At 70.7% G+C, this 55,298-nt stretch carries 57 protein-coding genes; 32 read left to right on the top strand and 25 right to left on the bottom strand.

What is annotated here, in order from left to right; genetic code table 11:
- Positions 1-10 precede the first annotated feature (10 nt).
- The 3 genes from ACFY5C_RS14425 to ACFY5C_RS14415 all read left to right on the top strand — a co-directional run bounded on the left by ACFY5C_RS14425 (position 11) and on the right by ACFY5C_RS14415 (position 3,766).
- Entirely contained in the window at positions 11-742 is a 732-nt protein-coding gene (locus ACFY5C_RS14425; protein WP_389444238.1) for a class II aldolase/adducin family protein, read from the top strand.
- Between the two features lie 295 nt (positions 743-1,037).
- Positions 1,038-2,165: an alpha/beta hydrolase gene (locus tag ACFY5C_RS14420; RefSeq protein ID WP_389444236.1), complete on the top strand. Its 1,128-nt coding sequence runs from the start codon at positions 1,038-1,040 to the stop codon at positions 2,163-2,165.
- Positions 2,166-2,347: 182 nt separating this feature from the next.
- On the top strand, positions 2,348-3,766 hold the full coding sequence (locus ACFY5C_RS14415) for a hypothetical protein (RefSeq protein ID WP_389444234.1): 1,419 nt from the start codon (positions 2,348-2,350) through the stop codon (positions 3,764-3,766).
- Positions 3,767-3,779: 13 nt separating this feature from the next.
- On the opposite strand, the gene ACFY5C_RS14410 is transcribed toward ACFY5C_RS14415, so the two are convergent.
- Positions 3,780-4,193, bottom strand: coding sequence for a VOC family protein (locus ACFY5C_RS14410; RefSeq protein ID WP_389444232.1), 414 nt, complete (start codon positions 4,191-4,193; stop codon positions 3,780-3,782).
- Positions 4,194-4,470: 277 nt separating this feature from the next.
- On the opposite strand from ACFY5C_RS14410, the gene ACFY5C_RS14405 reads away from it, so the two are divergent.
- The 4 genes from ACFY5C_RS14405 (at position 4,471) to ACFY5C_RS14390 (ending at position 8,469) form a co-directional block, all read left to right on the top strand.
- A complete protein-coding gene (locus ACFY5C_RS14405) occupies positions 4,471-5,289 on the top strand; it encodes a hypothetical protein (RefSeq protein ID WP_389444230.1) in 819 nt (272 codons plus the stop codon).
- A 91-nt stretch (positions 5,290-5,380) separates the two neighbouring features.
- A complete protein-coding gene (locus ACFY5C_RS14400; protein WP_389444228.1) occupies positions 5,381-6,979 on the top strand; it encodes an ABC-F family ATP-binding cassette domain-containing protein in 1,599 nt (532 codons plus the stop codon).
- Between the two features lie 335 nt (positions 6,980-7,314).
- Positions 7,315-7,533 (top strand): helix-turn-helix domain-containing protein, encoded by a 219-nt coding sequence (locus ACFY5C_RS14395; RefSeq protein ID WP_328428641.1) that lies wholly within the window; start codon positions 7,315-7,317, stop codon positions 7,531-7,533.
- Positions 7,534-7,665: 132 nt separating this feature from the next.
- Positions 7,666-8,469: an enoyl-CoA hydratase/isomerase family protein gene (locus tag ACFY5C_RS14390; RefSeq protein WP_389444226.1), complete on the top strand. Its 804-nt coding sequence runs from the start codon at positions 7,666-7,668 to the stop codon at positions 8,467-8,469.
- A 41-nt stretch (positions 8,470-8,510) separates the two neighbouring features.
- Here the strand turns inward: ACFY5C_RS14390 and ACFY5C_RS14385 are convergent, their stop codons facing one another.
- Positions 8,511-9,233: a nucleopolyhedrovirus P10 family protein gene (locus ACFY5C_RS14385; protein WP_389444225.1), complete on the bottom strand. Its 723-nt coding sequence runs from the start codon at positions 9,231-9,233 to the stop codon at positions 8,511-8,513.
- 87 nt (positions 9,234-9,320) lie between these two features.
- Here ACFY5C_RS14385 and ACFY5C_RS14380 point away from each other — a divergent pair, with 87 nt between their 5' ends.
- From ACFY5C_RS14380 to amaP, 5 genes are read left to right on the top strand one after another with little or no spacing between them, the layout of a single operon-like run.
- The gene (locus ACFY5C_RS14380; protein ID WP_389444224.1) at positions 9,321-9,797 is read left to right on the top strand and encodes an Asp23/Gls24 family envelope stress response protein; all 477 of its coding nucleotides are present in this window, start codon (positions 9,321-9,323) and stop codon (positions 9,795-9,797) included.
- 59 nt (positions 9,798-9,856) lie between these two features.
- Positions 9,857-10,042 carry a hypothetical protein gene (locus ACFY5C_RS14375; protein WP_062709653.1) on the top strand — a complete coding sequence of 62 codons (186 nt, stop codon included), beginning with the start codon at positions 9,857-9,859 and terminating at the stop codon, positions 10,040-10,042.
- Entirely contained in the window at positions 10,039-10,422 is a 384-nt protein-coding gene (locus ACFY5C_RS14370; RefSeq protein ID WP_389444222.1) for an Asp23/Gls24 family envelope stress response protein, read from the top strand. The genes ACFY5C_RS14375 and ACFY5C_RS14370 overlap by 4 nt, the downstream gene beginning before the upstream one ends.
- Positions 10,419-11,099 (top strand): DUF6286 domain-containing protein, encoded by a 681-nt coding sequence (locus tag ACFY5C_RS14365; RefSeq protein ID WP_389444221.1) that lies wholly within the window; start codon positions 10,419-10,421, stop codon positions 11,097-11,099. Before ACFY5C_RS14370 ends, ACFY5C_RS14365 begins: the two co-directional genes overlap by 4 nt.
- Complete coding sequence (amaP, locus tag ACFY5C_RS14360) at positions 11,096-11,683, top strand: alkaline shock response membrane anchor protein AmaP (RefSeq protein ID WP_389444219.1); 588 nt, start codon at positions 11,096-11,098, stop codon at positions 11,681-11,683. Before ACFY5C_RS14365 ends, amaP begins: the two co-directional genes overlap by 4 nt.
- A 13-nt stretch (positions 11,684-11,696) precedes the next feature.
- Here the strand turns inward: amaP and ACFY5C_RS14355 are convergent, their stop codons facing one another.
- The 5 genes from ACFY5C_RS14355 to ACFY5C_RS14335 form a co-directional block, all read right to left on the bottom strand.
- Positions 11,697-12,452, bottom strand: coding sequence for an SDR family oxidoreductase (locus ACFY5C_RS14355; protein ID WP_389444217.1), 756 nt, complete (start codon positions 12,450-12,452; stop codon positions 11,697-11,699).
- A 5-nt stretch (positions 12,453-12,457) separates the two neighbouring features.
- Positions 12,458-14,245 carry a glycoside hydrolase family 15 protein gene (locus ACFY5C_RS14350; RefSeq protein WP_389444216.1) on the bottom strand — a complete coding sequence of 596 codons (1,788 nt, stop codon included), beginning with the start codon at positions 14,243-14,245 and terminating at the stop codon, positions 12,458-12,460.
- Between the two features lie 246 nt (positions 14,246-14,491).
- Entirely contained in the window at positions 14,492-15,283 is a 792-nt protein-coding gene (locus ACFY5C_RS14345) for an SURF1 family protein (RefSeq protein ID WP_389444214.1), read from the bottom strand.
- 49 nt (positions 15,284-15,332) lie between these two features.
- Positions 15,333-15,566 (bottom strand): hypothetical protein, encoded by a 234-nt coding sequence (locus ACFY5C_RS14340; RefSeq protein WP_369270173.1) that lies wholly within the window; start codon positions 15,564-15,566, stop codon positions 15,333-15,335.
- 79 nt (positions 15,567-15,645) lie between these two features.
- On the bottom strand, positions 15,646-16,680 hold the full coding sequence (locus tag ACFY5C_RS14335) for a DEDDh family exonuclease (protein ID WP_389444213.1): 1,035 nt from the start codon (positions 16,678-16,680) through the stop codon (positions 15,646-15,648).
- 218 nt (positions 16,681-16,898) lie between these two features.
- Between ACFY5C_RS14335 and ACFY5C_RS14330 the strand changes: the two genes are divergently transcribed.
- Positions 16,899-17,609, top strand: a complete 711-nt coding sequence (locus ACFY5C_RS14330) for a VIT family protein (RefSeq protein WP_389444211.1) — start codon at positions 16,899-16,901, stop codon at positions 17,607-17,609.
- A 111-nt stretch (positions 17,610-17,720) separates the two neighbouring features.
- On the opposite strand, the gene ACFY5C_RS14325 is transcribed toward ACFY5C_RS14330, so the two are convergent.
- The 3 genes from ACFY5C_RS14325 to ACFY5C_RS14315 all read right to left on the bottom strand — a co-directional run bounded on the left by ACFY5C_RS14325 (position 17,721) and on the right by ACFY5C_RS14315 (position 21,957).
- A complete protein-coding gene (locus tag ACFY5C_RS14325) occupies positions 17,721-18,728 on the bottom strand; it encodes a CopD family protein (protein ID WP_389444210.1) in 1,008 nt (335 codons plus the stop codon).
- Positions 18,729-18,961: 233 nt separating this feature from the next.
- Positions 18,962-20,383, bottom strand: a complete 1,422-nt coding sequence (locus tag ACFY5C_RS14320; protein ID WP_389444208.1) for a CoA transferase — start codon at positions 20,381-20,383, stop codon at positions 18,962-18,964.
- A gap of 47 nt (positions 20,384-20,430) precedes the next feature.
- Complete coding sequence (locus ACFY5C_RS14315; RefSeq protein ID WP_389444206.1) at positions 20,431-21,957, bottom strand: S8 family serine peptidase; 1,527 nt, start codon at positions 21,955-21,957, stop codon at positions 20,431-20,433.
- A gap of 386 nt (positions 21,958-22,343) precedes the next feature.
- On the opposite strand from ACFY5C_RS14315, the gene ACFY5C_RS14310 reads away from it, so the two are divergent.
- From ACFY5C_RS14310 to moaA, 3 genes are all read left to right on the top strand, one after another.
- The gene (locus ACFY5C_RS14310) at positions 22,344-22,700 is read left to right on the top strand and encodes a DUF485 domain-containing protein (RefSeq protein ID WP_383597487.1); all 357 of its coding nucleotides are present in this window, start codon (positions 22,344-22,346) and stop codon (positions 22,698-22,700) included.
- A complete protein-coding gene (locus ACFY5C_RS14305) occupies positions 22,697-24,325 on the top strand; it encodes a cation acetate symporter (protein WP_389444204.1) in 1,629 nt (542 codons plus the stop codon). The genes ACFY5C_RS14310 and ACFY5C_RS14305 overlap by 4 nt, the downstream gene beginning before the upstream one ends.
- A 159-nt stretch (positions 24,326-24,484) precedes the next feature.
- Positions 24,485-25,474 carry a GTP 3',8-cyclase MoaA gene (moaA, locus tag ACFY5C_RS14300; protein WP_389444812.1) on the top strand — a complete coding sequence of 330 codons (990 nt, stop codon included), beginning with the start codon at positions 24,485-24,487 and terminating at the stop codon, positions 25,472-25,474.
- On the opposite strand, the gene ACFY5C_RS14295 is transcribed toward moaA, so the two are convergent.
- Together ACFY5C_RS14295 and ACFY5C_RS14290 are read right to left on the bottom strand one after the other, a co-directional pair.
- Positions 25,457-25,684, bottom strand: coding sequence for a hypothetical protein (locus ACFY5C_RS14295; protein ID WP_389444202.1), 228 nt, complete (start codon positions 25,682-25,684; stop codon positions 25,457-25,459). The two genes, moaA and ACFY5C_RS14295, sit on opposite strands and share 18 nt — an antisense overlap.
- A 213-nt stretch (positions 25,685-25,897) precedes the next feature.
- Entirely contained in the window at positions 25,898-26,296 is a 399-nt protein-coding gene (locus ACFY5C_RS14290) for a DUF3099 domain-containing protein (protein WP_389444200.1), read from the bottom strand.
- Between the two features lie 244 nt (positions 26,297-26,540).
- Here ACFY5C_RS14290 and ACFY5C_RS14285 point away from each other — a divergent pair, with 244 nt between their 5' ends.
- Entirely contained in the window at positions 26,541-26,825 is a 285-nt protein-coding gene (locus ACFY5C_RS14285; protein ID WP_389444811.1) for a GlsB/YeaQ/YmgE family stress response membrane protein, read from the top strand.
- A gap of 60 nt (positions 26,826-26,885) precedes the next feature.
- Here the strand turns inward: ACFY5C_RS14285 and tyrS are convergent, their stop codons facing one another.
- The 3 genes from tyrS to ACFY5C_RS14270 are packed head-to-tail and all read right to left on the bottom strand — an operon-like array spanning position 26,886 to position 31,124.
- Entirely contained in the window at positions 26,886-28,154 is a 1,269-nt protein-coding gene (tyrS, locus tag ACFY5C_RS14280; RefSeq protein ID WP_389444199.1) for a tyrosine--tRNA ligase, read from the bottom strand.
- A gap of 55 nt (positions 28,155-28,209) precedes the next feature.
- Positions 28,210-29,604: a metallopeptidase TldD-related protein gene (locus tag ACFY5C_RS14275; protein ID WP_389444197.1), complete on the bottom strand. Its 1,395-nt coding sequence runs from the start codon at positions 29,602-29,604 to the stop codon at positions 28,210-28,212.
- The gene (locus ACFY5C_RS14270) at positions 29,601-31,124 is read right to left on the bottom strand and encodes a TldD/PmbA family protein (RefSeq protein WP_389444196.1); all 1,524 of its coding nucleotides are present in this window, start codon (positions 31,122-31,124) and stop codon (positions 29,601-29,603) included. Before ACFY5C_RS14270 ends, ACFY5C_RS14275 begins: the two co-directional genes overlap by 4 nt.
- A 239-nt stretch (positions 31,125-31,363) precedes the next feature.
- On the opposite strand from ACFY5C_RS14270, the gene fabG reads away from it, so the two are divergent.
- The 3 genes from fabG (at position 31,364) to ACFY5C_RS14255 (ending at position 33,376) form a co-directional block, all read left to right on the top strand.
- Positions 31,364-32,068: a 3-oxoacyl-[acyl-carrier-protein] reductase gene (gene fabG / locus ACFY5C_RS14265; protein WP_328428666.1), complete on the top strand. Its 705-nt coding sequence runs from the start codon at positions 31,364-31,366 to the stop codon at positions 32,066-32,068.
- 5 nt (positions 32,069-32,073) lie between these two features.
- Entirely contained in the window at positions 32,074-32,850 is a 777-nt protein-coding gene (gene fabI, locus ACFY5C_RS14260; RefSeq protein ID WP_389444194.1) for an enoyl-ACP reductase FabI, read from the top strand.
- Between the two features lie 163 nt (positions 32,851-33,013).
- Complete coding sequence (locus ACFY5C_RS14255; protein WP_389444193.1) at positions 33,014-33,376, top strand: hypothetical protein; 363 nt, start codon at positions 33,014-33,016, stop codon at positions 33,374-33,376.
- Here ACFY5C_RS14255 and ACFY5C_RS14250 read toward each other — a convergent pair.
- On the bottom strand, positions 33,354-34,046 hold the full coding sequence (locus tag ACFY5C_RS14250) for a FadR/GntR family transcriptional regulator (RefSeq protein ID WP_389444191.1): 693 nt from the start codon (positions 34,044-34,046) through the stop codon (positions 33,354-33,356). The genes ACFY5C_RS14255 and ACFY5C_RS14250 overlap by 23 nt on opposite strands.
- A gap of 70 nt (positions 34,047-34,116) precedes the next feature.
- On the opposite strand from ACFY5C_RS14250, the gene ACFY5C_RS14245 reads away from it, so the two are divergent.
- The 4 genes from ACFY5C_RS14245 (at position 34,117) to ACFY5C_RS14230 (ending at position 36,567) form a co-directional block, all read left to right on the top strand.
- Entirely contained in the window at positions 34,117-35,415 is a 1,299-nt protein-coding gene (locus ACFY5C_RS14245; protein ID WP_389444190.1) for a CynX/NimT family MFS transporter, read from the top strand.
- Positions 35,416-35,464: 49 nt separating this feature from the next.
- Positions 35,465-35,581 (top strand): SGM_5486 family transporter-associated protein, encoded by a 117-nt coding sequence (locus tag ACFY5C_RS14240; protein WP_389444188.1) that lies wholly within the window; start codon positions 35,465-35,467, stop codon positions 35,579-35,581.
- Positions 35,582-35,776: 195 nt separating this feature from the next.
- Positions 35,777-35,983, top strand: a complete 207-nt coding sequence (locus ACFY5C_RS14235; protein WP_389444187.1) for a hypothetical protein — start codon at positions 35,777-35,779, stop codon at positions 35,981-35,983.
- A 65-nt stretch (positions 35,984-36,048) separates the two neighbouring features.
- Positions 36,049-36,567, top strand: a complete 519-nt coding sequence (locus ACFY5C_RS14230; protein WP_363034166.1) for a histidine phosphatase family protein — start codon at positions 36,049-36,051, stop codon at positions 36,565-36,567.
- A 108-nt stretch (positions 36,568-36,675) separates the two neighbouring features.
- Here ACFY5C_RS14230 and serB read toward each other — a convergent pair whose 3' ends face one another.
- The gene (serB, locus tag ACFY5C_RS14225; RefSeq protein WP_389444186.1) at positions 36,676-37,887 is read right to left on the bottom strand and encodes a phosphoserine phosphatase SerB; all 1,212 of its coding nucleotides are present in this window, start codon (positions 37,885-37,887) and stop codon (positions 36,676-36,678) included.
- Positions 37,888-38,165: 278 nt separating this feature from the next.
- Positions 38,166-40,175 carry a streptophobe family protein gene (locus tag ACFY5C_RS14220; protein WP_389444184.1) on the bottom strand — a complete coding sequence of 670 codons (2,010 nt, stop codon included), beginning with the start codon at positions 40,173-40,175 and terminating at the stop codon, positions 38,166-38,168.
- A 242-nt stretch (positions 40,176-40,417) separates the two neighbouring features.
- Here ACFY5C_RS14220 and ACFY5C_RS14215 point away from each other — a divergent pair, with 242 nt between their 5' ends.
- Positions 40,418-42,973: an FHA domain-containing protein gene (locus ACFY5C_RS14215; RefSeq protein WP_389444182.1), complete on the top strand. Its 2,556-nt coding sequence runs from the start codon at positions 40,418-40,420 to the stop codon at positions 42,971-42,973.
- Between the two features lie 113 nt (positions 42,974-43,086).
- Here the strand turns inward: ACFY5C_RS14215 and ACFY5C_RS14210 are convergent, their stop codons facing one another.
- The 3 genes from ACFY5C_RS14210 to ACFY5C_RS14200 all read right to left on the bottom strand — a co-directional run bounded on the left by ACFY5C_RS14210 (position 43,087) and on the right by ACFY5C_RS14200 (position 45,991).
- Entirely contained in the window at positions 43,087-43,857 is a 771-nt protein-coding gene (locus tag ACFY5C_RS14210; protein ID WP_389444180.1) for a transglycosylase SLT domain-containing protein, read from the bottom strand.
- Positions 43,858-44,156: 299 nt separating this feature from the next.
- Entirely contained in the window at positions 44,157-45,296 is a 1,140-nt protein-coding gene (locus ACFY5C_RS14205; protein WP_389444178.1) for an S-adenosylmethionine:tRNA ribosyltransferase-isomerase, read from the bottom strand.
- Complete coding sequence (locus ACFY5C_RS14200) at positions 45,293-45,991, bottom strand: SDR family NAD(P)-dependent oxidoreductase (RefSeq protein WP_389444176.1); 699 nt, start codon at positions 45,989-45,991, stop codon at positions 45,293-45,295. Before ACFY5C_RS14200 ends, ACFY5C_RS14205 begins: the two co-directional genes overlap by 4 nt.
- 240 nt (positions 45,992-46,231) lie before the next feature.
- On the opposite strand from ACFY5C_RS14200, the gene ACFY5C_RS14195 reads away from it, so the two are divergent.
- From ACFY5C_RS14195 to chpE, 3 genes are all read left to right on the top strand, one after another.
- Positions 46,232-47,377 (top strand): GAF domain-containing sensor histidine kinase, encoded by a 1,146-nt coding sequence (locus ACFY5C_RS14195; RefSeq protein ID WP_389444174.1) that lies wholly within the window; start codon positions 46,232-46,234, stop codon positions 47,375-47,377.
- Entirely contained in the window at positions 47,370-48,011 is a 642-nt protein-coding gene (locus ACFY5C_RS14190; RefSeq protein WP_328428680.1) for a response regulator transcription factor, read from the top strand. Before ACFY5C_RS14195 ends, ACFY5C_RS14190 begins: the two co-directional genes overlap by 8 nt.
- Before the next feature lie 168 nt (positions 48,012-48,179).
- On the top strand, positions 48,180-48,425 hold the full coding sequence (gene chpE, locus ACFY5C_RS14185; protein ID WP_328428681.1) for a chaplin ChpE: 246 nt from the start codon (positions 48,180-48,182) through the stop codon (positions 48,423-48,425).
- A 239-nt stretch (positions 48,426-48,664) separates the two neighbouring features.
- On the opposite strand, the gene ACFY5C_RS14180 is transcribed toward chpE, so the two are convergent.
- Positions 48,665-49,453 (bottom strand): hypothetical protein, encoded by a 789-nt coding sequence (locus ACFY5C_RS14180; RefSeq protein ID WP_389444173.1) that lies wholly within the window; start codon positions 49,451-49,453, stop codon positions 48,665-48,667.
- A 146-nt stretch (positions 49,454-49,599) separates the two neighbouring features.
- On the opposite strand from ACFY5C_RS14180, the gene ACFY5C_RS14175 reads away from it, so the two are divergent.
- From ACFY5C_RS14175 to ACFY5C_RS14165, 3 genes are all read left to right on the top strand, one after another.
- The gene (locus ACFY5C_RS14175) at positions 49,600-50,397 is read left to right on the top strand and encodes an ABC transporter ATP-binding protein (protein ID WP_389444171.1); all 798 of its coding nucleotides are present in this window, start codon (positions 49,600-49,602) and stop codon (positions 50,395-50,397) included.
- Between the two features lie 94 nt (positions 50,398-50,491).
- The gene (locus tag ACFY5C_RS14170; RefSeq protein WP_389444169.1) at positions 50,492-50,923 is read left to right on the top strand and encodes an NfeD family protein; all 432 of its coding nucleotides are present in this window, start codon (positions 50,492-50,494) and stop codon (positions 50,921-50,923) included.
- Between the two features lie 132 nt (positions 50,924-51,055).
- Positions 51,056-52,006, top strand: a complete 951-nt coding sequence (locus ACFY5C_RS14165; RefSeq protein WP_389444167.1) for an SPFH domain-containing protein — start codon at positions 51,056-51,058, stop codon at positions 52,004-52,006.
- A 140-nt stretch (positions 52,007-52,146) separates the two neighbouring features.
- Here ACFY5C_RS14165 and ACFY5C_RS14160 read toward each other — a convergent pair whose 3' ends face one another.
- The 3 genes from ACFY5C_RS14160 to ACFY5C_RS14150 all read right to left on the bottom strand — a co-directional run bounded on the left by ACFY5C_RS14160 (position 52,147) and on the right by ACFY5C_RS14150 (position 54,165).
- Positions 52,147-52,653 (bottom strand): HNH endonuclease, encoded by a 507-nt coding sequence (locus ACFY5C_RS14160; protein ID WP_389444166.1) that lies wholly within the window; start codon positions 52,651-52,653, stop codon positions 52,147-52,149.
- Positions 52,654-52,799: 146 nt separating this feature from the next.
- A complete protein-coding gene (locus ACFY5C_RS14155) occupies positions 52,800-53,339 on the bottom strand; it encodes a YbhB/YbcL family Raf kinase inhibitor-like protein (protein ID WP_389444164.1) in 540 nt (179 codons plus the stop codon).
- 43 nt (positions 53,340-53,382) lie between these two features.
- On the bottom strand, positions 53,383-54,165 hold the full coding sequence (locus ACFY5C_RS14150) for a sporulation protein (protein ID WP_389444162.1): 783 nt from the start codon (positions 54,163-54,165) through the stop codon (positions 53,383-53,385).
- 141 nt (positions 54,166-54,306) lie between these two features.
- Here ACFY5C_RS14150 and ACFY5C_RS14145 point away from each other — a divergent pair, with 141 nt between their 5' ends.
- Positions 54,307-54,957, top strand: coding sequence for a DNA-3-methyladenine glycosylase (locus ACFY5C_RS14145; protein WP_389444160.1), 651 nt, complete (start codon positions 54,307-54,309; stop codon positions 54,955-54,957).
- Positions 54,958-55,298 lie beyond the last annotated feature (341 nt).

Genomic DNA, 55,298 nt, shown 5'->3' with positions numbered 1-55,298 from the left:
GGATCGCCGCATGGCTGAGGAGCGGCGGGACCAGCGGGGCGCGCGGGACACGCGGGAGGGCGCACAGGAAGTGGGGGAGTCGTGGGGCCGCAGTGCGCGCCCCGAGGAGGCGGAGGCCTGGGAGGCCCTCGTGGCGACGGCCCGCCGGACCGTCTCCGACGGCCTGGTCGTCGGCACGTCCGGGAACGTCTCCGTGCGGGTCGACGACACCGTGCTGGTCACACCGTCGGGGGTGCCGTACGACCGCCTGGCGCCGGAGGATGTGACCGGGGTCGACCTGGACGGCAGGCAGGTGCTGGGCGCGCTGGTGCCGACGAGCGAGCTGCCCATGCATCTCGCCGTCTACCGGGCCACGGACGCCGGCGCCGTCGTCCACACCCACGCGGTCCACGCGACGGCCGTCTCGACCCTGGTGCCCGAGCTCCCGCTGATCCACTACATGGCCGCCGCCCTCGGCGGCCCCGTCCGAGTTGCCCCCTATGCGACGTACGGCACCCAGGAGTTGGCCGAGAACATGCTCCAGGCCCTCACCGACCGCACCGCCTGCCTCCTCCAGAACCACGGCACGATGGCCTACGGCACGACCCTGCACCAGGCCTACGACCGCACGGCCCAGCTGGAGTGGATGTCCCGCCTGTGGCTCACGGCATCCTCGGTACCGGGCCTGTCCCCGTCGCTGCTGTCGGAGGGGCAGCTGGGGGAGGTGGCGGAGCGGTTGCGGGGGTACGGGCAGCGGGGGTGACGTGGGGCTGTGACTGTGGGGGTGGGTGCGGGTGCCCAGGGCCGCACTCCGACGCCGGTCCAGGTATTTCAGCCAGTCCGGCGTTTGAGGACGAGGCCCGCCAGGGCCGAAGCGGGGGTCTGGGGGCGGCAGCCCCCAGAGGGGCACGCGCCGGCACGACGCACCCCGCAAGCCCACGGCAGTGACCCCGCAAGCCCACGGCAGTGACCCCGCAAGCCCACGGCAGTGACCCCGCATAGCCCACGGCAGTGACGTCCCACTGGCCACCGCCCCCATCCGCCCGGACACTGGATGGGTGCGCACTGTCAAAGCGACGGCCGCTGCCGTCACCGTGGCTCTGGCCGCCGGCGCCGCAAGCGTCGCCGCCGGGCGGATCGCCAGTGGCGTCGCGCTGACGGCGCCCCCCGGCAGGCCCCTGCCCACTGAGCCCCGCCTCACCGTGCACGCCACGGCCGCCGGCCAGATCGCGCTCACCCGCGACCTCGCCTCCGTGCGCCCCGGCACCTACGGGCTCTCCGGCGACGGCTCGCACGCGGTCGTCGGCCCCGTCCTCGCCGCGGCGAAGCACTCCGCCGACACCGTCGTACGCCGCCTGGAGCGCGTCACCCACGGCACCTTGGAACCGGGCGACAAGGTCTGGCTCACCCCGAACGTGTACGTCGGCAACCCCAGCGCAGCCCTCGGTCTGGAGCACGCCGACGTCGACATCCCCGGCGAACTCGGCTCCCTGCCCGCCTGGTTCGTCCCCGGCGCGCGGGACACCTGGGTCATCGCGGTGCACGGCCTCGGCACCACCCGCGAACAGGCCATGAACGTCATGGAGTTCCTCAGCGGCCGCCATTTCCCGGTTCTCGCCCTCGCCTACCGGGGCGACCTCGGTGCGCCCCGCCCGCCGGACGGCCTGAACCACCTCGGCGAGACCGAGTGGCGCGACCTGGACGCCGCGATGCGCTACGCCGTGCGGTACGGCGCCAAGCAACTCGTCCTGCTCGGCTGGTCCACCGGCGCCACGATGGCGCTGCGCGCCGCCGAGCACTCCGGGCTCCGCGACCGTGTCTCGGGTCTCGTCCTGGACTCCCCGGTCCTGAGCTGGGAGGCCACCCTGCGCGCCCTCGCGTCGGCCCGCCACACCCCGAGCGCGCTGCTGCCGCTCGCGGTCCGCGCGGCACAGGGCCGCACCGGCCTGAACGCCGACCGCGCAGGCGGCAACGGCGACCGCGACCACCTCGCCGTGCCGACCCTGATCTTCCACGGACCGGACGACCGGGTGGCCCCCTGGAGCCTCTCCCGCCGGCTGGCCGACGCCCGCCCCGACCTGGTGGCCCTCCAGACCGTCGACCACGCACCCCACGCGGCCATGTGGAACGCCGACCCGGAGTTCTACGAGGAGTCCCTGCGCCGCTTCCTGACGCCGCTCATGTGATGCCGGTGCGACGCCCTCCGGCCCGCCCCTCCCAGACCGGTCCCGGGGATTCCGTTTAACCCCGTACCAGTGGCCTGTATTCGGCCCCTCGCCTCTCGCGGGACCCCGTGCGTTGGCCATCCCCGTCGCCCCTCGTGACATTCCGTTTGGGTTTTCGGACCGTCAACCGGAAGACTGCACCCGTGACGTCCCGTATCCCGCGCGACTCCAGGCTTCGACTCGTCCGCCCGCGACCCCTGGCCGCCGCACCACGAGCTGTGAACCAGCGGCGCCCCCGCCGCCCCGCACCCCGCCCCCCGGAGGGCACACCGGCCCGGGCGGAGCTGGCCAGAATGGCTCGCTCCGGTCTGGCCGCCGCGGCCCGCGTCGCCCACTGGGCAGACACCGCGCTGCGCCCCGGCCGCGACAGCGCCAGCCCCGACGGCAAGGGCACCCTCTCCGAGGCGACGGCCGAACGCGCGGCCCGCGACCTCGGCCTGACCGTGACTCAGGTCCGCAAAGACTGGGACACCGCCCGCCTGGCCGGACTCGTCGAGGTGCACGGCGACAGTGCCCGCCCCGGCTGGCGGCTGCGCGCCTGGGACCGCGACGACAGCGCCGTGCTGCGCGGCTGGGTCGCCCTCTTCGACGCCTGGTCGCTCGCCCACCCGGAACCCGAGCAGCACGAGCACGGAGCCGTGGCCGACGTCGTCTCGGCCCTGCCCCAGGTGCTCTCCTTCCTTCAGCTGTCCGCCGGGCCGGTCCCTGTGGAGCAGCTCCTGGACCTGCTGGAGCAGCGCGTCACCGAGCTGCGCACCGAGAGGTGCGAGATCCCCTACGGGCCCCAGCCCGTGCCGGTCGCCGACGCCGTGGCCACCGAAGCCACGGCCGCCGAGGACACGCCCCTCGCCCCGCTCCTCGACTGGGCCCTGCAGGCCCTCGCCTCCGTCGGCGCCCTCACCTACGGCGACGGCCAGGCCACGCTCACCCCGCTCGGCAGCTGGGCGGTATGGGTCAAGCTGGAGCAGATCTGCGTCGCCGCGCAGAGTCCCGCCGGGAACATCGAGCAGTCCGCCGAAGCCATGCTCCGCGGCTGCGCCCAGCTCCGCCCGAACGCCGCCCGCGACGAATACCGCGCCTGGCTCGCCGCCCGCCCGGTGGGCAGCGCCGTCGCCGAACTCCTCGGCGCCGCCCGCGGCGACGACGCCCTCCTGCGCGGCCTCGCCTTCGAGGCGCTGCGCGTCGTCGGCGCCCCCGCCGAGCCCGACGTGCGCGCCGTCCTCGACCAGCCGACCCTGCGCCCCTACGCCCTGCTGTGGCTGGCCGAGCACGACGGCATCGACCCCGAGGACGCCCACGAGGTGCTCACCCGGGACGAGGCCACCTGGCTGTGGGTCGACACCGCCGCCGCCGTCGCCGACCACGGCGAGGCCCCGATGCTGGTACGGCACCTGGAGTCCTCGGTGCAGCCGACCGTCCCCGCACTCCTCGACGAGGTGCGCGCCGTCGGTCACCCCCGCACCGTGCAGGTCCTCGTCGCACTCGCCGCCGCACACCCCGACCCCGCCCTCGCCAAGGCCGTACGCCGCGCCGCCTTCCAGGTGCACACCGGGGGGAGCTGAGCCGGGCGGGCGCTCAGCCCTTGATCTCGGGGGCGTAGGTGCCGAAGCTCCACACATTGCCCTCGATGTCCCGGGCCATGTAGTCCCGCGAGCCGTACTCCTGGTCCGTCGGGGGCATCAGGATCTCCGCGCCCTGCTCGACGGCCCGCCGGTGGTGTGCGTCGACGTCGTCCACGACGACGTACACCCCGGTCGTGCCTGCGTCCTTCATGACCTTGTCGAAGGCGCTGCCGGTGCCCTTGGAACCGAGCATCACGGCGCCGTTGCCCTGGGCCAGCTCTGCGTGCGCCACCGAGCCGTCCTCGCCCTCGTACACGGCCAGCGCCGTGAACCCGAAGGCCTCCGTGAGCTGCTTGATCGCCGCCTTCGCGTCCGCGTACAGCAGCGTGGGGTAGATGCTCGGACGCCCACCGCTGGTGCCTGCCATACCGATCACCCCTTCGTGATCCATAGCCGTGGTCCATCGTTGTCGACCGCCGGAAAGCCGACCGCTGCCCAGTCTTGCAGCGACCACTGACAACGGCCCGCGAACCGGAGCCGCCAAGCGGGGGACAGGCCCGAGAGCCCTCGTCGTGTCCTGACGGCAAGCCCCGCCACCGGCCCCGGCCGTGGCTACGCTCTGCGCCTGATCCGCGGCAGCGGGCTGCGGAACGGCTGGACGAGAGCCGGCCGACGAGACCGGGCTCTCGAGACAAGGGGGTGTGGTGGCCGCACAGCCGGTCGAGGCGGCCGGAGGCGGCGAAGAACCCCCGGCTCCCGGCGTCCCCGCGTCCAAGTCCGCCGCGGCCGCTCGCTCCCGCCCGTGGCCGGCGTTTCTCGCGCTCCTCCTCGTGCCCCCGCTCCTTGCGCTCGCCCACCACGCCCGCCCCACCCCCTACGGCGACCACCTCACCGTCCACGCGGCCGCCCACGCGCGTGTGCGCCCCGCCGCCACCCCACAGCAGCCGCAGCCGTCACCGACGCCCCTCCGCACGCGCGGAGCCGCTGTCGAGGCCCACCACCCCGTCACCGGTGCCCCACTGTGGCGCTACGCCCGGGAAGGCCGCCGCCCGCTCAGGTCGCTGCTCGCGCGCGGAGAGGCGATCACGCTCTGGGACGACGGCATGGTCACCGCCACCGAGGGCCGCTCGGTGCGCTGGCACCGCACCCTGCCCGCGGCCGGCGACTGGCTGCAGGCCCATGGCGGCACCGGTGTCCTGCGTGCCCTCGGCCGCGGCATGCTCGCCGTCGTCACGCCGCATCGCGTCGCCGCGTACCGCATCGCCGACGGCGACCTGCGCTGGGTGCTGCCCGCCCGCGAGGGCTGTGCCTTCGAGCCCGCACGTGCCGTACATCACGGCAAGACGCTCCTCCTCGCCCAGCCCTGCACCCGCGCGGCCTGGACCTCCCAGGTCATCGCCGTGGACGACCTGGGACGGATCACCCCGCACCGCCGACCCCTCGGCAACGAAGTCCGCGAGGAGGACGGCGAGCCCCGCCCCGAACACGTGAACCCAGAAAAAGTGGTTGCACGGCCCCGTTAGACTGGCCTCATGGCCATTCTCCTCGCGCATTAGACGGCGGGAACGTCCTCAGCCGCCCATCCCGCCACCAACCCCGCCCTGGAGTCTGTCCGTGATCTCCGCCTCCGGTATCGAGCTGCGCGCCGGTGCGCGCGTCCTCATCGAGTCCGCGACCTTCCGCGTCGCCAAGGGCGACCGCATCGGCCTCGTCGGCCGCAACGGCGCCGGCAAGACCACCCTCACCAAGTGCCTCGCCGGCGAGGGCATCCCCGCCGGCGGCACCATCACCCGCTCCGGCGAGGTCGGCTACCTCCCGCAGGACCCCCGCACCGGCGACCTCGACGTCCTCGCCCGCGACCGCATCCTCTCCGCGCGCGGTCTGGACGTCCTGATCCGCAAGATGCGCGACAACGAACAGCGCATCGCCAACGGCCAGGGCACCACCCGCGAGAAGGCCCTCAGGCAGTACGAGCGCCAGGAGACGGAGTTCCTCACCAAGGGCGGGTACTCCGCCGAGGCCGAGGCCGCCACCATCGCCGCCGCGCTGAACCTGCCCGACCGGGTGCTCGGCCAGCCGCTGCATACCCTCTCCGGCGGTCAGCGCCGGCGTATCGAGCTCGCCCGCATCCTGTTCTCCGACGCGGACACCCTGTTGCTCGACGAGCCGACGAACCACCTCGACGCCGACTCGATCACCTGGCTGCGCGACTATCTGAAGACGTATCGCGGCGGCTTCATCGTGATCTCCCACGACGTCGACCTGGTCGACACGGTCGTCAACAAGGTGTTCTACCTGGACGCCAACCGCGCCCAGATCGACATCTACAACATGGGCTGGAAGCTCTACCAGCAGCAGCGCGAGGCCGACGAGAAGCGCCGCAAGCGCGAGCGGCAGAACGCCGAGAAGAAGGCTGCCGCGCTGCACTCGCAGGCCGACAAGATGCGGGCCAAGGCGACCAAGACGGTCGCCGCGCAGAACATGGCCAAGCGGGCCGACAAGCTCCTCGCCGGCCTCGAAGCGGTACGCATGCAGGACAAGGTCGCCAAGCTCCGCTTCCCCGAGCCCGCGCCCTGCGGCAAGACCCCGCTGACCGCGGAGGGACTGTCGAAGTCTTACGGCTCCCTGGAGATCTTCACTGACGTCGACCTGGCCATCGACAAGGGGTCGAGGGTCGTCATCCTCGGCCTCAACGGCGCAGGAAAGACAACCCTGTTGAGGCTTCTCGCCGGTGTCGAGCAGCCGGACACCGGTGCCGTCATCCCCGGCCACGGCCTCAAGGTCGGCTACTACGCCCAGGAGCACGAGACCCTGGACGCCGACCGCACCGTCCTGGAGAACATGCGCTCCGCCGCCCCCGACATGGACCTCGTCGAGGTCCGCAAGGTGCTCGGCTCGTTCCTGTTCTCCGGAGACGACGTCGACAAGCCCGCCAGCGTCCTCTCCGGCGGCGAGAAGACCCGCCTCGCCCTCGCCACCCTCGTGGTGTCGTCGGCGAACGTCCTGCTCCTCGACGAGCCCACGAACAACCTCGACCCGGCCAGCCGCGAGGAGATCCTCGGCGCGCTGCGCACCTACAAGGGCGCGGTCGTGCTCGTCACCCACGACGAGGGCGCCGTCGAGGCGCTCCAGCCGGAGCGGATCATCCTGCTGCCCGACGGCGTCGAGGACCTGTGGGGTGCCGATTACGCGGATCTCGTCGCCCTCGCTTGATCGAATGCGTGATCAACGGCGTATGGATCATTCGGCCTATCGGTGATCCATCATCTGTGTGAGATCTCCTCGTACCGAGGTGTGTACTACATCGATTTCGCGGCCGAGTCCTTTATCGACAAGGGCTCGGCCGTCTCACGACGCTGACCTGGGGGTTCGTAAAAGAACCCGTTCGGCCGTACGGACAACATCCTGCGGAATCACAGATTCCGCATGTGGGGATGCGCTCCTGTCGTCACAACCATGTCTCACGGACCTTGCCGAATGGGTGGCCATGAAGGCCCGGAGGGGTGATCATGAGGAGACCAGAGCGCACTTCCCATGAGGAGGCACGGGTGGCCGAGACTCTGAAGAAGGGCAGCCGGGTAACCGGCGCCGCGCGCGACAAGCTCGCGGCAGACCTGAAGAAGAAGTACGACTCCGGTGCGAGCATTCGGGCACTGGCCGAGGAAACCGGCCGCTCGTATGGCTTCGTACACCGGATGCTCAGCGAGTCGGGCGTCACGCTTCGTGGGCGTGGCGGCGCGACGCGAGGCAAAAAGGCGACCGGCTGACACCGGGCGGCCCATCGGCTTCGATGGTGGCCACCCGGTCGGTCGACTGATCGGCCGGGTGGTTACTGTGCAGTCACTTAGGGGGTGCTCTTCCGGGCACCCCATGATGACCGCACTCATCGGAGGCGCCCCATGGCTTCGCCCGACCAGGACCTCGCTCCCCTGCTCGACAAGAACGGCGTACGGCTCACCGTCGACGGCGCGATCGCCACGGTGACGCTGTCGAACCCGGCCAAGCGCAATGCGCAGAGCCCCGCCATGTGGCGGACGCTCGCCGAGGCCGGGCGGGCCGTGCCGGGCAGCGTGCGGGTCGTCGTGCTGCGCGGTGAGGGCCAGTCCTTCTCCGCCGGACTCGACCGGCAGATGTTCACGCCCGACGGGATCGAGGGCGAGCCCTCGTTCATCGACCTCGCGCGTAGCAGCGACGGTGAACTCGACGCTGCCATCGCCGAGTTCCAGGAGGGCTTCACCTGGTGGCGGCGTAACGACGTCGTGTCCATCGCCGCCGTACAGGGGCATGCCATCGGGGCGGGCTTCCAGCTCGCGCTCGCCTGTGACGTGCGCGTCGTCGCGGACGACGTGCAGTTCGCCATGCGTGAGACCAGCCTCGGGCTGGTGCCTGACCTGACGGGTACGCACCCACTGGTCGGGCTGGTCGGATACGGCCGTGCGCTGGAGATCTGCGTGACGGGTCGCTTCGTGCTGGCCGAAGAGGCCGTCAGCAGCGGGCTGGCCAACCTCGCCGTGCCCGCGGACCAACTCGACGACGCCGTACGGGATCTGGCGGCGGCGATCGTCGCCGCGCCGCGGGACGCCGTGATCGAGACCAAGGCGCTGCTTCGTGGTGCCGTGGACCGTACGTACGACGAGCAGCGCGGTGCCGAGCGGGCCGCGCAGGCGCGCCGGCTTCGGGATCTGGCCGGGCTCGGCGAATAAGCCGTGCCCTGATCAATCACCCGCTGGACACAACGCGCTGATCAACCGACCGCTGTGATCAGCACGGCTACCGTCGGGCGATCCGCCAGGGACTCTCCCACCCACTCGCGGACCTCCCGGGCCACCTCCACCGCCCGGCGGTCCGCGCGCACGGCAATCTCCACACGCACGTGCCGGCGCGGCAGGGCGGCCTCGTCCTGCCGCGCCTCGATGTGCACCGCACGGTTCAACCCGCCGAGGGCGCCCGTCAGTTGGCTCACCCCTGGGACGGCCAGGGCCGCTGCGGCCACGCGCTCCTCGTCGGGGTTTGCGGGCTCCGCGGCCCGCGTCGGCTCGGGCCGGTGCACGGGTGCGGGTTCGGCGTCCTCGTCGAGCAGGGCCGTCACGCGCAGATCCACCTCGGTCACCGTCAGGCCGAGATCTTCCGCGGCCGCGCCGGCCAGCAGGCCGCGCAGCCGGTCCGCCGTCGTGGGCAGCGCCTCGGCCGCCGTCGCCGCGAAGTCCGCCGTCACCCGCAAGGGGCCCGGTGGCAGGGCGCTCGGCGGTGGCGGTACGGCTGCCTCCTGCGCGTCCTCCGGGTCGGTGAGCCCGATCCGGAGCGCGCCCAGCCGTACCTCGCGCATGTCCTCGGCCGCCCGCCGCAGCACCGCCTCGGCCGCCTTCTCGGAGATCCACGCGCCGTCGCGCGCGCCGCCGAGGGGCAGCAGCCTGCCGAGCCCCAGCCGCTCCCGTACCGCCTGTGTCCACCCGTCCGCCGTAGTCATTCCTCCAGCCTGCCGCATCCGTGGCGCGCTATCGCGTAACCGTGCTTACCGTGGTCAGGGAACCACAATCGAAAAGGACGATCGGCCATGACTGACACCACGCAGAACCGCGGGACGGAGGCTGAGGCCGCCACCCCACGCAGGACCCAGGTGACCAAGCGCGGTGGGGGAGACCCCGGCGCCAGGGGTCGGACGACGATCGCGGACGGCGTCGTGGAGAAGATCGCCGGGATGGCCGCACGCGATGTGGACGGCGTGCATGCCATGGGCAGCGGGCTGTCACGGACTTTCGGCGCCGTGCGCGACCGGGTGCCGGGCGGGACGACGAAGTCGGTGACCCGTGGCGTGAAGGCCGAGGTCGGCGAGGTACAGGCCGCCCTCGACCTGGAGATCGTCGTCGAGTACGGCGTGTCGATCGCCGACGTGGCGCGGGACGTCCGCGAGAACGTGATCAACGCCGTCGAGCGGATGACCGGTCTCGAGGTGGTCGAAGTCAACATCGCGGTGAGCGATGTGAAGCTTCCGGAGGAAGAGGAAGAGGAAGAGGAACGCCGGATCCAGTGATGCGCCGACCACCGGACAACCAGTGGCCGGGGAGTGGCTGAGGAGCTGAGGAGCGCAGCATGAGCATGGCCGTGGTCGGCATGATCGCCGGCATGGCACTGGGCTTCGCCGGATACTTCGGCGGATTCGGCGCCTTCCTGCTGGTGGCGGCACTGGGCGCCGTCGGCTTCGTCGTCGGGCGGTTCCTTGAGGGGGAGTACGAGCTCGGTGACTTCTTCCGGCGTCGTGACGAACGGCGGCGGTGACGCCGGTGAGCACGGGGGCCGGTGACGTCGGCAGACCCCTTCCCACCGTCCCTCCGGGCGAACGCGGGGCGACCCGGATCGCCGACCGGGTCGTCGCGAAGGTCGCCTCACAGGCTGCCCGCGAGGCCGTGGGGGCCCTCGCCAAGGACGCCGCCCGGCCGCATGCCAACGTCGTCGTGCACCACGACACCGCGCGGGTCCTCGTCCATCTCGAACTCGACTACCCCACGGACATCGGCTCCCGGTGCGCGACCGTGCGTCGGCACGTCGCCGAGCGGGTAGGCGCGTTGGTGGGCATGGAGGTGCCGGAGGTCGCCGTGCACGTGGAGCGGCTGCACCCGGCGCCCCGACCGGGCGCGGCACAGGGGAGGACGCGATGAGCGAGTCCCAGGAGTCCGAGGGCACCACGCAGAGACTGCCGGTCATCGAGAAGGAGGCCGGACCCGCCACCCTCGACCAGTCGGCCTCGGCGGCGGACTACGACCCCCCGCCCCCCGTCGACGCGAAGGGCCGCGGTGAACGCCGCTTCTGGTCGGCGCGCCGGATCCCGGCCGCGATCACGGCGCTCGTGCTCCTGTTCGCCGCGGGCATGTTCCTCTACGACATCGCCTCCGTGCGCGCCGACCGGCCCGTGATGCGCTGGCGTCGGGAACTGGCCCAGCAACTCGCCGAGCGTCCACTCGACGACATCTGGGTGCTCGTCGGCGCGGGCGTCGCCGCCGTCCTCGGCCTCTGGCTGCTCGTCCTGGCAACCACGCCCGGCCTGCGGTCCGTACTGCCGATGCGGCGCACCCACCCCGACGTACGCGCCGGACTCCACCGCGACCTCGCCGCCCTCGTGCTCCGCGACCGGGCCATGGAGGTCTCCGGGGTCCAGTCGGTCCGGGTACGGGTGCGCAGGTCCCGGGCCGACGTCCGCGCCCTGGCGCACTTCCGTGAACTGGACGACGTACGCGCCGACCTGGACGCCACGCTCGCCGACGCGATCAGGGGCCTGGGACTGAACCGCCCGCCGTCGCTGTCGGTGAAGGTGCAGCGGCCGGGACGGAAGGGGTGAGGGCCGTGCTCAGGGTGGTCAACCGGGTGCTGATCGGCCTCGTCGGGCTGGTGCTGCTCGTGATCGGCGGGTCCGTACTGGCCGTCGGGCTCGGGCTGGATCCCCCCTCCTGGTGGATCCATGACAGCCGGCACGACGTCCTGCTCAGCGACGCCGAGCGCACGCGCTGGCGGGACGACGGCTGGTGGTGGCCGACCGTGATCGCGGTGCTGGCCGTCCTGGTGCTGCTCGCCCTGTGGTGGCTGACCTCGGTCCTGCGCCGGCACCGCCTCGCCGAAATCCTGGTCGACACCGGCGACGGCGAGGGCGCACTGCTGCGGGGCCGGGCCCTGGAGAGCGTCCTGGCGGGCGAGGCGACGGAGCTGGAGGGCGTCCAGCGGGCCCGCGTCCACCTGACGGGCAGGCGCACCACCCCCGAGACCCGGGTGCGCCTCCGGCTGGAACCGCACGTGGATCCCGGGACCGCCTTGAACGACCTCACCACCCAGGCGCTGGGCCACGCCCGCAATTCGGCGGGCCTCGCGTCATTGCCGGCGGAGGTCCGCCTGCGGGGCGTCAAGCACGGTGCGGAGAGGGTGAGTTAGAACCCGAGGTGAGTCAGAACCCGTGCCGCATTCCGCCGTCCACGGGCAGCATGATCCCCGTCAGATAGGACGCGGCCGGAGACAGCAGGAACGCCGCCGCACGCCCGAACTCGTCCGGGGTCCCGTACCGCCGCAACGGAATCCGCGACTCGTTGGCGGCCCGAGTGGCCTCCGGGTCGGCAGACAGGCCGTCCAGCTCGCGCACGCGGTCCGTGTCGATCCGGGACGGCAGCAGTCCCACGACCCGAATGCCCCGCGGCCCCAGTTCGTCCGCGAGGGACTTGGCGAACCCGGCCAGCCCCGGCCGCAGCCCGTTCGAGATGGTCAGCCCCGGCAGCGGCTCGTGCACCGAGGCCGACAGCACGAACCCGATGACGCCGCCCTCGTTCAGTTCCGCCGCCGCCGTCCTGGCCAGCCGTACCGCCCCGAGGAACACCGACTCGAACGCGGCCTGCCACTGCTCGTCCGTGTTGTCCGCGACGAACCCGGCCGGCGGCCCGCCCACGCTGATGAGGACGCCGTCGAACCCGCCGAAGGCATCCCGCGCGGCAGCGATGAGACGTTCCGCGGCACCCGCGTCGGCGTTGTCGACGGCGACCCCGACGGCGTTCGGCCCCAGCTCGGCCGCCGCGGCGGCGACCCGCTCCTCGTCCCGGCCGGTCACGACGACCTTCGCCCCGTCGGCCACCAGCTCACGCGCCGCCGCGTTGCCCAGCCCGCGCGTGGCCCCCGTGACGACGTACACCCGGTCCTTCAGTCCAAGATCCATGGCCCCTATCCTGCCCCGTCGCCCCCGAACAGGGCGAGGGCGGTGTTCACCAGGCCGATGTGGCTGAAGGCCTGCGGGAAGTTGCCGAGCTGGCGGCCGGTCACCGGGTCGTACTCCTCGGCCAGCAGCCCCACGTCGTTGGCGAGCCCGGCGAGCCGGTCGAACAGCTCGCGTGCCTCCTGCGTACGACCTGTCATGTGCAGAGCCTCCGCCAGCCAGAACGAGCAGGCCAGGAAGGTGCCCTCGCCGCCGGGCAGCCCGTCGACGGTGGTCCCGTCGGTGCTGTAGCGGCGCAGGAAGCCCTGATGGCTGAGCTCGGCGCGGATCGCGTCGATGGTGCCGACGACGCGCGGGTCGTCGGGTGGCAGAAAGCCGACGCGCGGGATCAGCAACAGCGCGGCGTCGAGTTCGGGGGAGCCGTAGGACTGCGTGAAGGTGTTCCGCTCGGCGTCGTATCCCTTCTCGCACACCTCGCGGTGCACCTCGTCGCGCATCTCGCGCCAGCCGTCGAGGTCGCCGTCCAGCTTCGGGTTCTTCTCCAGGCTGCGCACCGCGCGGTCCGCGGCCACCCACACCATCACCTTCGAGTGCACGAAGTGCCGGCGGCCGCCGCGCACCTCCCACAGCCCCTCGTCGGGCTGCCGCCACGCCGTGCGCAGCCAGTCGACGAGCGCGGCCTGAATCGCCCAGATGTGCGGCTTGGTGGGCAGTCCTGCCTCCCGGGCCAGCGCCAGCGTGTCCATCACTTCGCCGTACACGTCCAACTGGAGCTGGTTCACGGCCAGATTGCCGACGCGTACGGGGGTGGAGCCGGCGAAGCCGGACAGCCACGGCACCTCGAACTCGGGCAGCCGCCGCTCGCCCGCCAGGCCGTACATGATCTGCAGGTCGGCCGGGTCGCCGGCGACCGCGCGCAGCAGCCAGTCGCGCCAGGCCTCCGCCTCCTCCCGGTAGCCCGCCGACAGGCCCACGTTCAGGGTGAGGGTTGAGTCGCGCAGCCAGCAGTGGCGGTAGTCCCAGTTGCGGACGCCGCCGATCTCCTCGGGGAGCGAGGTGGTGGGGGCGGCGACGATGCCGCCGGTAGGCCGGTAGGTGAGGGCCTTGAGGGTGATCAGGGAGCGCACGACGGCGTCGCGGTACGGCCCGTCATAACGGCAGTGCCCCACCCACTTCCGCCAGTCCCGCACGCTGCAGCGCAACGCCTCATATGGGTCGACGAGTGGCGGGCGCGGCTCGTGCGAGGGGTGCCAGGTCAGGACGAATGCGACCTTCTCGCCCTTCTCGACCGTGAACTCCGAGTGCGTACCGAAGTTCCTGCCCCAGGTGCGTACCTCGGGTTCGCTGCGCAGCCACGCCGAGTCCGGGCCGGCGACGGCCACCCGGTGCCCGTCGGACTCGCGCACCCAGGGGACGATCGAGCCGTAGTCGAAGCGCAGCCTCAGGGTGCTGCGTACGGTGACGCGGCCGCTGAGGCCCTCCACGATGCGTACGAGGTCGGGCGCGCGGTCGCGTTGGGGCATCAGGTCCGTGACGCGGATCGTGCCCTCGTCGGTCTCCCACTCGGTGTCCAGCACCAGGGTGTCCCGGCGGTAGGCGCGGCGGGTGCAGGGGCCCTTGGCGTGCTTGGGGGCGATGCGCCAGTGGCCGTTGTCCTTGTCGCCGAGGAGCTTGGCGAAGCAGGCACCCGAGTCGAAGCGGGGCAGGCACAGCCAGTCCACGGAACCGTCCCTGCCGACCAGGGCGGCCGTCTGCTCGTCGCCGATGAGTGCGTAGTCCTCGATTCGCTGGGGCACGCAAGTGCGGGTTCCCCAAGGGCCGATGGGCCAATCAGGGTGGGGCCGCGGGAGTGATCCGGCGGCGAAGGCGGAGAGCGCCGCACGCGGCGCTGCTGCTCGACGCCGGCCCAGTGCACGCCTTCAAGGGGCGCGGGGAACTGCGCGACCAGCCGAATGCGACCAGCCAAATGCGACCGGCACCTGCCCGGCAGCCTGAGCCGGCCACGGCGGTGGGCGTAAAGCTCCCCCCGTCAACGCCGGGTACTACACACCCACCGGCTCTGCCTCGGCCGGCTTCTCCGTCTCCGCGGCCCGCCGCTCACGGGCCTCCCGACGAGCCAGGACCAGCCACCCCACAGGCACCCCGGCAGCAAAGAGCCACCATTGCAGGGCATAGGCGTAATTCAGCGGAGCGTTCTCGTTACCCGGCTTGCCGATCAGCTCCGGCGCATCCCCCGCCGGCTCGGGAGTCGTCTGCACGACGTACCCCCCGAGCACCGACGCGTCGAGGCGACGAGCCTCCTGCCCGCTGTTGATCAGCATGACCTGCCGGTCGGGAAGGCCCTTGAGGTCCTTGATCCCGCTGGCCTCGGTCGTCTCGTCCGGCATCAGCCGCCCGGTCACCGTGACACGGCCGTCCGGCGGCGCAGGGACCTTGGGGAACGCCGTCTGGCTGGGCCCGTCCGCGGGGATCCAGCCGCGGTTGACCAGCAGCACCTTGCCGTCCGTCAGGACGAAGGGGGTGAGGACGTGGAAGCCGACCTCTTCGTCGGAGTTGACGCGCCGCCTGACCACGACCTCCTGGTCGGTGTCGAAGTGGCCCACCGCTGTCACTGTGCGGTAGCGCTCCTTGCTGGTGACCTCGTGCCCCGGAGAGGTCAGCCTCTCCACGGGCAGCGGCTTCGCGCCCAGGGCGTCGGCGACCAGCTGATTCCGGGCGCTGCGCTCCTCGTAGCGGTGCATCTGCCAGATGCCCAGCCTGATCATCGTGGGGATGAGCAGCAGGGCGACCAGCGTGAGGATCACCCACTGCCGGGACAACAGGAAGCGGTACACCCCACGACCGTACAACTCGGTCGTGGGGTGCGTTCAGGCGGGTACCTGGTCAGACCTTGTCGACGATCCCCGCCTTTCCTTCCGCGCGGGCGCAGTGGGCGCCGCAATACCAGTGACCCTCGACCTCGACACCCTGCCCGATGACCTGCACACGGCAGTGCTCGCAGATGGGTGCCATGCGGTGGATCGCACAGGAGAAGCAGTCGAAGACGTGCACCGCGCCCTGCGCGTGCACCTCGAAGGTCATGCCGTAGTCGTTTCCGCACACTTCACATGTCGCCATGCGCCACAGGGTGATCCGTCCCCGCGGTCCGGGCGAGGGGGCTCCGGGCGAGTCGCGCGGCAATCACCCGTCCGTACGGTCACCGCTCCGACGCCGGTTCCACGTCCCGCAGGAGTTGTCCGAACGCCGCCTCGTCGATCACCGGCGTCCCGTACTGGCGGGCCTTGACGACCTTGGACGTGCCCGCGTCCGGGTCGTTCGTGACGAGCAGGCTGGTCAGCCGGGACAGGCTCGTCGACACATGCAGCCCGGCCTCGATCGCACGGTCCTCCAGCAGGTCGCGCTCGACGGACGTGTCTCCGGAGAAGGCGACCCGCATGCCCTGCTTGAGCCGTTTGCCGTCTTCGTAGCGACCTGGGTTCGGATGGGGGCAGGCGGGCCTTTTGCGGGACGGCCGCCAACTGGTCGGCTGATGATTGCTGTAGCCGGTGTGCCCGCCGGTGCCGCCATACCCGCCATGAGAGCCCGCCTGCTGGCCGATCCGGGGCGCCGCAGCCGCGGTGTCCCGCCACTCGGTCAGCGGCAGGCACTCCTGCAGCGGCAGCCGCACACTGCCCGCCGCGGCGGCCCGCAGGCTCGGCCGGAACGCCTCCGCCAGCACGCGCGCGTCGTCCAGCGCATGGTGCGCGCGCTGCTGCACGACGCCGAAGTGCGCGGCCAGCGACTGCAGCTTGTGGTTGGGCAGCGGCAGGCCCAGCTCCTTGGACAGCGCGATGGTGCACAGCCGCTGCCGCACCGGGGCCCGGCGCTGCGCGCGCGCGTACTCCCGCGCGATCATCTGCCAGTCGAAGACGGCGTTGTGCGCGACGAGGACCCGGCCGTCCAGCCGGGCCGAGAACTCCTCGGCGATGTCCGTGAAGAGGGGAGCACCCTCCAGCGCCTCACTCGTCAGACCGTGGATCCAGACCGGGCCCGGGTCGCGCTCCGGGTTGACCAGCGTGTACCAGTGGTCCTCGACCTCGCCGCGCGCGTCCAGCCGGTACACGGCCGCGGAGATTATCCGGTCGTCCCGGGCCAGACCGGTGGTCTCCACGTCAACGACCGCATATCCCTGGGGATACGCGGTCGGCCATGCTGTGGGGGAGGGCGCTGCGGTCGCAGGGTCTTCGAGCATGGTCACTGAGGATACGGGCCCGGACTGACACTCCTGCCCGTCAGGTGCCTTGCCCCGCCCGCCCGTTCGAACGCCACGAACGTCAGCGCGTCAACCGGTCGGCATGCGCGCGGCGTTGCGGGCGGCCGCCGGCGGTGGCGGTCGCACGTGCTGCGCCCGGCACCGGCCCGGGAGCGTCGGTACGTTCCCGATGTCCCCTGCGGTGCGATCCTCCGCATATGACCGACTCGACGCATGACGAGACCCACGGCGGCGCGCTGGGCCGGCGGCTGAACTGGTTGCGGGCGGCGGTTCTCGGAGCGAACGACGGCATCGTGTCGACCGCGGGGCTCGTCGTCGGCGTGGCCGGTGCGACCGACGAGCGAGCGGCGCTGCTCACGGCCGGGCTGGCCGGGCTGCTCGCCGGGTCGATGTCGATGGCGGCGGGGGAGTACGTCTCGGTCTCCACCCAGCGCGACTCGGAGAAGGCGGCGCTGGCCCTGGAGAAGCGGGAGTTGCGGGAGCAGCCGGAGGCGGAGCTCGCGGAGCTGGCCGAACTGCTGGAACGGCGCGGGCTGTCCCGGGAGGTGGCCGCGGAGGCGGCGGTCCAGCTGACGGAACGGGACGCTCTGAAGGCACACGCGCGCGTGGAGCTCGGCATCGACCCGGACCAGCTGACCGACCCGTGGCACGCGGCGTGGGCGAGCTTTCTGGCGTTCACGGTCGGGGCGCTGCTGCCGCTGCTGGCCATGGTGCTGCCGCCGGCGGACTGGCGGCTGGCGGTCACCGTCGCCTCCGTCCTGGCCGCTCTCGCCCTGACCGGCTGGAGCAGTGCCCGCCTGGGCGCCGCCGCCCCACCGCGCGCCGTGCTGCGCAACATGGCGGGCGGGGCGCTGGCCATGGGGGTCACGTACGCGGCCGGGACGCTGCTGGACGTGGCGGGGGTGTAGCGCGTACGGCTCCCTGCAACGACGTACGGCGTCAGCGGCAAGCTCGGTTGCTGCACCGTGAAGACCTCATCGTGGAGCCCTCGCCGTCAAGCCCTCGCGCACGCGAAACCCTCACCAGCGGATCGGCACCGGAAGTGCCGTCAGCAGTCCCGACACGACGACCACCACGCCCAGGGCGACGACCTCCGCCCGCGCGGGCGAGCAGGCGGCCAGCGGGTCGGCCGCGCGGCGCAGCCGGATCCGCGCCCACAGGGCGAGCGCGACCACGGCCACCATCAGGATCACCTTGGCCAGCAGGACACGCCCGTACGCCGTCTCCGTCAGCTGGTGCAGGAGCGTGTCCGGCGGCATCCGGCGCAGCGAACTCCACACCCCGGTCGCCGTGATCGCGGCGAGCAGCACGGCCGCCACGCGCGCGTAGAGGCCCAGCAGGGCCGCGCCCCCCTCCCTGACGCCCCATGCGCGCAGGGTTCGCAGGGCATACAACAGGCCGCCGACCCAGAGCGTCGCGCAGGTCAGGTGCACCAGCGTCAGACCCGAGCCCAGCAGGGGGCTGTGCTCGGTCGTGGGGTGCGCGCGCAGCGCCTCGGCGACCACGACCGCGGCCAGCGGCCAGAGCTGGGTGACCGGCCGGCGCGAGAGGGCGCACAGCCCGGCCACGGCGAAGGCGTTGACCTCCAGCAGCGCGAGCTTGCCGTCGCGCGTGGCGTAGAGGCCGCCCACGTCGAGGTCGGCCGGGCTGTTAGGCACGAGGTTGCCGGTGGACACGACCGACGCGAGGGCGAGTGCGGCGAGGAAACCGGCCGCCGCCGCGTAGGGCGCCCAACTGCGGGGCATGGCAGGGGGAGCGCCGGGCACGGACCGCGCCAGCCGGTTCACGAACAGCTCGCCTGCCGGGACGCACAGCGCCGCGAACAGCACCGCGCGCAGCAGCCCGATCCCGCCGGTGCCGGGCGCGGCGGCCTCCCCGGTGCCGTGCAGCGCGGCCGACGGCCCGAGCAGGGGGATCAGCGCCGCCAGCGCGACCAGGACGAGAACGGCCACGGCCCGGCTGATGCCGGGTCGGGGTCTTGGCGCGCTCCCGTCGATCACGCCGGGAGAAGGTCTTGTCAACGTCACCTCAAGATCTTCACAAAAATCACATAGTCGGGCAAGCACCAGAAAACAAGTGGTGGTGTGGCATTCCGCCCAGAGGTACGGCATCGGTGGCCCCGACGCTCAGAAAAGCCCCTGGAAAGGCGGCCTCCGGTGCTCAGCCTGCTCCGCGGGTCCCGCCCTCGGTGCTCAGCCGGCTCCGCGCGGGTCCCGCCCTACGGTGCTCAGCCCGCTCCGCGGGTCCCGCCCTACGGTGCTCAGGCCCACCGCGCGGGATCCGCGCCCCAAACCCCCGGCGGCCGGGCCCAGTCGACGGGGCCGCCCGCGAAAGACACCGGTGACCGGGCGTACCGCAGCCGCCCGAGCGCGCTGTCCCGTTCGGTGAGCCAGGCGTCGGGCCCGTCGTAGACCTCCGCCGATTCCGACGCCTGTGACGTCAGGGTGCCCTCGCCGGACGGCTGGATTCCGGTCGTCAGCCACTTCGCCGTACGCGCCAGCGACAGCCGTACGCACCGGCCGTACCCCTGCTCCAACTGCTCGGTCAGAGCCCGCAGCACGGCAGCCGCCAGCAGATACCCGGTCCCGTGGTCGAGGGCCTGCGCGGGCAGCGCCCCGGGTTGCCCGGCCGATCCGTCGGTCATGCCTCCCTCGGTCGCGGCGATCCCGGTGACGACCTGCACGAGGCTGTCGAACCCGCGCCGCTCGCCCCACGGCCCGTACGCTCCCCAAGCCGACACCTCCGCCACGACCAGCCCCGGCCGCCGCTCGGTCAGTGCACGCGCCGACAGCCCGAACCGGTCCAGGGAGCCCGGCCGGTATCCGGTGACGACGACGTCAGCCTCCGCGAGCAGTTCCTCGAAGGTGCGCCGGTCCGTCGTCAGGTCCAGCGTCGCCGAGCGCTTTCCGAAGCCCGTGTCCGCGTGCTGGTCCGGGAGTTCGGGCTGCTGCGGCGCGTCCACACGCAGGACGTCGGCGCCGAGCAGCGCGAGGGTGCGGGTGGCGACCGGTCCGGCGATGACCCGTGTCAGGTCCAGTACGCGTACCCCGGCGGCGGGCAGCAGGGGAGAGCCGTCGAGGGACGGGAGCGCACGCGCGCGTGCCGTGTCCGACCGCTCGTGCTCGACCAGTGGCCGCCGCGCCACCGCGGCCGCCTGCTCGTGCGCCACCCACTCCTCGGGCGTACGCAGCGCCACGGCCAGCCCACCGGCCGCGTACACGGCTTCCTCCACCTCGCGCGCGGAACGCTCGGCGAGCGCCGCTCCGACGGCGTCCGGATCCTCCCGCGTCACCCCCAGCGCGGTCAGCAGCCGGGCCCGGTGGTGCGGATAGTTGGCATGCGTGCGCACCCAGCCGTCCGAGGTGCGCCAGAACCGCGACAGCGGGGCGAAGTTGACCGGTGCGCGCCCGTCGACCAGCAGATGCCGTTCGCTCACGAATGCGGTGGCGATCGCCCCGTCGTCCAGTCGTACCCCGGGCACTTCAAAGAGCCCGGCCCGTCGCGCCGCCAACTCGGCGGCGGCCAGCGCACACGCGCCCACGCACGCGCGCGCCAACTCCCGTACGGGAAGGCGCGCATGCAACGCGCCTTCCCGCACCACGGTCGACAGCCGCGGAAGGAGGGCGGGATCGCCGCCCACCGCGGACCAGGCAGTACTGATCGGAGTGCTGGTCGGAGTCATTACTGCACTATGCAGTATTTGACTCAGTCAAAGGAGTCGTTTTCGACTCAGTCAACGGCGTCCAGCGCGTTGACGATGCCGAACCCGTAGAAGCCGTTGTACCGCTTGCCGCCCTCGCACACCGCGTCCTGCTTGCCGTCGCCGTCCTGGTCGTACGACTCGGGGCAGCCCGGGTTGTCCGCCTGCGCCTTCAGGAGCGCGTGCAACTGGGAGCCGGTCGCGTGCGGGTACCGGGACTTCAGCAGCGCCGCCACTCCCGCGGCCTGCGGGGACGCCATCGACGTGCCCTGCAGGAAGCCGTACTTGCCGTCCGGGAGGGTGGCCAGGATGCGCCCGTTCTTCGACGGGGTGTCCGGGATCTGGTACAGCCGGTCGCCGCCCGGCGCCGCGATGTCGATGACGCCGTAACCGTACGTGGAGTAGTACGACTTGAGGTTCTGCACGCCCGTCGCGCTGACCGTGACGATCCCCGGCAACTGCGTCGGAACGTCGAAGCATTCGTGCGGGTCGACGGTGCGCTCGACCGGGGTCGAGTCATCGGGGCTGCTGTCGTCGACGATCGCGTCGGAGGCGAGGTCGTGGTTGGAGTTGCCCGCCGACGCCAGGTTGAGCGTGCCCTTGTTCTGGGCGTACTGCTGGGCCCTGTTGACCGCGTCGACGATGGCCCGCTGGTCCGGATCGTCCATGCAGTTGTAGAGCCACGGGTCGACGTAGTAGCTGTTGTTCGTGATCTCCACGCCGTGATCGGCGGCGAAGACGAAGGCGCAGACGACGCTTTCGGGGTAGAAGAGGCCGTTGACCGGGTCGCTCACCTGGATGGCGGAGACCTGGACGCCGGGGGCGACGCCGGCGATGCCGATGCCGTTGCGCGGCGCGGCGATCTCGCCCGCCACATGGGTGCCGTGACCGTCGGCGGTGGTGTACGGCCGCCAGGCGCCGGGGCTGGTGTCCGCCTTGCCGCCCGCGCAGTTCGCGGACTGGCCGGCGGAGAAGTTCGGCGCGAGGTCGGGGTGGGTGTCGTCGACGCCGTTGTCGATCACGGCGACGGTCACCCTGCGGCTGCCGGGATTGATCTTCGCCGCCCGGTCGGCGCCGATGGCGCGCAGGTTCCACTGGTCGGCCTCGAGAGGCTCGTCGGCGCCCGCCGCGGCGCTCTGCGTCCGTGCCGCCTGCTGCTCCGTCATGAGCTGGGCGGGGCCCTCGTCCGTGGTCCCGGCGGCGGTCAGGGGAGCCGTACGCGAGGCACCCGCCGACTGGACGCCCCGCACCGAGCGCATGGCCTTCGCGAAGTCGGGGTTCGCCGAGTGGACGACGATCACGCCGATCTTCTCGTACGCGATCACGACCGTTCCGCCGGCCGTGGCGATCGCCTTCTTCACCGACTCGATCGTGCGGCGGTCCTGGCGGGTGTTCACGACATAGGCCAGCGCGGGCGCGTCCGTGACCTGCGCGACGGGCTGCGCGGGAGGTGCGGCTGCCGATGCCGCCGTCGGCAGAAAGCCGAGCGAGGCCGTCAGGGACAGGGCGAGCGGGGCGGCGAGGCCGAGTCGGCGTCTGGACCGCAGATGAGCCATGGGATCTCCACATCATCCGGAACGAGACCACCCGAGACACCGGTTGGCGCTCAGGCAGGTACATGACGAGTGGTGCAGAGGCGAAGCTATCCCCGAACCTGCTGGCCAGCAATCCGGCCGATCGACTTCGGAAAGAAGTGCGGGGAGTTGAACCGGTCCTCGCGTGGCGCCGTGACCTTGGACAGGAGGCGCGAGCACGATCGAGCCCCCTGTTGGATCACGCGCCGGGGCCCTAACATCGCCAGCCGGTTCAAGTGATCCGCGTCACTGCGAGGAACAGAGCCGTCATGTCCGTACCCGAGCCGTCCGCCACTGCTGATCCGTCCCCGATCCCCGAACCGTCCCCGTCCACCGTCGCAACAGCGCCCGCAACGCGAGGAGACTCCGTGGCCACCGACGCACCGCCCCCCTCGAAAGAGCAACACAAACTCCCTTCCACCGAGGAGTTCGTCGAGGTGCACGAGAGCGCGGAGTTCGGTGAACTGCGCCGCTCCTACCGCTCGTTCGCCTTTCCGCTGACAGTCGCCTTCATCGCCTGGTACCTGCTGTACGTCCTGCTCTCGAACTACGCGGGCGACTTCATGGGCACCAAGCTGTTCGGCAACATCAACATCGCGTTCGTCTTCGGTATCGCCCAGTTCGTCACCACGTTCCTCATCGCCTGGTGGTACGCGCGGCACGCAAGCGCCAAGCTCGACCCCAAGGCCGAGGCCATCAAGACCCGTATGGAGGGCGGCGCATGAGCCCCGCGATGACCCATGTGCAGCTCGCCGCCAACGAGGCCAGCGAGCACCGGCCGCTGATCATCACCCTGTTCGCGCTCTTCGTGGTCGCGACCCTTTTCATCACCGTGTGGGCGGGCCGCCAGACCAAGGACGCCGCCGACTTCTACGCGGGCGGACGCTCGTTCAGCGCCTTCCAGAACGGCCTCGCCGTCTCCGGCGACTACATGTCCGCCGCGTCCTTCCTCGGCATCGCGGGCGCCATCGCCCTCTTCGGTTACGACGGTTTCCTTTACTCCATCGGCTTCCTGGTCGCCTGGCTGGTCGCGCTGCTCCTGGTGGCCGAGCCGCTCAGGAACTCCGGCCGCTACACGATGGGTGACGTCCTCGCGTACCGCATGCGCCAGCGTCCGGTGCGCACGGCGGCCGGCACCTCCACGATCGTCGTGTCGATCTTCTACCTGCTGGCCCAGATGGCCGGTGCCGGCGTCCTGGTCTCGCTGCTGCTCGGCATCACCTCCGACGCGGGCAAGATCCTCATCGTCGGTCTCGTCGGTGTCCTGATGATCGTGTACGTCTCCATCGGCGGCATGAAGGGCACCACCTGGGTCCAGATGGTCAAGGCCGTGCTGCTCATCGGCGGCACGATCCTGATTACGTTCCTGGTGCTGCTGAAGTTCAACTTCAACATCTCGGACCTGCTGGGCAAGGCCGCCGAGAACAGCGGCAAGGGCGCCGCCTTCCTGGAGCCCGGCCTGCAGTACGGCGCCACCGGCACCTCCAAGCTGGACTTCATCTCCCTCGGCATCGCCCTGGTCCTCGGCACCGCCGGTCTGCCGCACATCCTGATCCGCTTCTACACGGTGCCCAACGCCAAGGCCGCCAGGAAGTCCGTGAACTGGGCCATCGGCATCATCGGCGGCTTCTACCTGATGACCATCGCCCTCGGATTCGGCGCCGCGGCGCTCATCTCGCAGGACGAGATCATCGCGTCGAACCCATCAGGGAACACGGCGGCACCGCTGCTCGCCCTGCACCTGGGCGGCGTCGACTCGGCGTGGGGCGCGATCCTGCTCGCCACCATCTCGGCGGTGGCCTTCGCGACGATCCTCGCCGTGGTCGCCGGCCTGACGCTGGCGTCGTCCTCGTCGTTCGCCCACGACATCTACGCCAACGTCATCAGGAGGGGCCAGGCCACCGAGAAGGAGGAGGTCCGGGCGGCCCGCCTCGCCACCATCGGCATCGGCGCCGTCTCCATCCTCCTCGGCGCCCTCGCCCGCGACCTGAACGTCGCCGGCCTGGTCGCCCTGGCCTTCGCGGTCGCGGCCTCCGCCAACCTGCCGACGATCCTCTACAGCCTGTTCTGGAAGAGGTTCACCACCCAGGGCGCGCTGTGGTCGATCTACGGCGGTCTGATCGTCGCCGTCGGCCTGGTGCTGTTCTCGCCCGTCGTCTCCGGCGACCCCAAGGCGATGTTCCCCGACGTCGACTTCGCCTGGTTCCCGCTGAAGAACCCGGGCATCATCTCCATCCCGTTCGGCTTCCTCATGGGCTGGCTCGGCACCGTCCTGTCCAAGGAGGAGCCCGACGCCGGCAAGTACGCGGAGCTGGAGGTCCGGTCCCTGACCGGCACCGGCGCCCACTAGCAGCCCCTGAAAAGCCCGTTCCGGGCGGCCGCGTCGTAGATCTCTACGACGCGGCCGCACCGTACGTCGTGGGATCGGGACGGTGTCGCTGTCAGTGCGGTCACGTAGGCTCGCAGGTGTAGGAAGTTGAATCTGGCCGTGACGAGGGAGGGGGCCCACGTGCTCATCGACACCTACGGCCGAGTGGCCACCGACCTGAGGGTCTCGCTGACCGACCGCTGCAATCTGCGGTGCACGTACTGCATGCCCGAGGAGGGCCTGCAGTGGCTGGCCAAGCCCGACCTGCTCACGGACGACGAGATCGTCCGCCTGATCGACATCGCCGTCACCTCCCTCGGCATCGAGGAAGTCCGCTTCACCGGCGGCGAGCCCCTGCTGCGCCCCGGACTGGTCGGCATAGTCGAGCGCGTCGCGGCCCTGGAGCCCCGCCCCCAGATGTCGCTGACCACCAACGGCATCGGCCTCAAGCGCACCGCCGCCGCCCTGAAGACCGCAGGCCTGGACCGGGTCAACGTCTCCCTGGACACCCTGCGCCCGGACGTCTTCAAGACCCTCACCCGCCGTGACCGCCACAAGGACGTCATCGAGGGCCTGGACGCGGCCCGGGATGCCGGCCTGACCCCGGTCAAGGTCAACTCGGTCCTGATGCCCGGCCTCAACGACGACGAGGCCCCCGACCTGCTCGCCTGGGCGGTGGAGCACGACTACGAACTGCGCTTCATCGAGCAGATGCCCCTGGACGCCCAGCACGGCTGGAAGCGCGACGGCATGATCACGGCCGGGGACATCCTGACCTCCCTGCGCACCCGCTTCGAGCTGACCCCCGAAGGCGCGGAGAAGCGCGGCTCTGCCCCGGCGGAGCGCTGGGTGGTGGACGGCGGCCCGCACGTGGTGGGTGTCATCGCCTCCGTCACCCGCCCGTTCTGCTCGGCCTGCGACCGCACCCGCCTGACCGCCGACGGTCAGGTCCGCACGTGCCTGTTCGCCACGGAGGAGACGGACCTGCGAGCGGCGCTGCGCTCCGACGCCCCCGACGAGGAGATCGCGCGCATCTGGCGGCTGGCGATGTGGGGCAAGAAGGCGGGAGCGGGCCTGGACGACCCGTCGTTCGTGCAGCCGGACCGGCCGATGTCAGCCATCGGTGGCTGAGGGGACCTCTTCCCACTCCGCGAGCAGGACCACGTCCTTCAAGAACCCCCGCACCCCGAGGAACTGCGACAGATGCTCGCGGTGCTCGTCACAGGCGAGCCACGTCTTGCGCCGCTCCGGCGTGTGAATCTTCGGGTTGTTCCACGCCAGCACCCACACGGCGTCGGCACGGCACCCCTTGGCGGAGCAGATCGGCGTCTCGTCACTCACAGATTCGTCTCACAGATTCGCGCACAAAAGGCGACGCCGAGCAGCCACGGGGGGAGCTGCCCGGCGTCGGTCTGTCGCTCCGACGGGGGATGCGGAGCGCCTACGAAGTATGTCACGGGTAACCCGTCGCCCGGCACCGGAACAACACTATTGATCTGAGCTTTTCCTGAGCTTGGCTTGGATTCGGCTTCCGGAGGGAAGGGGTCCGCGGGATCACGCCCCGTCGTGCGGTTTGCCCTGTGCACCCGGCGCGGAGTCGCCCACAACATCTTCCGGGACCGATTCCGCGAAACCGTCGTTCGTCCGCGGTGGCGTGATCATCGGCCGCATCGGCGCGGTCACGAACGTGGACGGCAGACCTGGCGCATTCTCCCGCCCCGCGTTGGCGATCACCACCGCGATATACGGCAGGACAGCGCCGAGGACCAACGCCACGATCGCGACGTGCCGTTCGACGTTCCACAACGAGGCTGCGAGGATCACCGACAGCGTACGGATCGACATCGAGATGATGTACCGGCGCTGCCGGGCGCGCACATCGTCCTGGAGACCCGCCCGGGCTCCGGTGATCCGGAACACCTCGGTGTGGCCGCTCGCATGCAGCTTCCGCATCACATTCCACCATCCGCCCGCATCGGACTCTCCCGTGCCCGTACCCGTCCGCCCCCGGTCGGGGTCCCGGGCCAGGACACCCTCCACGGTACGCCTCGGCTCCGCCGCCTACGAGACCGGGGCACCTGTCACCTGGAGGAACACCGCCAGCCGTAACGCGTACGGCGGTACCCGGCATGCGGCGTACCAGGGCCGGACCAAGACTGGGCGTACTGCTCACCCCGAGCCGTACGAGGAGGCAGCCATGGGCTGGTTGTGGGCGATCATCGTGGGATTCGTGCTGGGTCTGATCGCGAAGGCGCTCATCCCCGGCAAGCAGCACAGCCCCCTCTGGCTGACGACCATCTTCGGCATCCTCGGCGCCATCGTCGGCAACTCCGTCGCCCGAGCGTTCGGTGTCGACGCGACCAGGGGCATCGACTGGAGCCGGCACATCTTCCAGATCGTCGCCGCGGTGATCATCGTGTACCTGGGCGACATGCTGTACCTGGCGACGCTGGGCAAGAGGAAGCGGCAAACCCGAGCATGATCATGCCGATGGGGCGGCCTCCCTTCCAGGAGGCCGCCCCATCGCTGTGTGTACGTCCGCTCAGACCCCGGTGACCTCGACCGCCGCCAGGTTCTTCTTCCCGCGCCGCAGCACCAGCCACCGCCCGTGCAGCAGGTCCTCCTTCGCGGGGACCGCGTCCTCGCCGGCGACCTTGACGTTGTTCACGTAGGCCCCGCCCTCCTTCACGGTGCGCCGCGCGGCGGACTTGCTGGCCACCAGGCCGACCTCGGCGAAGAGGTCGACGACCGCGCCGAGCTGCTCGACCTGGATGTGCGGCACCTCGGAGAGGGCCGCGGCCAGCGTCCGGTCGTCCAGCTCCGCCAGCTCGCCCTGGCCGAAGAGGGCCTTGGACGCGGCGATCACGGCGGCCGTCTGGTCGGCGCCGTGCACCAGCGTCGTCAGCTCCTCGGCCAGCGCACGCTGCGCGGCACGGGCCTGCGGACGCTCCTCGGTCTGCTTCTCCAGCTCCTCCAGCTCCGCACGGGACTTGAAGGACAGGATGCGCATGTAGGTGGAGATGTCCCGGTCGTCCGCGTTCAGCCAGAACTGGTAGAACGCGTACGGCGTCGTCATCTCCGGGTCGAGCCAGATGGCGCCGCCCTCGGTCTTGCCGAACTTGGTGCCGTCCGCCTTGGTCATCAGCGGCGTCGCCAGAGCATGCACATTGGCGTGCGGCTCCAGCCTGTGGATCAGGTCCAGACCGGCCGTGAGGTTGCCCCACTGGTCGCTGCCGCCCTGCTGGAGCGTGCAGCCGTGCCGCCGGTACAGCTCGAGGAAGTCCATGCCCTGGAGCAGCTGGTAGCTGAACTCGGTGTAGCTGATGCCCTCCTCGGACTGGAGCCGGCGGGCGACCGAGTCCTTGGTCAGCATCTTGTTGACGCGGAAGTGCTTGCCGATGTCCCGCAGGAACTCGATGGCCGACAGGCCGGCCGTCCAGTCCAGGTTGTTCACCATCACCGCGGCGTTGTCGCCCTCGAAGGACAGGAACGGCTCGATCTGCCCACGCAGGCGGTTCACCCAGTTCGCGACCGTCTCCGGGTCGTTCAGCGTGCGCTCGGCCGTCGGGCGCGGGTCGCCGATCTGCCCCGTCGCGCCGCCGACCAGCGCCAGCGGGCGCAGCCCCGCCTGCTGGAGGCGGCGCATGGTGAGGACCTGGACCAGGTGGCCGACGTGCAGGCTGGCCGCGGTCGGGTCGAAACCGCAATAGAACGTGACGGGACCGTCCGCGAGCGCCTTGCGCAATGCGTCCTCGTCAGTGGACAGGGCGATCACGCCGCGCCACTTCAGCTCGTCGACGATGTCCGTCACGGTTCTCGTGTCTCCTTGATGATCTCGGGCAGTCGGGTGACAGCCGCCTACGAGGTTATACGCCCTGACTGACAGAGCTCATGTTGAAATCGGGGACGCGCAGCGCCGGCATCGCCGCCCTGGTGAACCAGTCACTCCACTCCCGGGGCAGGGTCTTCTCCGTACGCCCCGCCTCCGTCACCCGCCCCAGCAGACCCACCGGCGACTCGTTGAACCGGAAGTTGTTCACCTCGCCCGTCACCTCGCCGTTCTCGACGAGGTACACCCCGTCCCGGGTCAGACCGGTGAGCAGCAGCGTCGCCGGGTCGACCTCGCGGATGTACCAGAGGCAGGTCAGCAGCAGCCCGCGCTCGGTGTTCGCGACCATCTCCTCGAGCGAGCGGTCCTCGCCACCGTCCAGGATCAGGTTCTCGATGCCCGGCGCCACCGGCAGACCGGTCAGTCCCGCGCTGTGCCGGCTGGTGGTGAGGTGCTTCAGCCGGCCCTCGCTCATCCACTCGGTGGCCGCGAGCGGCAGCCCGTTGTCGAAGACGGACTGGTCGCCCCCGGAGGAGTGCGCGATCAGGAAGGGCGCGGACTCCAGGCCCGGTTCGTTCGGGTCGCTGCGCAGCGTCAGCGGCAGCTCGCTCAGCTGCTCACCGACACGCGTCTTGCCGCCGGGCTTGGAGAACACCGTCCGGCCCTCGACCGCGTCCCGCCCCGACGCCGACCACATCTGGTAGATCAGCAGGTCGGCCACGGCGGTCGGCGGCAGCAGCGTCTCGTACCGGCCCGCCGGCAGCTCCAGGCGGCGCTCGGCCCAGCCGAGGCGTACGGCCAGCTCGGCGTCCAGCGCCGTGGCGTCCACGTCCTTGAAGTCCCGCGTGGAGCGCCCCGCCCACGCCGAGCGGGTGCGGTCCGGGGACTTGGCGTTCAGCTCCAGGGTGCCGTTCGGCTGGTCGTGCCGCAGCCGCAGCCCGGTGGACGTGCCCACGTACGTGGACACCAGCTCATGGTTGGCGAAGCCGTACAGCTCCCGGTTGCCCGCACGCGCGCGTGCGAACGCCTCACCGAGCGCCGGCGCGAAGTCGGCGAACACCGTGGACGACGTCTCGGCCGGGGCGTCGGTGAAGTCCGGCGCCGTCGGTACGTCCGCCACCAGCGGCTGCGCGTCCTCGGCGGGCCCGGCGCCGCGCGCGGCGGCCTCGGCGGCCCGCACCAGCGGCTCCAGCTCGTCCACCGTCACGGCCGACCGCGACACGGACCCGGAAGCCGTGCCCTCCTTGCCGTCCACGGTCGCGATGACGGTGAGCGTCCGCCCGCGCGTGACGCCGTTCGTGGTCAGCGCGTTCCCGGCCCAGCGCAGATTGGCGGTCGACTGCTCGTCGGCGATGACGACGCACCCGTCGGCCCGGGACAGCTCCAGGGCCCGCTCGACGATCTCGTGCGGCTTGTTGGTACGGGCGCTCATCGACCGGCCTCCTGCGTGGTGTTCAGAATGTTGACGCCCTTGAAGAGGGCCGACGGGCAGCCGTGCGAGACCGCCGCGACCTGCCCCGGCTGCGCCTTGCCGCAGTTGAAGGCGCCGCCCAGGACATACGTCTGCGGACCGCCCACCGCGGCCATGGAGCCCCAGAAGTCCGTGGTCGTCGCCTGGTAGGCCACGTCCCGCAGCTGGCCGGTGATCCGACCGTTCTCGATCCTGAAGAACCGCTGCCCGGTGAACTGGAAGTTGTAGCGCTGCATGTCGATCGACCAGGACCGGTCACCGACCACGTAGATGCCCCGGTCGACGCCGCCGATCAGATCCTCCGTCGACATCCCGGCCGGATCCGGCTGCAGCGACACATTGGCCATGCGCTGCACCGGCACATGGCCGGGGGAGTCGGCGAACGCGCACCCGTTGGACCGCTCGAACCCGGTCAGCTTCGCGATCCGCCGGTCCAGCTGGTAGCCGACGAGCGTGCCGTTCTTCACCAGGTCCCAGGACTGGCCCGCGACGCCCTCGTCGTCGTATCCGATGGTCGCGAGGCCGTGTTCGGCGGTGCGGTCACCGGTGACGTTCATCAGGTCGGAGCCGTACCGGAGCTTGCCGAGCTGGTCGAAGGTGGCGAAGGAGGTGCCGGCGTAGGCGGCCTCGTAGCCGAGGGCGCGGTCCAGTTCGGTGGCGTGGCCGATGGACTCGTGGATGGTCAGCCACAGGTTGGAGGGGTCGACGACGAGGTCGTAGGGCCCCGGCTCGACGCTCGGCGCCCGCATCTTCTCGGCGAGCAGCTCGGGGATGCGCGCGAGTTCGTCGCCCCAGTCCCAGCCGGTGCCCGTCAGGTACTCCCAGCCGCGTCCCACGGGTGGCGCGATGGTGCGCATGGAGTCGAACTCGCCGGTCGACTCGTCCACCGACACGGCCGTCAGCTGCGGGTGCAGCCGGACCCGCTGCTGGGTGGTCACGGTTCCGGCGGTGTCCGCGTAGAACTTGTTCTCGTGGACGGTGAGCAGCGAGGCGTCGACGTGATTGACCCCGTCCGCCGCCAGCAGCCGCGCGCTCCAGTCCGCGAGCAGCCCCGACTTCTCCTCGTCGGGCACGGTGAACGGATCGATCTCGTACGCCGAGATCCACGTCCGGTCGGTGTGCACGGGCTCGTCGGCGAGCTCCACCCGCTCGTCCGACCCGGCGGCCTTGATCACCTGGGCGGACAGCTTCGCCATCGCGACCGCCTGCGAGGCGACCTTGGCGGCGGCGTCCAGCGTCAGGTCAACCCCGGATGCGAACCCCCAGGTGCCGCCGTGCACGACCCGCACCGCGTACCCGAGGTCGGTGGTGTCCGAGGACCCGGCGAGCTTGGCGTCCCGCAGCCGCCAGGACGCGCTGCGCACCCGCTCGAACCGGAAGTCCGCGTGCTCGGCACCCAGCGCACGCGCGCGTGCCAGCGCCGCGTCGGCCAGGGCGCGTAGCGGAAGCGCCGTGAAGGCTTCGTCGATCGTATGGGGCACGGAGGTCTCCCTGCTGTCGTGGCCTGTCGGGACCGATCATGTCGCGCGGCCGGGCCCACGGACCACACGTTTCCGGCTGGACTGCGCCACTTTCTGTAGGGACCCGACAGTGACACCCGTAAGCCACTGTCGGTGCCCGAATGTCCTCCGGCGCGAGAGGCCCGATAGGTTTTCGGGGAAGCCGCCTGCCATCCAGTGTTCGGGCGGGTGTGTCAGACCCCAATCGAAAGGGTGATCCGTTGAGCCGCTCGGTTCTCGTCACCGGAGGCAACCGGGGCATCGGCCTCGCCATCGCCCGAGCTTTCGCCGACGCCGGCGACAAGGTCGCGATCACGTACCGCTCGGGAGAGCCGCCGGCCGGCTTCCTGGCCGTCAAGTGCGACATCACCGACACCGAGCAGGTGGAGCAGGCCTACAAGGAGATCGAGGCCGAGCACGGCCCGGTCGAGGTTCTGATCGCCAACGCCGGCATCACCAAGGACCAGCTCCTGATGCGCATGTCCGAGGAGGACTTCACCTCGGTCGTCGACACCAACCTCACCGGCACCTTCCGCGTGGTCAAGCGTGCCAACCGCGGCATGCTGCGCGCCAAGAAGGGCCGTGTGGTGCTCATCTCGTCGGTCGTCGGACTGTACGGCGGTCCCGGTCAGGCCAACTACGCCGCCTCCAAGGCCGGCCTGGTCGGCTTCGCGCGCTCCCTCGCCCGTGAGCTGGGCTCGCGCAACATCACCTTCAACGTCGTCGCGCCCGGCTTCGTCGACACCGACATGACCAAGGTCCTCACCGACGAGCAGCGTGCGAACATCGTGACGCAGGTCCCGCTCGGCCGGTACGCGCAGCCGGACGAGATCGCCGCTGCGGTGCGGTTCCTCGCGTCGGACGACGCCTCGTACATCACTGGAGCCGTCATTCCCGTTGACGGCGGACTGGGAATGGGTCACTGATCACCATGGCTGGAATCCTTGAGGGCAAGAAGATCCTCATCACCGGTGTGCTGATGGAGTCCTCCATCGCCTTCCACACCGCGAAGCTGGCCCAGGAGCAGGGCGCGGAGATCATCCTCACCGCCTGGCCGCGGCCGACGCTCACCGAGCGCATCGCCAAGAAGCTCCCCCAGCCCGAGAAGGTCAAGGTCCTGGAGCTCGACGTCTCCAACGACGAGCACCTCGCCCGCCTGGAGAGCCAGGTGCGTGAGCACCTGGGCGACAAGCTCGACGGCGTCGTGCACTCCATCGGCTTCGCGCCCCAGGACGCGCTCGGCGGCAACTTCCTGAACACGCCGTTCGAGTCCGTGGCCACCGCCATGCATGTCTCCGCCTTCTCCCTGAAGTCGCTGACCATGGCGCTGCTGCCGCTGATGACCGAGGGCGGATCCGTCGTCGGCCTCACCTTCGACGCGCAGTTCGCCTGGCCGCAGTACGACTGGATGGGCCCGGCCAAGGCCGCCCTGGAGGCCACGAACCGCTACATGGCGCGTGACCTCGGCAAGCACGACATCCGCTGCAACCTGATCTCGGCCGGTCCGATCGGCTCCATGGCCGCGAAGTCCATCCCCGGCTTCGCCGAGCTGGCGTCCGTCTGGGACAACCGCTCTCCGCTGGAGTGGAAGCTGGAGGACCCGGAGCCGGCCGGCAAGGGCGTCGTCGCCCTGCTGAGCGACTGGTTCCCGAAGACCACCGGCGAGATCGTCCACGTGGACGGCGGCCTGCACGCCATCGGCGCCTGATCTCCCGTACGCCGTCGACGCCCCGTTCTCCCGCCGCGCGCGGGGGAGCGGGGCGTCACCCGTTCGGCCCATCCGGCGAGGCGGGGGAGGCCTGCGACAGCGCAGTCTGGAGTACGCGTTCATCACGCGAGCCCCTCCCCCGTACGGCCGAGGAGGTCCCGTTGTGCGCTTTTCCCGCCGCCTGGCCTCGACGACCGTTGCCGTCGCACTCGTACTGCCGATTTCGTACGAGGCGATGGCCCATGCGCACGCACGCGTGCACGCCGCGAAAGCGGAAGCGGAGCCCTGGGAGCCGTTCGGCGCGGCCTGCCGGGTCAACGTCACCGGCTCCCATGTGACCGCGTTCTGCCACAACCCCTATCCGGAGACCGACCGGGTGAGCCTGCACGTGGAGTGCGCCCGCTGGTGGGACATCGACAGCGACGGCTCCCCGGTGGACGCCGAGCCCGCGCAGACCGTGCGGCTTACCGGGCGCTGCTGGAAAGAGGTCGGTTCGGCATGGGTCAGCCACCGGCAGGAGCGCTGAAGCGCCCCGGACGGCAGTGGAAGGGATAGCCCGCGGCCTCTGTCCCGGCCGCCGACGCGTCACCCGCGTGGATCGCGTCGACCAGCCGGGCGTGGTCCAGGTACGACTCCGGCGTCAGCTCCGCACCGACGTCGTCGCGCAGCCAGTCCCGCAGGACCTCGCCCAGGTCGGCGTACATCGCGATCATCGCGTCGTTGTGGGAGGCCGCGACCACCGCCAGGTGGAAGGTCGCGTCGGCCGTCACGAACGCCTCCGTGTCGCCCGACTCCCAGGCCTCCTCGCGCCGCGTCAGCAGCGCGTCCAGCTGTTTGAGGTCCTTCTCGGTGCGCCGCTCGGCGGCCAGCTGCGCGGCGCCCGACTCCAGCGTCGAGCGCAGCTCGGCGATGTGCCGGGGGTCGGCGTCGGCGAAGCGGCGGTGCATCACGCCGGCCAGCTCGCTGGTGGCCGCCACGTAGGTGCCGGAGCCCTGGCGGATGTCCAGCAGGCCGTTGTGCGCGAGCGCGCGGACCGCCTCACGGACCGTGTTGCGGGCCACACCGAGCTGCTCGACCAGCTCGGGCTCGGTCGGGATGCGGGTGCCGACCGGCCATTCGCCCGAGGTGATCTGGTTCCGCAGCGCGGCGATGACCTGCTCGGACAGCGCCGAACGACGGGGGTTGCTCAGGGGCATGGCACACCTTCGCACGGTAGGGCCGGGGCCGGGCAGCCCAGGGGTGGACAACCAATCATCCCATGATTCTATGATGGGCCGCATGGCACGTGAGGAAAACCGGACGGCGACGTCCACGCGCATACGCACCCCGCAGGCACCCACCACGGCGGAGCCCGCCACGCGCGCGTGGACGGGCACGTGGACGGTGCGGCTGGTCGTGCTCGGCATCGTGCTGACCGCGCTGAACCTGCGCCCCGCCATCACCAGCCTCGGCGCGCTGCTCGAAGAGGTCCGCGACGGGCTCGGCATGAGCGGCAGCGTGGCCGGACTGCTCACGTCCGTGCCCCCGCTGTGCTTCGCCGTCTTCGGCGTCATGGCCCCCCGGCTCGCCCGCCGCTTCGGCCCCGGGGCGGTGGTGTGCGCGGGCATGGTCGCCATCACCGCCGGCCTGCTCCTGCGCCCGTACGTGGGCAGCACGGGCGGATTCCTGGCGGCGAGCGCCCTCGCCCTCATGGGCATCGCCGTCAGCAACGTCCTGATGCCGGTCATCGTCAAGCGCTGGTTCCCGGACCGGGTCGGCTCCATGACCGGCCTGTACTCGATGGCCCTCGCCCTGGGCACCGCGTCCGCCGCGGCGGTCACGGTGCCCATGACCGAGGCACTGGGCGGAAGTTGGCAGACCGGGCTCACGGTGTGGGCGGCGCTCGCGGCGGTGGCAGTACTGCCGTGGATTCCCTTCGTACGGGACCGGGGGGCGACGTCCGCCGCGCTGCAGAACCACACGCGCGTGCCCGCACCCGAGCTGCGGATCACCCGGAGCCGCACCGCCTGGGCCCTTGCCGTCTACTTCGGGCTCCAGGCCACCGGCGCCTACATCACGATGGGCTGGATGGCGCAGATCTTCCGGGACGCCGGTGTGCACGCCGGCACGGCGGGGCTGCTGCTCGCCCTCACCATGGTGATGGGCGTGCCCCTCGCCTTCGTCATCCCGCGCCTCGCCACCAGGCTGCCCCACCAGGGGCCGATCGTGCTCGCGCTGGGCGCCTGCGGCCTGGTCGGGTACGCCGGTCTGTACCTCGCGCCGGTCGCCGGCGCCTGGGTCTGGGCGCTGCTGCTCGGCGTCTCCAACTGCTCGTTCCCGCTGGCCCTCACCATGGTCGGCATGCGGGCCAGGACCAGTGCGGGAGTCGCCCAGCTGTCGGGCTTCGCGCAGAGCACCGGCTATCTGATCTCGATCCCCGGCCCGCTCCTGGTCGGCGTGCTCTACCAGCACAGCGGTGGCTGGGGGCTGCCGATCGCACTCATGGCCGGCCTGATGGTCCCGCAGATGGCGGTGGGTGTCCTGGCGGGACGCAACCGCACGGTCGAGGACGAGGCGGCGCGCTGAGCGCCACCCCAAAGGACCCGCCGCGGCCCAAGGGTGCGAGACTTGCCGTATGCCAGTGCTCGACCCGAACCCCCGGAACGGCCAGAAGAAGCTGCTGCTCGTCTTCGGCACGTTCTTCGCCATCTTCGTGATCATCGCCGTCATCGCGACGATCGCCTCGCCCTGACACACGCACCCTCAGAGACATCCCTCGACGCACCGCGGCCCGGCGATGGTGGGGCTAGCACCACCATCCCCTAGGGGGTGAGTGTCAGGGTCAACTGGGTGGATCACCGGATGGGTTGAGAGTCGCCGAGTCCGTACCTTCGAAGTGTGACCGCGTGAGGCGGACACGGACCACTCGAAGACTCACGGAGGCGACATGTCGGCCCGCACGCACACCCCGCCCCACCCGGCGTCCACGGGCCGTGCCGACATCCGGCTGCCCTGGTGGGCCCTCGCCCTGCCGACGCTCGCCTTCATCACGCTGCTGATGCTGATACTCGACCCGGCCGACGCGCATGCCGCGACCGCCGAGCCCGCGATCACCCAGCTCTTCGAGCGCATAATGCAGCTGATCACGCGCTGAGCACCGCCGAAGCCGCCCGTCAACTCCCTGCGCCCCGTGGCCTGTTTCATGCGAAGCTGGATCTCATGAGCGTCGCAGAATCCCGCAGGATTGTCCTCTTCCGGCATGCGAAAGCCGACTGGCCACAGGTGAACGACCACGAGCGGCCGCTCGCCGACCGGGGCCGAATGGACGCGGCTGAGGCCGGCCGCAGGCTGGCCGACACCGACATCCCCTTCGACCTGGCCCTGTGCTCCACCGCGACCCGGACCCGGGAGACCTGGAAGCTCGCCGTCCATGAGTTCCCGCACCGGCCGAAAACCGTCTACGAAGAGCGGGTGTACGAGGCTTCGCCCGGCGAACTGATTGCCGTGCTCAACGAAACGCCCGACGACGCGCAGAACGTGCTGCTGATCGGCCACAACCCGGGCGTACAGGGCCTCGCCGAGATCCTCTCCGGTTCGGCCGAGGCCGAACCGCGCGACCGGATGAGCCGCCGGGGCTTCCCGACCGCCGCCTTCGCCGTCCTGTCCTTCAGCGGCAGCTGGAAAACGCTGGAACCCGGAGTGGCCACGCTGCTGGACTATTGGGCACCCTCCGAGTGACCGACCTCGCGCGGGGGCCCGGCACCGTCGCGGCGCCGGGCCCCCGCGCACTTAGGGCCTGTCGTACACATCATGCCGGTGTCGCCCTCGGGCATCGCGCGCGGGCGGTCAGACCTCGTCGTCGTGCATGTCCGCGGCCTCGACCTCTTCGCGGGTGACGCCCAGCAGATACAGGACCGTGTCCAGGAACGGCACGTTCACCGCCGTGTGCGCGGCCTCCCGCACCACCGGCTTGGCATTGAAGGCGACGCCCAGGCCGGCCGCGTTCAGCATGTCCAGGTCATTGGCACCGTCACCGATCGCCACCGTCTGGGACAGCGGCACCCCCGCCTCGGCGGCGAACCGGCGCAGCAGCCGCGCCTTGCCCGCCCGGTCCACGATCTCGCCGGTGACCCGGCCGGTCAGCTGCCCGTCGACGATCTCCAGCGTGTTCGCTTGGGCGAAGTCCAGTCCGAGCCGCTCCTTCAGATCATCTGTGACCTGCGTGAACCCACCCGAGACGACCCCTACTTGATAGCCGAGCCGCTTCAGCGTACGGATCAGCGTGCGCGCGCCCGGCGTCAGGCGCACCTCGCTGCGCACCTTCTCCACCACCGAGGCGTCCAGCCCCTCCAGCAGAGCCACGCGCGCGTGCAGCGACTGCTCGAAGTCCAGCTCCCCGCGCATCGCGGCCGCCGTCACCTCGGCCACCTTGTCCTCGCAGCCGGCGTGCGCCGCGAAGAGCTCGATCACCTCGTCCTGGATGAGGGTCGAATCCACGTCCATGACGACCAGACGCTGTGCACGCCGGTGCAGACCCGCCGCGACGACCGCGATGTCGACACCCAGTGCCGCCGCGTGGGTCACCAGGGCGGTCCGCAGCGGCTCGGTCTCCACGCCGGACACCGCGAACTCCACCGCCGTCACGGGGTACTTGGCCAGCCGGAAGATACGGTCGATGTTGCCGCCCGACTTGGTGATCCGGGAGGCGATCGAGGCCGCCGCCTCCGCGGTCAGCGGGTGGCCGAGCACGGTCACCAGGGAGCGCCCGAGGCCACGCGGCCGGTTGTCGCCCAGGCCGGAGATGATCTCCGCCTGCATCTTCATCGAATCGGCCCAGCTGTGGACGGTCGCCCTCAGATCCCCCTCCATCCCGGCCGGCGGCTGCGTCACGAGCGCGCACAGCGTGATCCGGCCACGGGTGACGACCTGCTCGATGTCGACCACGTCGACGGAGTAGGCGGCCAGCGTGTCGAAGAGTCCGGCCGTGATTCCCGGCCTGTCCTTCCCGAAGATCTTGACGAGAAGGGTGGGGATGTCAGAGGTCTGCGAAGCGCTCATGGTGCTTCCACCGTATCCGGCACCCAGTGCCTGCCGCCCCTGAGGTCCGTCTAGCGGACACGGAACACTGGGTGGCGACGGGGTGGCGCGAGCCTTACGTTACGGCCACGGGCGCACGCTTGCCTGTGCATCACAGCGGTGTCACCTGTGGGCGGGCCGCGTCCCAAAAGGGCGCGGGGAACTGCGCGACCAGCCACAGCGGACCCCGGACCCCGGTCGGGATCAGGCAGCCGCCCCCGAGCACTCGGATCATCCCGAGACACGCCCCAGCGCACGGCTCACGAGCGCCCCTTCGGCTTCCGCGGCGGCGGGGGAGGAGGTGGCGGAGGCGGAGGGGGCGGAGGGGGCGGCCCGTCGGCCCCTCCGGACGACGCCCCGTCCCCACGCCGCCGCGGAGGCCGGGGCGACCGAGGCGGCGGCGCAATCGGCCGTACGACCGTGGGCGCCCCGTACACGTCGTCGTCACCGGCGGACGGCGGCTCACCAGTCGGCGGCTCCCCGGTCGGCGGTCCACCAGGGCTCCGCACACCGCCGCGCCCCCACCGCACATCACGCCCCGGCGCGTCACCGGCTGCCCGCGCGCCCCCGGAAGGCGGCGCCGCGTCCGGCGGCCGTGCGTCCTCCGGCTCGCGCAGCTGGTCCGGCACCCGCAGATACGGGTTCGTCCCAGGGTTGGGTGGCCGGTACGGCGTGCCGGGCGTGTAGGGCCCGGACAGGCTCGCATCCGACGAAACCCCGGCACCCTCGGCCGCCGAACTCACCGAACTCACCGAACTCACCGAACTCGCCGTACTGCCGGGTACCGCCGCTGCGACCCCACCCGGCACCGCACCCAACGCCGTGCCTCGAGCAAGCGGTGCCGCCCGCTGCCCCGCCGCCCCGGTCGCCCGGGCCATGAGGGCCCCCGAGGCGCCCGCCCCCGCGCCCCAGGCCGCCCCCAGCAGCAGCGCCACACCGAGGTTGCCCTGCAACCGCACCCCGGCGCCGAACGCGTCGAAGCCGAGCACCGACAGCGAGGCGTCCACGGACAGCTCCGTCAGCCAAGCGAGCAACGGCAGCGTCAGTGCCGTGGCGACACCGAGCCGCAGCGCACACCGCCCCGCGAAGCGGAGGGCGCCCGGATCCCGTACGTCCCCGGAGCCCGGACTCTCCAAGGCGCCCGCCACGACCGGCGTCCGCACGGCCGTCAGCACCCCCGCCAGCATCATCATCACCGCCGCCGCGACTCCCAGCAGCCACACCCGCCCGTCCAGCTCCGCCAGCCTGCCCAGCGTCACGGACTGGTCGGCGCCGCTGTTCAGAAGGTCGTCCAGGGGGTCCGGGAGCAGGCCCACCAGCGCCCCCGTCGCCCGGCCGTCGAACGGCACGAGCAGGCCGATCGGGATGCCGAGCCACACGCCGTTGGGGGCGCCGAGCAGGGCCGCGCCGGCGATCCGCTTGGGGTGGGCGTCGCCGATCGCCGCGTACGCCGCCGCCGCGAGCCCGGCTGCCACCGCCACCAGCAGCACCGTCACGAGGGCGGACACGGCGGGACGTACCACGCGGTGCACGGCCTCCCAGCCGCGCGGCAGCGGGGTGCGGCGCGAGGCCAGCAGGGCGATCAGCAGGATGCCCGCCGACCAGGCCATGCCCCCGAGCAGCGTCGGCGCCGTGTCCACCGTGAAGCCGACCGCCGCCTTCGCGTCGATGAGGTCGCCGATCTGGTCGGGCAGCAGCCCGCCGATGTCCCCGATGTCCCCCACTCCGGGGATCTCGAGACCGCCCCCGCCCCCGCCTCCGCCTCCGCCACCGCCCGGCAGGTCGTCGAGCCCCAGCGAACTCCCGTCCATCGTGATGACGTCGTGCCCGGCCCAGGCCAGCCCGCCCAGCGTCGCCACGAACAGCACGACCACGGCGCCCGCGCGCGCGAGGAGTTCGGACGGTGCGATCACAACTCCCGCGCCGCGCAAGGACCGTAGGAAGAACCACGACAGGAGCAGCGCTCCGACCAGGCTCACCCCGAGTGGCGTGATCTCGATGGCGGTCGACGCCTCCGCGCCTGTCAGCCCGAAAGCGGACACATCGCCGGACGGTGTGACAGAACCACCCGCCCCAAGGGCCACCACCGCCGCTGTCATGGGCCAGAGGGAGCCCGCGGTGTCGGCCTCCAGCAGATGCAGTCCGAGTGCCGCCGTGCCCGCCATCCCGATCAATGCCCAGCTCACGGAGGCGATCGCGGACAACAGAATGTCTCCCCACGGCAGCCTTGTGCCGTGCCTCGCGCTCTCGACGTTCGTGGATGCGCTCATGGCAGACCCCCCGATCCGCTGCGCGGCGAGGTGTTCGCCGCGCATGTCCCCCTCGCGTGGATTACCACTCTCCGGACTGATTTCAACCCCGTCAACGGAACCATTCGAGTCGCGGGAGCGTGGACCTCACAAGGCCCGACTTTCGGTCAGGGGGCGGAGCCTGAAATAGTTCCCGACGATGTTCGACATCCCTAGACTCCCTGTGTTGGGGGTAACTCGGGGGACTACTCAGTGGGGCTGGAGTGCCGGAACTCGTACTGGAATTGAATGGAAGGACCTGGACGCTCGACCCGTCCAGGCCCTACACCCTCGGACGTGATCCGCAGGGTGACATCGTGCTCGACGACGCCAGAGTGTCCTGGCGGCACGCCACGGTCAGCTGGAGCGGCCGCAGTTGGGTCATCGAGGACCACGGCAGCACCAACGGCACGTTCGTGCAGGGCCAGCGGATCCATCACCTGGAGATCGGCCCGGGCTCGGCCGTGTTCCTGGGCAACGCGACCGACGGACCGTGCCTGAACCTCTCCGGAACAGCGGCCTCCGTCGCCTCGCCGCAGGCTCAGCCACAGCAGCAGCCGTACGCCGCGCAGGGCGCGAACCCCGGCTGGGCCCAACAGGCCCCGCCGCAGCAGGTCCCGCAGCAGCAGGGGTCCCAACAGGTCCCGCAGCAGCACGCCCCGCAGGCCGGCTGGCAGCAGCCGCAGCAGGCCGCCGCCCACATCCCGCCGCAGCAGGGTCCCGGTGGTGGCGCGGGGGCGCCGCCGGTCTACGGCGACCGCAGCCCCACCACGTTCCACCAGTTCTCCGTCGGCCGCGTCATGCGCATCGGCCGCGCCCTGGAGAACGAGCTGGTCGTCTCCGACCTCCAGGTCTCCCGGTACCACGCCGAGTTCCACTCGACGCCCGACGGCCGCATGGAGATCCGTGACCTCGGCTCCCACAACGGCACCTACGTCAACGGCCAGCCGATCGCCAAGGGCGGCTCGCAGCTGCTGGGCCCGGCGGACATCGTGGGTGTCGGACACTCGACGTTCAGGATCGTCGGCGACCGCCTCGAGGAGTTCGTCGACACCGGTGAGGTCTCCTTCTCCGCACGCCACTTGACCGTCACGGTCGACGGCGGCAAGCAGATCCTCAAGGACGTCTCCTTCGGTGTCCCGGAGAAGTCCCTCGTCGCGGTCATCGGCCCGTCCGGCTCCGGCAAGTCCACCCTGCTCAAGGCGCTCACCGGCTACCGGCCCGCCAACCAGGGCGACGTCCTCTACGACAACCGGAACCTCTACAAGCAGTTCGCCGAGCTGCGTCAGCGCATCGGTCTGGTCCCGCAGGACGACATCCTGCACAAGGAGCTGACCGTCAAGAAGGCCCTCAAGTACGCGGCCAAGCTCCGCTTCCCGGCCGACACCACGGCCGCCGAGCGCGAGGCCCGTATCGACGAGGTGCTGCGCGAGCTGAAGCTGGACATCCACAAGGAGAAGAAGGTCACCTCCCTCTCCGGCGGCCAGCGCAAGCGCGTCTCGGTGGCCCTGGAGCTGCTCACCAAGCCGTCGCTGATCTTCCTGGACGAGCCCACTTCGGGCCTCGACCCGGGCATGGACCGCGACGTCATGCAGCTGCTGCGCGGCCTCGCCGACGACGGCCGTACGGTGCTCGTCGTCACGCACTCGGTGGCCGAGCTGGCGCTGTGCGACAAGCTGCTGGTGATGGCGCCCGGTGGTGCGGTCGCCTACTTCGGCCCGCCCGAGGAGGCGCTGAACTTCTTCGGCTACGACACCTGGGCCGATGTCTTCTCCGCCTTCGAGAACTACCGCGACTACGACTGGGCGGGCCGCTGGAAGGGCTCGCAGCACTACCAGATGTACGCCGCGGACATCGACGCGATTGCTCCGCAGTCCGTACAGATGCCCCCCATGCAGGCGTTGAAGCCGCCGAAGCCGCAGGGCTGGCTGTCGCAGTTCCTGACCCTGGTGCGCCGCTATGTCTCGGTCATCGCCTCCGACAAGGGCTTCCTGGCCCTGACGGTGATCCTGCCGCTCGTCCTCGGCTCGGTGAGCCTGCTCATCGACTCCGGCAAGGACCTCCTGGTCAACACGGAGATCAACCCGAACACCGGCAAGCCTGTCGCCAACGGCACGGCCCTCACCGTCCTGCTGATCCTCGCGGTGGGCGCCTGCTTCGCCGGGGCCGCCAACTCCGTCCGTGAGCTGATCAAGGAACGGGTCATCTACGAGCGGGAACGCGCGACCGGCCTGTCCCGGTCCGCGTACCTGATGTCCAAGGTGTTCGTGCTCGGCCTGATCACCATGCTCCAGGGCCTGATGGTCGGTGTCATCGGCTTCTCCAGCCGCACCATCCCGGACGAGGGCCTGATCCTCGGCAGCCAGATTCTGCTGGAGCTGTGCATTCCGATCATGGCGCTGGGCTTCACCGCGATGATGTTCGGCCTGATCATCTCGGCCCTGGTGAAGACCGCCGAGAAGACCATGCCGCTGCTGGTCATGTTCGCGATCGTCCAGGTCGTCTTCACCGGCTGCCTGTTCCCCCTGGCCAACTCCATCGGTGTCAACGAGCTCTCGTACCTGATGCCGTCGCGCTGGGCGGTGGCCGCCGCGGGTGCCACGCTCGACTTCAACCAGATCAGCCCGCCCGCCAAGGGCGACAGCAACGACCCCCTGTGGGAGCACACGGTCGGCGCCTGGACCATGGACATGCTCGCCCTGATCGTCCTCGGCGTGATCTGCGGCATCTTCGTGGCCCGCTTCCTGCGCCGCCACGAGCCCGAGGTCATGCGCAAGTAGTTGGCTCCTGTACGACCGCGAGCAGAGCTTGTCGTACCACGCCCGAAGGGCGGCACCCCATCAGGAGGGTGCCGCCCTTCGGCGTACGGATCAGAGGCCCGCGCCTACCTCGCTCAGTACGCGCTGTTGACGTTGTCGATCGAGCCGTACCGGTCCGCCGCGTAGTTGGCGGCGGCGGTGAGGTTGGCGACCGGGTCGTACTGGCTCTTGGCCGTGCCCGGGACGTGGTACGCGTCGAAGGTCGGCTTGATGACCTGGAGCAGACCGATCGACGGGACGCCGTTCTGGGCGTTGATGTCCCAGTTGTTGATCGCGTTCGGGTTACCCGAGGACTCCCGCATGATGTTCTTGTGCAGGCCGTTGTAGGTGCCCGGGATGTCGTGCTTCTTCATGATGTCCAGCGCCTCGCGGATCCAACCGTCGAGGTTGTTCGCGTAGGTCTTGGCGGCGACCGGCTTGACCTGGACGCGCTTGGCGTCCCGGCTCGCGGCGGCCTCCGCCTTGCGCGCGGCTTCGGCCTTCTTCGCGGCGGCGGCCTTGGCGGCCCGCTGCTTGGCGGCGGCCTGGGCGGCCACGTGCTTGTCGTGGGCCACGGCGGCGCGGTGCTTGGCGGCGGCCAGGGCGGCCTTGTGCGTGGCCGACATCTCCTGGGCCTTCACGCCGGCAGCGGCGAGCTGGTTGGTGACGCTCGGCTTGACGTCCTTGATCTGCTCGCTGCTGTACGCCACCTTGCCCGTGGGGGCGTCGGCCGTGGTCGTCTGGGCGTTGCCCGGGACGGCGGACAGGGCGAGGGCGGCGGCGCCGAGCGTACCGACGCCGGCTATCGCGATCTTGTTGCGCTTGGTGAGCGTGCGACTGAGACGGTTCTTGGTGTTCTTGAGCATGGCAGTGGGACCTCTTCGAATAGCGCGGAGGTCGCTCGCTGTCCGTCAGGGGACACGGGTGCTTCCTGCACAAACGCCGCGGGCTGAACCCACGGCGCTGAGCGACGAGAGCAATTCTTAGCGGCCGCAAAATGGCGAGGCAAAGGTGTGACGTACGATCCTCGGTAGTGGACCCAGGAAGGGCAAAACGGGACAGACAGGACCGTCTGTCCCGCTCAAAAGGGACGTCGCTACCTACTACGGACTTTCGTACGTGACCTGCGCCCTATGTGCGGGCTCACATCAGCCGCGTAACAGTCTCACCGGCAGTTGCTGGCGCAACGCTCTGCGTGAGGGCCCTCCTCCGACAGGATGAGATGCACGTCGCCGAACTCGTGCCACAGGTAGAGCCCTTGCAGCGCCGCCTCGTAGCTGCGGTCGATCGCGGCCCGCCCGGCGACCGCCTCCAGCATCAAAAGATGCGAGGCCTCGGGCTCGTGCAGCCCGGTCAGCAGCCCGTCCACCACCCGCACCCCGCGCTCCGGCGTGACGACGAGGTCCGTCCACCCCTCACGCGCGCGTACGACCCCCTCGGCGCCCGCCGCCGACTCCACCGCCCGCACGGCCGTCGTCCCCACGGCGACGACCCTGCCGTCCCCTGCCTTCGCCGCGTTGATCAGCCGAGCCGAGGCCTCCGGGACCGCGAATCGCTCCGGGTACGGCGGCTCGTGCGCCTCCGCCGAGGCCACCCCGGTGTGCAGGGTGATCGGCGCGAACTGCACACCCCGGCTGACCAGCTCCGTCACCATCCGCAGCGTGAAGGGCCGCGCCGCACTCGGCATCTCCGCGCTGCCCGTCCCGTCGGCGGACGGCAGCGCGAACACCGTCTGGTACACGGAGAGCGGCTGGTCGCGCTCCGTATAGGAGTAACGGATCGGCCGCCCGTGCTCACGCATGAGCCCGAGGACCGCCGCGCTCTGGGAGCTCTCCCGGGCCCCGGTGACCCGCGCCCACCACAGCCGCTCACTGCCCGGGCTGAGCGGCTCCTCCAGCACCAGCCGCATCCCGCCCGGCAGCCGCACCTCAGTTCCCGCGGGCCCGCCCGCACGCGCGCGCGTGGCGCCCCCCTCGGGATCCCGCAGCTCGACCGCCCACCGCCCGTCGTCCCCGCGCGTCGAGAAGTGCACCACCACGCGCGTGTGCCCGATCCGCCCGTCCACGGCGGCGGCCAGCGTCTCCGACGTGTTCACGACGAGCAGATCCCCGGCCCGCAACAGCCGCGGCAGCTCACCGAACGTGTGGTGCGACACCTCGGTGCCCCGCGACACCAGCAGGCGTACGGCATCCCGGTCCAGGCCCGGCCCCCGCTGCTCGGCCGGCACCCGGGCCGACAGCTCCTCGGGCACCCTCCCCCACGCTCGAGCAGGCTCGCGCGGGGGGACCCCCACCGCCAGAGTCATCGCCGTCCCTCCAGCAGAGACGGCGCCCCGTAACGGCCGCTTGCCGGCCGCTCGTCCAGCAGCCGCAGGAAGGCCGGCACCACGCCGGCCGGCGTCGGCCGTGGACCGTCGTCGTCCGGTACGGCCGCCGCATACAGGTCCGTGGCCATGTCCCCGGGGTCGACCGCCCAGATCCGCAGGTCCGGCTGCTCCTCGCCGAGCACGGCCGCGAGATGGTCCAGCGCGGCCTTCGAGGCGCCGTACCCGCCCCAGGTCTCGTACGCCTCGGCGGCAGCGTCCGAGCTGACCGTGATCACCGCGCCCGTCCCTGACGCCCGCAGCAGCGGCAGCGCCTCCTGGACCAGGCCCAGCGCGGCGACGACATTCACCTCCAGCGCCCGCCGCAGCCCCTCCAGGGGCAGCTCGTCCAGCCGTACGAGCGGCTCGGAGCCCAGCGCGCTGGCGTTGCTCACCAGCAGATCGACGCCGCCCAGCTGCCAGGCGGCGGCCACCAGCTCGGAGCGGTGCCCGGCGTCCGTGACGTCTCCGGGCACCGCCTTCACGCGCGTGCCGTACGACCGCAGCCCGGCCGCCGTCTCCTGCAGCACCTCCGCCGTCCTGGCGTCGAGCACCAGATCCCAGCCACGCGAGGCCAGCGCCTCGGCGAGCGCCCGCCCCAGCCCCTTCGAGGCCCCCGTGATGATTGCTACCGACATGACAACCGTCCCCTCGTACCGAGCCGCCTCCGATCGGCGGTGCCCCCAACGTAGGAACGGGTCCGCCCGCACCGCGTCGGACGCGGGCCGCAAAGCCGCGGGGCCCTTCGTCCTAAGTCGCACAGGGGGCCGTCCGCCCTACGCCGCTGACCGGGGGACCAGAGGACTAGGACCGGCGCCCTAGCCGGCCGCCGCCACAGGTCCGATCCGGCTGTCACACCCCGCCGGTACCGTGAGGGCATGAGTCAAGGCCCCAGGTCCGGCCTCGCCGCGGTGAGCTCCGCGCTGCTGGCCATGAGCAGGCATCTCGAGGTGCGTGACGTCCTCAAGACGATCGTCGCCTCGGCCCGCGAGCTGCTCGACGCGCAGTATGCGGCGCTCGGTGTTCCGGACGACCACGGCGGCTTCGCCCAGTTCGTGGTCGACGGAGTCAGCGACGAACAGTGGAAGGCCATCGGCCCGCTCCCGCGCCAGCACGGCATCCTCGCCGCGATGCTCCAGGAGGCCGAGATCGAGCGCCTGGCCGATGTCCGCAAGGACCCCCGCTTCGAGGGCTGGCCATCGGCGCACCCCGACATGTCCGACTTCCTGGGCCTGCCGATCCGCGACGGCGACGAGGTCATCGGCGCGCTGTTCCTGGCGAACAAGAACTGCCCGAAGCCGGAAGGCAGTTGCGGCTTCACCGAAGAGGACGAGGATCTCCTCGGCATCCTCGCCCAGCACGCCGCGATCGCCCTGACCAACGCCCGCCTGTACGAACGCAGCCGCGAGCTGACGATCGCGGAGGAACGCTCGCGCCTCGCGCACGAACTGCACGATGCGGTCAGCCAGAAGCTGTTCTCCCTGCGCCTGACAGCCCAGGCGGCAGCCGCCCTGATCGACCGTGACCCGTCCCGCGCCAAGGGCGAGTTGCACCAGGTGGCCGCGCTCGCCGCCGAGGCCGCCGACGAACTGCGCGCCGCGGTCGTCGAGTTGCGCCCCGCCGCCCTCGACGAGGACGGCCTCGTCGCCACCCTGCGCACCCAGATCCAGGTCCTGGACCGCGCCCACTCCGCGCGCGTGACCTTCGCCGGCCGTGGCGTGAAGGCCCTGCCCTCAGCCCAGGAGGAGGCCGTGCTGCGCGTCGCCCAGGAAGCCCTGCACAACGCCCTGCGGCACTCCGGAGGCGAGCACGTCGACGTGACGCTGGACCGGCGCGGCAGCGGAGCCGTACTGCGCATCACGGACGACGGCGGCGGCTTTGAACCGAAGGCGATACGCCGCGCCGGGCGCCACCTGGGCCTCGTCTCCATGCGCGACCGGGCGAGCGGGGTCGGCGGCACGCTGACCGTGGAATCGGCGCCCGGCAAGGGCACCGTGATCGAGATGGAGGTCCCCGGTGGCTGACGCAATCAAGGTGCTGCTCGTCGACGACCACCAGGTCGTCCGCCGGGGCCTGCGCACCTTCCTCGAAGTACAGGACGACATCGAGGTCGTGGGCGAGGCCGCCGACGGTGCCGAGGGAGTGGCCCGCGCCGAGGAACTCAAGCCCGACGTCGTGCTGATGGACGTCAAGATGCCGGGCATGGACGGGGTCGACGCCCTGCGCAAGCTCCGCGAACTCGACAACCCCGCGCGCGTGCTGATCGTCACCAGCTTCACCGAACAGCGCACGGTGATCCCCGCCCTGCGCGCGGGCGCCGCCGGTTACGTCTACAAGGACGTGGACCCGGACGCCCTCGCCGGCGCCATCCGCTCCGTGCACGCCGGGCACATCCTGCTCCAACCCGAGGTCGCGGGCGCCCTGCTGTCCCAGGAGGAGGCCAACTCGGGGCAGGGAAGAGCCGGTTCGCTGACCGACCGCGAGCGCGAGGTCCTCGGCCTGATCGCGGACGGCCGCTCCAACCGCGAGATCGCACGGGCCCTGGTCCTCTCCGAGAAGACCGTCAAGACGCACGTCTCGAACATCTTGATGAAGCTCGACCTGGCGGACCGCACACAGGCCGCCCTGTGGGCCGTACGCCATGGCGTGACCGGCTGAAACGCTCTCCGCAGGACGTGACGGACGGCAATACGGAGGGTTCCCCTCCGGACTGAGATTCATACCGTCGTGGGAATGTCCCCCGGATGGCGCATCCTTCGTGGATCTCCACCGTTCTCCAGTGCGTGCTGCGGCGACTGCCGCGGCAATCGCAAGGAGGGCATGAAAGTGAAGAACCTGAAGAAGGCAGCGGCCGTGACGATGGTGGCGGGTGGCCTGCTCGCCGCCGGTGCCGGAATGGCCTCCGCCACCGACGGCGCGCACGCCGACGGCAAGGCCGTGGGCTCCCCGGGCGTCGCCTCGGGCAACCTCGTCCAGGCCCCGGTTCACATCCCGGTCAACGTCGCGGGCAACAGCGTGAACGTCGTCGGCATCCTGAACCCGGCCTTCGGCAACCTGGCTGTCAACAAGTGACGCCCACCCGAAGCAAGCAGTGACCTCCGGCCTCCCGGCCCCACCCCGGGAGGCCGGTCTGTTTGTCGGCACGGGCTTCGGAACCCTTGGTCGGCGCAGGATCCGGGACCCTCCAGCGCAGGCCGGCGCAATCCAGCCCGTCCGGCGTTTGAGGACGAGGCCGTCCAGGCCGATACGGGGGTCTGGGGGCGGAGCCCCCAGGGACGGTCACACCAACGCCGGCCACGACCAAGGGACGCTCACCGCACGCCCCGCTCCCGCTCCTCCACATACGCGTTGTACGAAGCGACCTGCGCCCGCCGTGCCACCCGCTCCACCGGCCGCAATGCCTCAGCCCGAGCCCTCATCTCAGCGGAGCTCACCGCACCCCCGTGCCCGTTCGCATAGGCGAGCGAGATCAACATTCCCACCCGCTGCGCCAGCTCCAGCACCCGCACCGCCCGCGGCGGATACCCAGGCGCCAAAACCTCCCGGCCCCGCTCGGCCCGAGCCCGATAGGCATCGATCGCCGCCTCGGCCACCGGCCCCGACCCGGCCACATCCAGCCGCGACAACACCTCGGTCGCCTCCCGCAGGGCCTCCGCCAGCTCCCGCTCGGCCTCGCCCAGCGACGGCACATCCGCAGGAGGCGCCTCCCGCACCGGCAGCACATGCCAGACCACCTCGACATGCACATCACCATCGGGCCCGGCCTCGTACACCTCCGGCACCAGCCCGAACGCGGCGCCGTGACAGATCACCGCCTCCTCGGCATCCATCGCCCGCGCGTTGAACTCCGGCGGACCACTCAGCCCCAGCGGATGCCCCGGCGCGGGCAGCGCGACCCGCAGCCCGCCGACCCCGAGCGTCCGCAACCGGCCCAGCGCCAGCGTGAGCCCGACGGGCGCCGACTCACCCGGCAACCCCTCCACCCTGTGCACGGCATCGTCCCCGACGATCTCCAGCACAGCGTCATCCGGCGAGATAAGTCCGGCCAAAAGGGCATTTCCCCAAGCCGCAAGGCGTCCTGAACGCGGTTCCGAGAGCATGCCCCCACCCTAAGGACCGGACCGATGGAATGAAGCGCCCGACCGGTGGCGTAGATTTCGTTGAGGGCTGCGCCCACAGGCGCACGCGACCACCGAGACGCCGAGACGCCGAGACCGGTCACACTGCAAGGGGAGACAACGCGCTCATGAGCGATGTTCTGGAGCTTCAGGACGTATCCGTGGTCCGCGAGGGCCGGGCTCTGGTGGACCAGGTCTCCTGGTCGGTCAAGGAGGGCGAGCGCTGGGTCATCCTCGGCCCGAACGGCGCCGGCAAGACCACCCTCCTGAACCTCGCCTCCAGCTACCTCTTCCCCAGCAAGGGCACCGTCTCCATCCTCGACGAGACCCTCGGCAAGCCCGGCACCGACGTCTTCGAACTGCGTCCGCGCATCGGCACCGCCGGCGTCGCCATGATCGACAAGCTGCCCAAGCAGCAGACGGTCCTGCAGACCGTGCTGACCGCGGCGTACGGCATGACCGCCGGCTGGCACGAGGACTACGACGAGATCGACGAGCAGCGCGCCCGAGCCTTCCTCGACCGTCTTGGCATGAGCGACTACGTGGACCGCAAGTTCGGCACCCTCTCCGAGGGCGAGCGCAAGCGCACCCTCATCGCCCGCGCCCTGATGACCGACCCCGAGCTGCTGCTCCTCGACGAGCCCGCCGCCGGCCTCGACCTCGGCGGCCGCGAGGACCTCGTCCGCCGCCTCGGCCGCCTCGCCCGCGACCCGATCGCACCCTCCATGATCATGGTCACGCATCACGTGGAGGAGATCGCCCCCGGTTTCACCCACGTCCTGATGATCCGTCAGGGCAAGGTCCTCGCCGCGGGCCCGCTGGAGCTCGAACTCACCTCCCGCAACCTCTCCCTCTGCTTCGGCCTCCCGCTCGTCGTCGAACAGGTTGGCGACCGCTGGACGGCACAGGGTCTCCCGCTCTCCTGACTTGGTCCTTCACCCCGCGAAACCCCGGTAAGAACGGCTTTTCAAACGATCGGCGCCCTGTCCGCGAACGGGCCCGCGGTCCTACCATGACCATGTGGAAATCGACGCGTGGGTTTGGTGGTTGATCGGCGCGGCAGCGCTCGGCATCGGGCTCGTGGTCACCGCGATGCCCGAACTCGCCATGCTGGCGGTGGGCGCCGTGGCTGCAGCGGTGGTCGCCGGCATCTTCGGCGGTGACGCCGTCGTCCAGGTCGTGTCCTTCGTCGTCGTCTCGACCGCACTCATCGCCGTCGTAAGGCCCATCGCGAACAGACATCGCGCACAGCGGCCCCAACTCGCCACCGGCATCGAGGCCTTGAAGGGGAGGCAGGCCGTCGTTCTGGAACGCGTCGACGCCTCCGGCGGCCGGATCAAGCTCGCCGGCGAGGTCTGGTCGGCACGCGCCCTCGACACCGACCGCGCCTACGAAGTAGGCCAGGAAGTGGACGTCGTGGACATCGAGGGCGCCACGGCGATCGTCATGTGACCTCGCACGACGTAACTGGCGTGAACCCGCCGCGAGTTCCGCGACGGTCTGTCAGACTCGACCAGCAAGATCTTCAACAACCATAAGATCTGCGGGAAACGCCGCGGTGGAGAAGGGGTACGGGGAAAGACGATGGAACCGGTCATCATCGTCTTGATCATTCTGGTGGTGTTGGTCTTCATCGCCCTGATCAAGACGATCCAGGTCATCCCGCAGGCCAGCGCGGCCATCGTCGAGCGCTTCGGCCGCTACACGCGGACACTCAACGCGGGCCTCAACATCGTGGTCCCGTTCATCGACACCATCCGCAACCGCATCGACCTGCGCGAACAGGTCGTACCGTTCCCGCCCCAGCCGGTGATCACCCAGGACAACCTGGTCGTGAACATCGACACCGTCATCTACTACCAGGTGACCGACGCCCGCGCCGCCACCTACGAAGTCGCCAGCTACATCCAGGCGATCGAGCAGCTCACCGTCACCACGCTCCGCAACATCATCGGCGGCATGGACCTGGAGCGCACCCTGACCTCCCGCGAGGAGATCAACGCGGCCCTGCGCGGCGTCCTCGACGAGGCGACGGGCAAGTGGGGCATCCGCGTAAACCGCGTCGAGCTCAAGGCGATTGAGCCCCCGACCTCCATCCAGGACTCGATGGAGAAGCAGATGCGCGCCGACCGTGACAAGCGCGCCGCGATCCTCACCGCCGAAGGTACGCGCCAGGCCGCGATCCTCACCGCCGAAGGTGAGAAGCAGTCCCAGATCCTGCGCGCCGAAGGTGAGGCCAAGGCCGCCGCGTTGCGCGCCGAGGGCGAAGCCCAGGCCGTCCGCACGGTCTTCGAAGCCATCCACGCCGGCGACCCCGACCAGAAGCTCCTCAGCTACCAGTACCTCCAGATGCTCCCCAAGATCGCCGAAGGCGACGCCAACAAGCTCTGGATCGTCCCCAGCGAAATCGGCGACGCCCTCAAGGGCCTGTCGGGCGCGATGGGCAACCTGGGCGGCTTCGGCGGCGGCGGTTCGGGTGGCAACGGATCCTCGGGTTCCGGCACGGAACGCCGGGAGAAGCCGTCGATCGACTGACACGGCGTTCGTCGTACGACAAAGGGGCCCCGCCTTCAAGGAAGGCGGGGCCCCAATCGCCTTTGGGGGCGCGGGGAACTGCGCGACCAGCCCCCGACAACCCGCAGCCGACGCACAATTCAACGCCCCACGGCGACTGGTCAGGCCGCGTCCGTCGCCAACCAGTCCGGCAGCGCAGCAAACTCGTCGGCCCCCAGCGTCAGCAACATCGCATCGGCAGGCGTCGGCTCGAACGGCTCCCGAAGCAACGGCATCCCCGCCTGCTCAGGCGTCCGGTCGGCCTTCCGATGATTGTCCTCGGCACACGAGGCGACCGTATTCAGCCACGTGTCCTGGCCACCGTGCGACCGCGGCACCACGTGGTCCACCGTCGTGGCCCTACGCCCGCAGTACGCGCACCGGTGCCGGTCCCGCACCAGCACACCCCGCCTCGACCACGGCGCTTGTCTTCGGAACGGCACCCGTACGTACCTGCAGAGCCTGATCACCCGGGGCGCGGGTATGTCGACCGCGGCTCCGCGCATGCGCAGTTCGGGGTGGGACTGCTCAACGACGGCCTTGTCCTGAAGCACCAGAACGACGGCTCGGTTCAACGTCACCGTCGACAGCGGCTCGAAGCTCGCGTTCAGTACCAGCGTGTCCCGCATGACCAGCCCACCTCCCGTGTGCAGCCGCCCACCCCGTGGCGGGCTGGGATCAACTCTGGCCGGGCACGCCGAGATGGACAACGAAATAAAAAATGCCCGCCCCCGATCACTTCCATGACCAGGGGCGGGCAAACGTTCCATGAACGTCAGGCTTCGGCGGGCACCTCGTACTCAGCGATCACATGCGCACGCGCGAGCGTGTGGAACCGCAGGTTGAAGCCGACGACGGCCGGACTCGCGTCCGAGTCCGGACCGAGCTTCTCCTGGTCGACGGCGTACACCGTGAACACGTAGCGATGCGGCCCGTCCCCGGGCGGCGGCGCGGCACCGCCGAACTCCTTCGACCCATAGTCGTTCCGCGCCTGTACGGCACCCTCCGGCAGCCCCTCGAACTTGCCGCTGCCCGCACCGGCCGGCAGCTCGGTCACCGAGGCCGGGATGTCGAAGACGACCCAGTGCCAGAACCCGCTGCCCGTAGGGGCGTCGGGGTCGTAGCAGGTCACGGCGAAGCCCTTGGTCTCGGCCGGGAAGCCCTCCCAGCGCAGCTGCGGCGAGGTGTTGCCCGCCGCCTGGACCTGAGCGTCCTTGAGGGTCCCGCCCTGCTCGACGTCCTCACTCGTGACCGTGAAGGACGGCACAGGCGGATGGAAGTCGTGGGGCAGCGGCCGCCGCTTGAGCTCGGTCACTTCGATACCTCCTGATGAACCGGTGGAATCAGCAGTTCCGAGCCTAGAACCAGTTGCGCTTGCTGCCGACCTCGGACAGCCACTGGTTGAGATACGCCGCCCAGTCGGTCCCCTGGAAGTCGTTCAGACCCACCTGGAAGGACCGGAACGTGTCGCTGCCCTCGCTGAACAGCCCAGGCTTCTTGTCCATTTCGAGGACGACGTCCATCGTGCGCTCGTCCGCCACGAAGCTCAGCTCGACCTGGTTGATCCCGCGGTACTGCTGCGGCGGGAAGAACTCGATCTCCTGGTAGAACGGCAGCTTCTGCCGCGTACCGCGGATGTGACCGCGCTCCATGTCCGCGTTCTTGAACCGGAAGCCCAGCTGGATGAAGGCGTCGAGGATCGCCTTCTGCGCGGGCAGCGGGTGCACGTTGATCGGGTCCAGGTCGGTGGAGTCCACGGCCCGCGCGATCGCCAGCTCCGTCGTCACACCGATGTTCATGCCGCGCAGGGGCTGACCGTCGATCGTCGTGACCGGTGTCTCCCACGGGATCTCCAGTCCGAACGGCACCGCGTGCACGCCGCCGGCCACCAGCTCGAAGGCACCACCGAGCTGCATCTTCGTGAACTCGATGTCCTGCTTGTACTCCGAGTCCTGGCCCTCGACCTCGACACGCGCCTGCAGGCCCACGGACAGGCCCTCGATGTTCTGGTTCACGGACCCGCCCTGAATCCGCACCTCACCCTGGACGACACCGCCCGGGACGACGTTGACCTCCGTCAGCACCGTCTCGACCGAAGCCCCGCCGGCCCCCAGGCTCGCGAGCAGCTTCTTGAACGCCATGACTCTCCTCTTTTCAGAGCGGATCCCTTGATCCCTACAAACGCGATTCGGCCGTGGCCGGTTCCGCGCTCCCACCCTGGCAAGCCGCACGCCCCCTGACCACCCCGTCGCCACCACCCGTCTGCACTACCCTCGGACGGCATGATCGCGACCCCCGACCGTACGCCGTTGCCCCGGGACTTCTTCGACCGGCCCGTCCTTGAAGTCGCCCCCGACCTCCTGGGCCGCATCCTCGTACGCAGCACCCCGGACGGTCCGATCACCCTCCGCCTCACAGAGGTCGAGGCCTACGACGGCCCGAACGACCCCGGCTCCCACGCCTACCGCGGCCGCACGCCCCGCAATGACGTGATGTTCGGTCCCCCCGGATACGTGTACGTCTACTTCACCTACGGCATGTGGCACTGCATGAACCTCGTGTGCGGCCCCGACGGCCGGGCGAGCGCGGTCCTGCTGCGCGCCGGCGAGATCGTCGAGGGCGCCGAGCTCGCCCGCACACGGCGACTCTCGGCCCGCAACGACAAGGAACTGGCCAAAGGCCCGGCCCGCCTGGCCACCGCCCTGGACGTGGACCGCGCCCTGGACGGTACCGACGCGTGCGCCTCCGGCGAGACCCCGCTGAGGATCCTGGCCGGCACCCCGACCCCCTCCGACCAGGTACGCAACGGCCCCCGCACCGGCGTGGCCGGCGACGGCGGAAACGGTGACGTGCACCCCTGGCGGTACTGGATCGCCAACGACCCCACGGTGAGCCCCTATCGGGCCCACGTCCCGAGGCGTCGCCGAAGTTGACGCGTCCTGACGAGGCGCGTAACGTAGCCCGAGCCGCTGAACCGGGTACTGCGAAGTCAGCAGCCGGAGCGGCCAACCCACTACCTAAAAGAAACCCTCAGCGGGGTCGATTTCGGCGTGTCCGCATGCCCGAATTCGATTACGCAGAGCCCGATTATGAACCGGGCGGGGGAATCGGCTAACGTAGTGAATGTCGAAAGGCCGACGGGCGAAAGCCCGGAGCTTCAAGACATCCCGCCGACAGGGAATCGGATCGAGAAAAGGATCTGATAGAGTCGGAAACGCAAGACCGAAGGGAAGCGCCCGGAGGAAAGCCCGAGAGGGTGAGTACAAAGGAAGCG

Origin of the sequence: Streptomyces sp. NPDC012935 (genome assembly GCF_042900345.1) — a bacterium.
In the GTDB taxonomy this organism is placed as follows: domain Bacteria; phylum Actinomycetota; class Actinomycetes; order Streptomycetales; family Streptomycetaceae; genus Streptomyces.
Note: the sequence above shows the minus strand (reverse complement) of the source record. Positions and strands in the feature narration are given on the sequence as shown.

Bases quoted from the DNA above. Each gene is read 5' to 3' on its own strand.
- ACFY5C_RS14425 (WP_389444238.1), top strand. From the start codon at position 11: ATGGCTGAGGAGCGGCGGGACCAGCGGGGCGCGCGGGACACGCGGGAG.
- ACFY5C_RS14410 (WP_389444232.1), bottom strand. From the start codon at position 4,193: ATGGCAGGCACCAGCGGTGGGCGTCCGAGCATCTACCCCACGCTGCTG.
- ACFY5C_RS14390 (WP_389444226.1), top strand. From the start codon at position 7,666: ATGGCTTCGCCCGACCAGGACCTCGCTCCCCTGCTCGACAAGAACGGC.
- ACFY5C_RS14385 (WP_389444225.1), bottom strand. From the start codon at position 9,233: ATGACTACGGCGGACGGGTGGACACAGGCGGTACGGGAGCGGCTGGGG.
- ACFY5C_RS14380 (WP_389444224.1), top strand. From the start codon at position 9,321: ATGACTGACACCACGCAGAACCGCGGGACGGAGGCTGAGGCCGCCACC.
- ACFY5C_RS14375 (WP_062709653.1), top strand. From the start codon at position 9,857: ATGAGCATGGCCGTGGTCGGCATGATCGCCGGCATGGCACTGGGCTTC.
- ACFY5C_RS14365 (WP_389444221.1), top strand. From the start codon at position 10,419: ATGAGCGAGTCCCAGGAGTCCGAGGGCACCACGCAGAGACTGCCGGTC.
- ACFY5C_RS14355 (WP_389444217.1), bottom strand. From the start codon at position 12,452: ATGGATCTTGGACTGAAGGACCGGGTGTACGTCGTCACGGGGGCCACG.
- ACFY5C_RS14340 (WP_369270173.1), bottom strand. From the start codon at position 15,566: ATGGCGACATGTGAAGTGTGCGGAAACGACTACGGCATGACCTTCGAG.
- ACFY5C_RS14335 (WP_389444213.1), bottom strand. From the start codon at position 16,680: ATGCTCGAAGACCCTGCGACCGCAGCGCCCTCCCCCACAGCATGGCCG.
- ACFY5C_RS14330 (WP_389444211.1), top strand. From the start codon at position 16,899: ATGACCGACTCGACGCATGACGAGACCCACGGCGGCGCGCTGGGCCGG.
- ACFY5C_RS14320 (WP_389444208.1), bottom strand. From the start codon at position 20,383: ATGACTCCGACCAGCACTCCGATCAGTACTGCCTGGTCCGCGGTGGGC.
- ACFY5C_RS14315 (WP_389444206.1), bottom strand. From the start codon at position 21,957: ATGGCTCATCTGCGGTCCAGACGCCGACTCGGCCTCGCCGCCCCGCTC.
- ACFY5C_RS14305 (WP_389444204.1), top strand. From the start codon at position 22,697: ATGAGCCCCGCGATGACCCATGTGCAGCTCGCCGCCAACGAGGCCAGC.
- ACFY5C_RS14290 (WP_389444200.1), bottom strand. From the start codon at position 26,296: ATGCGGAAGCTGCATGCGAGCGGCCACACCGAGGTGTTCCGGATCACC.
- ACFY5C_RS14285 (WP_389444811.1), top strand. From the start codon at position 26,541: ATGGGCTGGTTGTGGGCGATCATCGTGGGATTCGTGCTGGGTCTGATC.
- ACFY5C_RS14275 (WP_389444197.1), bottom strand. From the start codon at position 29,604: ATGAGCGCCCGTACCAACAAGCCGCACGAGATCGTCGAGCGGGCCCTG.
- fabI (WP_389444194.1), top strand. From the start codon at position 32,074: ATGGCTGGAATCCTTGAGGGCAAGAAGATCCTCATCACCGGTGTGCTG.
- ACFY5C_RS14250 (WP_389444191.1), bottom strand. From the start codon at position 34,046: ATGCCCCTGAGCAACCCCCGTCGTTCGGCGCTGTCCGAGCAGGTCATC.
- ACFY5C_RS14245 (WP_389444190.1), top strand. From the start codon at position 34,117: ATGATGGGCCGCATGGCACGTGAGGAAAACCGGACGGCGACGTCCACG.
- ACFY5C_RS14240 (WP_389444188.1), top strand. From the start codon at position 35,465: ATGCCAGTGCTCGACCCGAACCCCCGGAACGGCCAGAAGAAGCTGCTG.
- ACFY5C_RS14235 (WP_389444187.1), top strand. From the start codon at position 35,777: ATGTCGGCCCGCACGCACACCCCGCCCCACCCGGCGTCCACGGGCCGT.
- ACFY5C_RS14230 (WP_363034166.1), top strand. From the start codon at position 36,049: ATGAGCGTCGCAGAATCCCGCAGGATTGTCCTCTTCCGGCATGCGAAA.
- serB (WP_389444186.1), bottom strand. From the start codon at position 37,887: ATGAGCGCTTCGCAGACCTCTGACATCCCCACCCTTCTCGTCAAGATC.
- ACFY5C_RS14220 (WP_389444184.1), bottom strand. From the start codon at position 40,175: ATGAGCGCATCCACGAACGTCGAGAGCGCGAGGCACGGCACAAGGCTG.
- ACFY5C_RS14210 (WP_389444180.1), bottom strand. From the start codon at position 43,857: ATGCTCAAGAACACCAAGAACCGTCTCAGTCGCACGCTCACCAAGCGC.
- ACFY5C_RS14205 (WP_389444178.1), bottom strand. From the start codon at position 45,296: ATGACTCTGGCGGTGGGGGTCCCCCCGCGCGAGCCTGCTCGAGCGTGG.
- ACFY5C_RS14200 (WP_389444176.1), bottom strand. From the start codon at position 45,991: ATGTCGGTAGCAATCATCACGGGGGCCTCGAAGGGGCTGGGGCGGGCG.
- ACFY5C_RS14195 (WP_389444174.1), top strand. From the start codon at position 46,232: ATGAGTCAAGGCCCCAGGTCCGGCCTCGCCGCGGTGAGCTCCGCGCTG.
- ACFY5C_RS14180 (WP_389444173.1), bottom strand. From the start codon at position 49,453: ATGCTCTCGGAACCGCGTTCAGGACGCCTTGCGGCTTGGGGAAATGCC.
- ACFY5C_RS14175 (WP_389444171.1), top strand. From the start codon at position 49,600: ATGAGCGATGTTCTGGAGCTTCAGGACGTATCCGTGGTCCGCGAGGGC.
- ACFY5C_RS14165 (WP_389444167.1), top strand. From the start codon at position 51,056: ATGGAACCGGTCATCATCGTCTTGATCATTCTGGTGGTGTTGGTCTTC.
- ACFY5C_RS14160 (WP_389444166.1), bottom strand. From the start codon at position 52,653: ATGCGGGACACGCTGGTACTGAACGCGAGCTTCGAGCCGCTGTCGACG.
- ACFY5C_RS14150 (WP_389444162.1), bottom strand. From the start codon at position 54,165: ATGGCGTTCAAGAAGCTGCTCGCGAGCCTGGGGGCCGGCGGGGCTTCG.
- ACFY5C_RS14145 (WP_389444160.1), top strand. From the start codon at position 54,307: ATGATCGCGACCCCCGACCGTACGCCGTTGCCCCGGGACTTCTTCGAC.